General features: G+C 44.3%; 53 protein-coding genes and 1 pseudogene. 7 read left to right on the forward strand and 47 right to left on the reverse strand.

All coding sequences use genetic code 11. The features are described 5' to 3' along the window. From LJE72_RS09450 to LJE72_RS09540, 19 genes and pseudogenes are all read right to left on the reverse strand, one after another. Positions 1 to 522 (reverse strand): fibronectin type III domain-containing protein (locus LJE72_RS09450; protein WP_229247322.1); only part of this gene is annotated, 522 nt, incomplete at its 3' end. 369 nt (positions 523 to 891) lie between these two features. Further along, positions 892 to 1,794: a triphosphoribosyl-dephospho-CoA synthase CitG gene (gene citG, locus LJE72_RS09455; RefSeq protein ID WP_229247323.1), complete on the reverse strand. Its 903-nt coding sequence runs from the start codon at positions 1,792 to 1,794 to the stop codon at positions 892 to 894. Beyond that, the gene (citX, locus tag LJE72_RS09460; protein WP_229247324.1) at positions 1,772 to 2,341 is read right to left on the reverse strand and encodes a citrate lyase holo-[acyl-carrier protein] synthase; all 570 of its coding nucleotides are present in this window, start codon (positions 2,339 to 2,341) and stop codon (positions 1,772 to 1,774) included. The genes citG and citX overlap by 23 nt, the downstream gene beginning before the upstream one ends. A 3-nt stretch (positions 2,342 to 2,344) precedes the next feature. Beyond that, a complete protein-coding gene (citC, locus tag LJE72_RS09465) occupies positions 2,345 to 3,409 on the reverse strand; it encodes a [citrate (pro-3S)-lyase] ligase (protein ID WP_229247325.1) in 1,065 nt (354 codons plus the stop codon). A 163-nt stretch (positions 3,410 to 3,572) separates the two neighbouring features. After that, the gene (gene citF, locus LJE72_RS09470; protein WP_229247326.1) at positions 3,573 to 5,120 is read right to left on the reverse strand and encodes a citrate lyase subunit alpha; all 1,548 of its coding nucleotides are present in this window, start codon (positions 5,118 to 5,120) and stop codon (positions 3,573 to 3,575) included. Beyond that, on the reverse strand, positions 5,117 to 6,010 hold the full coding sequence (locus LJE72_RS09475) for an HpcH/HpaI aldolase/citrate lyase family protein (protein ID WP_229247327.1): 894 nt from the start codon (positions 6,008 to 6,010) through the stop codon (positions 5,117 to 5,119). Before LJE72_RS09475 ends, citF begins: the two co-directional genes overlap by 4 nt. Before the next feature lie 39 nt (positions 6,011 to 6,049). Continuing rightward, positions 6,050 to 6,313 (reverse strand): citrate lyase acyl carrier protein, encoded by a 264-nt coding sequence (citD, locus tag LJE72_RS09480; protein ID WP_229247328.1) that lies wholly within the window; start codon positions 6,311 to 6,313, stop codon positions 6,050 to 6,052. Positions 6,314 to 6,454: 141 nt separating this feature from the next. Then, on the reverse strand, positions 6,455 to 7,084 hold the full coding sequence (locus LJE72_RS09485) for a carbonic anhydrase (RefSeq protein ID WP_229247329.1): 630 nt from the start codon (positions 7,082 to 7,084) through the stop codon (positions 6,455 to 6,457). A 309-nt stretch (positions 7,085 to 7,393) separates the two neighbouring features. After that, complete coding sequence (locus LJE72_RS09490) at positions 7,394 to 8,185, reverse strand: acyl-CoA dehydratase activase (RefSeq protein ID WP_229247384.1); 792 nt, start codon at positions 8,183 to 8,185, stop codon at positions 7,394 to 7,396. 29 nt (positions 8,186 to 8,214) lie between these two features. Continuing rightward, positions 8,215 to 9,228: a 2-hydroxyacyl-CoA dehydratase family protein gene (locus LJE72_RS09495; RefSeq protein WP_229247330.1), complete on the reverse strand. Its 1,014-nt coding sequence runs from the start codon at positions 9,226 to 9,228 to the stop codon at positions 8,215 to 8,217. Positions 9,229 to 9,268: 40 nt separating this feature from the next. Then, positions 9,269 to 10,537, reverse strand: coding sequence for a methylaspartate ammonia-lyase (locus LJE72_RS09500; protein WP_229247331.1), 1,269 nt, complete (start codon positions 10,535 to 10,537; stop codon positions 9,269 to 9,271). A 365-nt stretch (positions 10,538 to 10,902) separates the two neighbouring features. After that, positions 10,903 to 12,357 carry a methylaspartate mutase subunit E gene (locus tag LJE72_RS09505; RefSeq protein WP_229247332.1) on the reverse strand — a complete coding sequence of 485 codons (1,455 nt, stop codon included), beginning with the start codon at positions 12,355 to 12,357 and terminating at the stop codon, positions 10,903 to 10,905. A gap of 12 nt (positions 12,358 to 12,369) precedes the next feature. After that, positions 12,370 to 13,749: a methylaspartate mutase accessory protein GlmL gene (glmL, locus tag LJE72_RS09510; RefSeq protein ID WP_229247333.1), complete on the reverse strand. Its 1,380-nt coding sequence runs from the start codon at positions 13,747 to 13,749 to the stop codon at positions 12,370 to 12,372. Positions 13,750 to 13,764: 15 nt separating this feature from the next. Further along, a complete protein-coding gene (gene glmS, locus LJE72_RS09515; RefSeq protein ID WP_229247334.1) occupies positions 13,765 to 14,184 on the reverse strand; it encodes a methylaspartate mutase subunit S in 420 nt (139 codons plus the stop codon). Positions 14,185 to 14,269: 85 nt separating this feature from the next. Then, a complete protein-coding gene (gene murI / locus LJE72_RS09520; RefSeq protein WP_229247335.1) occupies positions 14,270 to 15,166 on the reverse strand; it encodes a glutamate racemase in 897 nt (298 codons plus the stop codon). Beyond that, positions 15,163 to 16,116 (reverse strand): GntR family transcriptional regulator, encoded by a 954-nt coding sequence (locus tag LJE72_RS09525; RefSeq protein WP_229247336.1) that lies wholly within the window; start codon positions 16,114 to 16,116, stop codon positions 15,163 to 15,165. Before LJE72_RS09525 ends, murI begins: the two co-directional genes overlap by 4 nt. A 418-nt stretch (positions 16,117 to 16,534) precedes the next feature. Then, entirely contained in the window at positions 16,535 to 17,416 is an 882-nt protein-coding gene (locus tag LJE72_RS09530) for a class I SAM-dependent methyltransferase (protein ID WP_229247337.1), read from the reverse strand. Between the two features lie 238 nt (positions 17,417 to 17,654). Beyond that, positions 17,655 to 17,978 (reverse strand): annotated as a pseudogene (locus LJE72_RS09535) (TSCPD domain-containing protein); the annotation flags it as partial. A 192-nt stretch (positions 17,979 to 18,170) separates the two neighbouring features. Further along, a complete protein-coding gene (locus LJE72_RS09540; RefSeq protein ID WP_229247338.1) occupies positions 18,171 to 18,842 on the reverse strand; it encodes a hypothetical protein in 672 nt (223 codons plus the stop codon). Between the two features lie 503 nt (positions 18,843 to 19,345). Between LJE72_RS09540 and LJE72_RS09545 the strand changes: the two genes are divergently transcribed. After that, positions 19,346 to 19,666, forward strand: coding sequence for a muconolactone Delta-isomerase (locus LJE72_RS09545; protein WP_229247339.1), 321 nt, complete (start codon positions 19,346 to 19,348; stop codon positions 19,664 to 19,666). Positions 19,667 to 19,912: 246 nt separating this feature from the next. Here the strand turns inward: LJE72_RS09545 and LJE72_RS09550 are convergent, their stop codons facing one another. The 9 genes from LJE72_RS09550 to LJE72_RS09590 form a co-directional block, all read right to left on the reverse strand. Continuing rightward, the gene (locus tag LJE72_RS09550) at positions 19,913 to 22,096 is read right to left on the reverse strand and encodes a YcdB/YcdC domain-containing protein (RefSeq protein ID WP_312038914.1); all 2,184 of its coding nucleotides are present in this window, start codon (positions 22,094 to 22,096) and stop codon (positions 19,913 to 19,915) included. A 284-nt stretch (positions 22,097 to 22,380) separates the two neighbouring features. Further along, positions 22,381 to 24,015, reverse strand: coding sequence for a cell wall-binding repeat-containing protein (locus tag LJE72_RS09555; RefSeq protein ID WP_229247340.1), 1,635 nt, complete (start codon positions 24,013 to 24,015; stop codon positions 22,381 to 22,383). Between the two features lie 43 nt (positions 24,016 to 24,058). Continuing rightward, positions 24,059 to 24,352 (reverse strand): hypothetical protein, encoded by a 294-nt coding sequence (locus tag LJE72_RS09560; protein WP_229247341.1) that lies wholly within the window; start codon positions 24,350 to 24,352, stop codon positions 24,059 to 24,061. A 25-nt stretch (positions 24,353 to 24,377) separates the two neighbouring features. Beyond that, positions 24,378 to 25,595, reverse strand: a complete 1,218-nt coding sequence (locus tag LJE72_RS09565) for an ABC transporter permease (RefSeq protein WP_229247342.1) — start codon at positions 25,593 to 25,595, stop codon at positions 24,378 to 24,380. Continuing rightward, positions 25,592 to 26,320: an ABC transporter ATP-binding protein gene (locus LJE72_RS09570; protein WP_229247343.1), complete on the reverse strand. Its 729-nt coding sequence runs from the start codon at positions 26,318 to 26,320 to the stop codon at positions 25,592 to 25,594. Before LJE72_RS09570 ends, LJE72_RS09565 begins: the two co-directional genes overlap by 4 nt. Before the next feature lie 84 nt (positions 26,321 to 26,404). Continuing rightward, on the reverse strand, positions 26,405 to 27,928 hold the full coding sequence (locus tag LJE72_RS09575) for an efflux RND transporter periplasmic adaptor subunit (RefSeq protein ID WP_229247344.1): 1,524 nt from the start codon (positions 27,926 to 27,928) through the stop codon (positions 26,405 to 26,407). Between the two features lie 179 nt (positions 27,929 to 28,107). Then, on the reverse strand, positions 28,108 to 29,775 hold the full coding sequence (locus tag LJE72_RS09580) for a sensor histidine kinase (RefSeq protein WP_229247345.1): 1,668 nt from the start codon (positions 29,773 to 29,775) through the stop codon (positions 28,108 to 28,110). Further along, positions 29,772 to 30,458, reverse strand: coding sequence for a response regulator transcription factor (locus tag LJE72_RS09585; RefSeq protein ID WP_229247346.1), 687 nt, complete (start codon positions 30,456 to 30,458; stop codon positions 29,772 to 29,774). The genes LJE72_RS09580 and LJE72_RS09585 overlap by 4 nt, the downstream gene beginning before the upstream one ends. A 383-nt stretch (positions 30,459 to 30,841) precedes the next feature. Continuing rightward, complete coding sequence (locus tag LJE72_RS09590; RefSeq protein ID WP_229247347.1) at positions 30,842 to 31,285, reverse strand: MarR family winged helix-turn-helix transcriptional regulator; 444 nt, start codon at positions 31,283 to 31,285, stop codon at positions 30,842 to 30,844. Positions 31,286 to 31,405: 120 nt separating this feature from the next. Here LJE72_RS09590 and LJE72_RS09595 point away from each other — a divergent pair, with 120 nt between their 5' ends. Further along, positions 31,406 to 31,660 (forward strand): hypothetical protein, encoded by a 255-nt coding sequence (locus LJE72_RS09595; protein WP_229247348.1) that lies wholly within the window; start codon positions 31,406 to 31,408, stop codon positions 31,658 to 31,660. On the opposite strand, the gene LJE72_RS09600 is transcribed toward LJE72_RS09595, so the two are convergent. Both LJE72_RS09600 and spoIIR read right to left on the reverse strand, forming a co-directional pair. Beyond that, entirely contained in the window at positions 31,622 to 32,419 is a 798-nt protein-coding gene (locus LJE72_RS09600; protein ID WP_229247349.1) for a GerMN domain-containing protein, read from the reverse strand. The two genes, LJE72_RS09595 and LJE72_RS09600, sit on opposite strands and share 39 nt — an antisense overlap. 123 nt (positions 32,420 to 32,542) lie before the next feature. Further along, on the reverse strand, positions 32,543 to 33,157 hold the full coding sequence (gene spoIIR, locus LJE72_RS09605; protein WP_229247350.1) for a stage II sporulation protein R: 615 nt from the start codon (positions 33,155 to 33,157) through the stop codon (positions 32,543 to 32,545). Positions 33,158 to 33,336: 179 nt separating this feature from the next. On the opposite strand from spoIIR, the gene LJE72_RS09610 reads away from it, so the two are divergent. After that, a complete protein-coding gene (locus LJE72_RS09610) occupies positions 33,337 to 34,077 on the forward strand; it encodes a ZIP family metal transporter (protein ID WP_229247351.1) in 741 nt (246 codons plus the stop codon). A 197-nt stretch (positions 34,078 to 34,274) separates the two neighbouring features. Here the strand turns inward: LJE72_RS09610 and LJE72_RS09615 are convergent, their stop codons facing one another. Beyond that, positions 34,275 to 34,961, reverse strand: coding sequence for a GDSL-type esterase/lipase family protein (locus tag LJE72_RS09615; protein ID WP_229247352.1), 687 nt, complete (start codon positions 34,959 to 34,961; stop codon positions 34,275 to 34,277). A gap of 165 nt (positions 34,962 to 35,126) precedes the next feature. Here LJE72_RS09615 and LJE72_RS09620 point away from each other — a divergent pair, with 165 nt between their 5' ends. Both LJE72_RS09620 and LJE72_RS09625 read left to right on the forward strand, forming a co-directional pair. Further along, positions 35,127 to 35,603 carry a YlbF family regulator gene (locus tag LJE72_RS09620; protein WP_229247353.1) on the forward strand — a complete coding sequence of 159 codons (477 nt, stop codon included), beginning with the start codon at positions 35,127 to 35,129 and terminating at the stop codon, positions 35,601 to 35,603. A gap of 169 nt (positions 35,604 to 35,772) precedes the next feature. Continuing rightward, a complete protein-coding gene (locus LJE72_RS09625; RefSeq protein WP_229247354.1) occupies positions 35,773 to 36,408 on the forward strand; it encodes a hypothetical protein in 636 nt (211 codons plus the stop codon). A gap of 87 nt (positions 36,409 to 36,495) precedes the next feature. On the opposite strand, the gene LJE72_RS09630 is transcribed toward LJE72_RS09625, so the two are convergent. Together LJE72_RS09630 and LJE72_RS09635 are read right to left on the reverse strand one after the other, a co-directional pair. After that, complete coding sequence (locus tag LJE72_RS09630; protein ID WP_229247355.1) at positions 36,496 to 36,651, reverse strand: hypothetical protein; 156 nt, start codon at positions 36,649 to 36,651, stop codon at positions 36,496 to 36,498. Between the two features lie 219 nt (positions 36,652 to 36,870). Beyond that, positions 36,871 to 37,773: a hypothetical protein gene (locus tag LJE72_RS09635; RefSeq protein WP_229247356.1), complete on the reverse strand. Its 903-nt coding sequence runs from the start codon at positions 37,771 to 37,773 to the stop codon at positions 36,871 to 36,873. A gap of 90 nt (positions 37,774 to 37,863) precedes the next feature. Between LJE72_RS09635 and LJE72_RS09640 the strand changes: the two genes are divergently transcribed. Continuing rightward, positions 37,864 to 38,802: a metallophosphoesterase gene (locus tag LJE72_RS09640; protein WP_229247357.1), complete on the forward strand. Its 939-nt coding sequence runs from the start codon at positions 37,864 to 37,866 to the stop codon at positions 38,800 to 38,802. 514 nt (positions 38,803 to 39,316) lie between these two features. On the opposite strand, the gene LJE72_RS09645 is transcribed toward LJE72_RS09640, so the two are convergent. Next, entirely contained in the window at positions 39,317 to 40,339 is a 1,023-nt protein-coding gene (locus LJE72_RS09645) for a cell wall hydrolase (protein ID WP_229247358.1), read from the reverse strand. A 273-nt stretch (positions 40,340 to 40,612) separates the two neighbouring features. On the opposite strand from LJE72_RS09645, the gene LJE72_RS09650 reads away from it, so the two are divergent. Beyond that, positions 40,613 to 41,017 (forward strand): hypothetical protein, encoded by a 405-nt coding sequence (locus LJE72_RS09650; protein ID WP_229247359.1) that lies wholly within the window; start codon positions 40,613 to 40,615, stop codon positions 41,015 to 41,017. Between the two features lie 41 nt (positions 41,018 to 41,058). Here LJE72_RS09650 and LJE72_RS09655 read toward each other — a convergent pair whose 3' ends face one another. The 13 genes from LJE72_RS09655 to tnpA all read right to left on the reverse strand — a co-directional run bounded on the left by LJE72_RS09655 (position 41,059) and on the right by tnpA (position 54,364). Beyond that, positions 41,059 to 41,697, reverse strand: a complete 639-nt coding sequence (locus tag LJE72_RS09655; protein WP_229247360.1) for a TetR/AcrR family transcriptional regulator — start codon at positions 41,695 to 41,697, stop codon at positions 41,059 to 41,061. Positions 41,698 to 41,716: 19 nt separating this feature from the next. Next, a complete protein-coding gene (locus LJE72_RS09660) occupies positions 41,717 to 44,872 on the reverse strand; it encodes an efflux RND transporter permease subunit (RefSeq protein ID WP_229247361.1) in 3,156 nt (1,051 codons plus the stop codon). Continuing rightward, entirely contained in the window at positions 44,869 to 46,077 is a 1,209-nt protein-coding gene (locus tag LJE72_RS09665) for an efflux RND transporter periplasmic adaptor subunit (RefSeq protein WP_229247362.1), read from the reverse strand. The genes LJE72_RS09660 and LJE72_RS09665 overlap by 4 nt, the downstream gene beginning before the upstream one ends. 173 nt (positions 46,078 to 46,250) lie before the next feature. After that, positions 46,251 to 46,601 (reverse strand): hypothetical protein, encoded by a 351-nt coding sequence (locus LJE72_RS09670; RefSeq protein WP_229247363.1) that lies wholly within the window; start codon positions 46,599 to 46,601, stop codon positions 46,251 to 46,253. A gap of 32 nt (positions 46,602 to 46,633) precedes the next feature. Continuing rightward, entirely contained in the window at positions 46,634 to 48,295 is a 1,662-nt protein-coding gene (locus LJE72_RS09675) for a S41 family peptidase (protein WP_229247364.1), read from the reverse strand. 198 nt (positions 48,296 to 48,493) lie between these two features. Continuing rightward, positions 48,494 to 48,838, reverse strand: a complete 345-nt coding sequence (locus LJE72_RS09680) for a M domain protein (protein WP_229247365.1) — start codon at positions 48,836 to 48,838, stop codon at positions 48,494 to 48,496. 115 nt (positions 48,839 to 48,953) lie between these two features. Then, entirely contained in the window at positions 48,954 to 50,444 is a 1,491-nt protein-coding gene (locus LJE72_RS09685; protein WP_229247366.1) for a DEAD/DEAH box helicase, read from the reverse strand. Between the two features lie 413 nt (positions 50,445 to 50,857). After that, on the reverse strand, positions 50,858 to 52,021 hold the full coding sequence (locus tag LJE72_RS09690; RefSeq protein ID WP_229247367.1) for a TolC family protein: 1,164 nt from the start codon (positions 52,019 to 52,021) through the stop codon (positions 50,858 to 50,860). 153 nt (positions 52,022 to 52,174) lie between these two features. After that, positions 52,175 to 52,588: a hypothetical protein gene (locus LJE72_RS09695; protein WP_229247368.1), complete on the reverse strand. Its 414-nt coding sequence runs from the start codon at positions 52,586 to 52,588 to the stop codon at positions 52,175 to 52,177. A gap of 55 nt (positions 52,589 to 52,643) precedes the next feature. Further along, a complete protein-coding gene (locus tag LJE72_RS09700) occupies positions 52,644 to 53,477 on the reverse strand; it encodes an SLAP domain-containing protein (protein ID WP_229247369.1) in 834 nt (277 codons plus the stop codon). 128 nt (positions 53,478 to 53,605) lie between these two features. Further along, a complete protein-coding gene (locus LJE72_RS09705) occupies positions 53,606 to 53,824 on the reverse strand; it encodes a transcriptional regulator (protein WP_229247370.1) in 219 nt (72 codons plus the stop codon). 84 nt (positions 53,825 to 53,908) lie between these two features. Beyond that, entirely contained in the window at positions 53,909 to 54,115 is a 207-nt protein-coding gene (gene tnpB / locus LJE72_RS26730; protein ID WP_396390777.1) for an IS66 family insertion sequence element accessory protein TnpB, read from the reverse strand. Positions 54,116 to 54,190: 75 nt separating this feature from the next. Then, positions 54,191 to 54,364, reverse strand: coding sequence for an IS66 family insertion sequence element accessory protein TnpA (tnpA, locus tag LJE72_RS09710; protein ID WP_229247371.1), 174 nt, complete (start codon positions 54,362 to 54,364; stop codon positions 54,191 to 54,193). Positions 54,365 to 54,633: the final 269 nt, after the last annotated feature.

The raw sequence follows: 54,633 nt of genomic DNA on the forward strand, positions 1-54,633 counted from the left end.
CGTTCCTATTTTGGTGTACGTTCCCGATGACGAGGTAGATCGGTATACTTCATAGGATTTTGCACCACTTACAGAATCCCAATCCAGCTCTATTTCATCCGAGCCTTCAGCCGTAGCCGTCAGATCTTTTGGCGCTGACAAATCGGAATCGTCATCATCGTCCTCATCTGTTGTTGCATAGGTCTTAGCAGAATAGGTGCTTGTGCCGGCACTGTTTACCGAGACAACTTTATAATAATAGGCGGTATCCTCCGACAAATCGCTATCTGTATACTGGGAAGAGGTTGTGGTTGCGATTTTTGTGTACGTACCTGACGAGGTTTTAGATCTATAAACATAATAAGATGTAGCGCCACTTTCAGCATCCCAATCCAAGTATATTTCACTGGAGCTTTTGGCACTGGCTGTCAGATCTGTTGGGGCTGATGGTGAACTTAAGGCTAAAGTGTCTTTCGGAAATATCAAAACTGAGAATACCAAGCAAAGAAATAAGGTCATTAATTTGAAACTGCTATTTTTCATTTTTTACCTCCATTATTTTAAGAGTTTTTTCTCATGATCTCCTCAGACTTTTATCTAACATTGACTATGGTCCCACAAGAAACTCTAATTTTTCAAAGTCCCTTTTTTCACAGTTACATATAACCTTCGTTTACATTCCAGCGTTCAACTCCTTTACCGTGCCAATCGGGCGGGCCGTTCTATAAGCTTAATCAGCAGTAATTATCACTTTGTGAAGAATCAATTGACAAAAAAATTATAGAAGCACCTATACACTTTATTCTTGTTTTATCTCCATAATCCTCCCTTTAGAAGAAACATTTTCTTTCAAAGCTAAACCCATTAAAGTAAAACAAGGCTGAAAATATTCTTTCAGCCTTGTTTTACCAATCACGAATTTGATTTCCCGTCCATAAAGTCCTCTAAAAGAGCCAGAAAAACAGTAACCCCTAACAGATCCGCACTCCCGCCCGGACCTATCTTCCGTTTGCAGAAATCTTCATCCATTTCTTCGATTGCTTTAATTCCTGCAGCCGTTTTCATACCCCCAAGCGCAATAATCTTCTTAGCCCTTTCCTGAACCTCTTTTAAAGTTTCGATAGAGTGTCTATGCAAAATATTAGTATCTTCGTTAAATTGCATAATAGCTAACAGCGTGTGAACCAGCCTTGAGTTTTGGCTTAAGTAATGATTTTCCCGATAAACATCCAGGGCAATGTCAAAAACTGTGGGTAATCCTCTTTGGACTTCTCCCCGGATGCCTTGAACTTTGTGGGTTAAAAAGAGTCTTTCCCCATGGGTCAACCTTGAGGGATGGGTGTTTTCCAACTCACTGACTCTGGAACTTAACTCCCTTTCCACTACACCTTCGGTCATATCTTGAATAATCTTCTGCAGTGCAAAGAAGCCGGCTCCTGAGTATAAGGCCTTACCTCCGGCGGCACAGCAGATTCCCATTAAAAAAAGTGTTCCTTTATGTGTATTAACCCCTCGTGTTTTATGAAACATTCTCCCTTCACCCAACTGCCCGATTTGCCTGATAGTCTTAAATATCTCTTTGGGGCTGTCAGACGAAAACCCCGCTTTCGCGCAATGAATCAGAGGGTCAATCAGAGCAGCGGCACTATCCAGAAAGGTGAAATAATCCATGTCACTATGGGCACCATTAGAAACTTCAGAAACCAACCCTGGGGATGGATGACAAGCAACCTCATAAAGGATTGCCTGTACCGCTAAACTCGCAATGGCAATTGCCTGGTCATCTATGCTATTATTCTTCCCTGCTATGTACATTTAATTTCCCCATTTTCTCCGCGTCAACAGGGTTGCTAGATCCCCATTTCCTATATCTTTCAAACCGGTCTTCGATGAATTCTATAACCTCATGCTCTCCATGCCGCCTTGATCTTACGCAATGTTGGGCATACTCCTCACACACATAACATTTTCTTCTGGGATATCCCAGTTCCCGTCTGCTTATGCCTCTACCCAAGCTATCATAGACATCAAGGTCTAAACACCGTCCGAGAACATGCTCTTCTTCCAGATTAATCGTTATCCTCTTTAAAGCCATAGCCTCTTCTTTAACTGCAGCCAAGAAAATCGGACCTTCTGCCCCCGGCTGCCACGTTTTATAACATACCTTTTCCCTTAACATAGTGCAAATTAAAGTACTCATCTCCTGGATAATAGTCAAAGTGAGATCATTTGTCTTCCGGAGGCCGGGATAGTTTACTCTCATAACCAGTATCGGAGTTTGATAACGTTTTAGAAGGCTGTCAATAAACTCAACCCTTCTCTCCCTTGCTTCAAGCAAATCCTTAACCGTATATCTTTCCATAATTCAGTGCGGAGAGTCAGATCTCTTTATATTCTCCACGATCTCCCTTCCGCGGCTTGTACTCAGAAACTCCAAGGTAACTTCAGGCAGGAGGTTACTAAGCTCCTGAATATCGTCCGATTTTAACAGGCTTCTAACCCTTGAAGCACTGATCGCCTCGTTCCCAAATGCCTTCCTCTTGATTTCATGCAGTTCAACCCCGTAAATAGGCAGCACATTCTTTAAAGTCTCATTATATGTTTTTGTAACCGTACAATACGGTTCTTCTCCCACATATCTTTTCTTAATCTTAAAAACATGGCAAAAATACTTCCCAAAAATCGAGGAATCTAAGTCAGTATAGGCTCTGAGTCTTTCTCCTTCCTCCCTTAAAAAGTAGAAGGGAAAGGTAGCCGCTGAGATAATATACTCCCCACTGGGTATTACTTTGACATTTCTTAAATGACCCATCCCCTGACGAACCAGCTCGATTCTTGTTTCGAAAGGAAACAGAGATTTATCCTCTTCAACAATAAACACGAGGACCTCACTGTTATTTTTAGAAGCTTCTTCAATTAAGAATTGGTGTCCCAGGGTGAAGGGATTGCAATTCATAACCAAAGCCGCTTTTTCCAAATCTCCCATGTTGTAGTTCTTTTTAATTTCCTTTAATTTTTGACTGATATTATAAATCCCATTTTCTAAGAGAGCAACCTCAGAATTGTGATGGATAAGTTTGAAATTCAAGGCTGAAAAAATATGTGCCTGAGAAGGCTTTGTAAAAACAAAATAATGATAGATACCTTGACTAAAGAGTTGATCAATTAAGGCGGAGACTAAAGTCGATGTTATTCCCTCTCCCCTGAGTTCATCAATAACCGCAAAACACTTCAAGACATTTTTTGCCTTTGAACAAGTCGCAACCATGGGAGTCCCCTTTGCCCCGGTCGTCTGCTCCCCGGCCCTTATAACCAGCGTATAGTCCACATCCCCATCTAAGACTAGGTCAAAATCTTCGAGGAAGGTTTCTACCTCATCTCGTTCCACCTTATTCTTGAGATTTACCGTTTCGATGTGAACTCCGTACATACTAGTTTTCTCCTTCCAAACTTACTTATTCCACGAAGGAACACGATAGTGTCCAGTGGACAGTATCGCCGAAGGCGAATGCCCCATAGAGTACAAACCGCCTAGAGATGACTATCGCCGAAGGCGCAGAGCCTTTTGACAAGTAATATAGCGCCGCAGGATGCTATGACACTAAGTCCACTTTCCTAACGATGTCGATAACACTGCCGTCCCTATACTCTACGACAGCAACGATTTTCTCCGATGTTTCAACACCCTTAGGGACTCCTGTAATTTTTTCGGCCAGCAATTTTAATTCTTCTATGGTCATGAGAGGGAGATTGGTCATCCTTAGTTTTTCAAGCAGATCCACTCTTTTAGGATTAACCGCAATTCCTCGCTCCGTGACCACAACATCAATGCTTTCCCCAGGTGTAGTGACGGTTATCACCTTGTCCTTGATTATGGGGAGTCGGGCCTTCATCAGATTTGTTACCACAATAGCAAGTTTTGATCCGGCTGCCGTATCACTATGTCCACCTGAACCGCCCATAATCATTCCGCTGGACCCTGTGGTAACATTAACATTAAAGTCCGTGTCAATTTCTGTCGCTCCCAAAATCATAATATCCAGATTATTAACTACGGCTCCTTTAGTATGGGGATTGCCATACATGGAAGCGGACATAAATTGATGGGTGGGGTTGTCTCTATAAGACTCTATGGCTTTCAGATCAAAGCATTGAACATCAAAGAGGCTTCTAAAAAGACCTTCCTCCAACATTTCTACGAGATACCCGGTAATTCCCCCGGAAGCGAAACTTCCAACCACCCCTTCATGTTGCATGATCTTTTTCAATTCCGCGGCAACGGCCAGTGAAGTACCGCCTGCTCCCGTTTGAAAGGACATGCCCTCCCGAACTAAACCGGAGGCCTTAATCACTTCAGTCGCTCTTTTAGCAATAATAAGGGCCACAGGGTCCTTCGTAATTCTCGTCGTACCGGAAACGATGCCCTTAGGATCTCCGATGGAATCAATTTTAACGATGTAGTCTATAAATACTTGGCTGATTTCAATGGGATAGGCAGGGTAAGGCACTAAATGATCCGTTATGGCGATGGTTTTATCGGCATACTCCGCATCTGCAACGGCATACCCTAATGAACCACAAGCTGCATTACCATAAACTCCATTAATATTTCCATAGTTGTCCGCCGTAGGGGCTGCCAGGAAGGCAACATCGATATGCAAATCTCCGCTTTCTATGGCCCTAGCCCGTCCGCCGTGGGTTTGCATAATCGCAGGTTTCTTCAATTCACCCCTCGAAACCGCTTCCGCCACCGGGCCGGATATGTAATTTGCTACCAGACCGCTTACCACTCCGCTTTCAATATGCTCGACAAGGGGGGCATGGATTGGGAAAATAGAACTCGCCGCAACGGTCAGATCCTTAACCCCTCTTGCGGCCAATCTCTCCATGACTATATTTAAAACATAATCTCCATTTCTTAAGTGATGGTGAAAGGAGATAGTCATACCATCGGCGATCTCTAACTTGTCTAAGGCATCCTCTAAGCTTGGCAATACCTTATGCTCATTAGGGATCACACTTGTCAGTTTGACGGCGGTTCTGTTTTTTACTCCTACCTTACTAAAGGCCCCTTGAAAAGGCCTAACCTGCCCATATCCTTCTATGTAGTCAGGAATTTCTCTGCCCAGTATAGTTTTCATCTTGCTCCACCCTCGCCGCTAATAAGTCCCAGCCTTATGCCTTGATCCACTGTGCATGCCGCTCGATTGATGACAGGAGCATCGATCATTTTACCATCTAATGAGCAACATCCTTTGCCTTCTTTTTCCGCTTCCTCCATAGCATCCAAAATCCTTAAAGCTCGTTTTAGTTCATCCTCTGTCGGTGCGAAAACGGAATGAATCGTTTCAATCTGCCTTGGATTAATAGCTGATTTTCCGGTTAGCCCTAAACCTTTTGCTTTAGCCGTATCCTTTTCAAGCCCCTCATAATCGTTGATATCTGTGAATGGAGTATCTATTGCATCGACCTTTAAAGCTCGGCACACAGTTGCCACCTTATTTCGGGCATAAAAGATTTCTTCTCCCTCTTTTGTCCGTTCTATGCCTAAATCTGCTGTCAAATCTTCCCCTCCCAACAACACTCCAACCGTTCGAGTAGAGGCCTGGACCACATTATAGACATTTTCAAGTCCAAGGGCAGTTTCTATGAGGGCGATAATCTTAATGCTTCCGGGGGGATATCCCTCTTCCTTTTCAATTTTATCCAGTAATATATCCACAAGCTTTATTTCTTCTTCATTCGCTTTAGGGATCAACAATGTATCAGGTTTTACGCGAGCAATCATATCCACATCTTGTGGCCCGAACTCCGTATCCAGGGGATTTACTCTGACTACCACTTCCACCTGGGAGTAATCAATGGTTTTAATCGCTTCTCTGACTAAAATCCTGGCACTGTCTTTTTCTGTTAAGCTAACCGCATCCTCTAAATCTAAGATAATCGAGTCTGCTCCCAGTATCGCTGCGTCTTGAAGCATACCAGGGTTATTCCCCGGCATAAACAACATCGTTCTTCTCAATTTTTCCATGTTAACCCACCTTAAATTAGGATACTCTCGTGACTTTCATTAAATTGCCCTGCTAATAGCAGTTTCTACTCTTGCTGCAATGGTGTAATCTAAAGCTCCCTTGTCTTGAGCCTTAATCGATATGCCTTCGATGCCCATTTCCTGTACTTTATGTAAAATCACTTGTTCGATGACCTCTCCGAATTGTTGCATAACAATACTTTCCAGTTCGAGCTCTGTTTTTCCTAATTCATTAGGTTTAACCATTATCAAAATATCATTGGACTCCAAGGTCCCCGCTTTGGCCACTTTCGTTATTTTCACCTTACTCACCTCAATCCTAAAAACATCCTGCTGATTAACCTTTAATCTGCCCCAAAAATACACATTCCGAACACTTGTCATTATATCAAATGACAGGTGTTCGGAATAGCGTTGAACCCAATGCAACTCTTCTATATAAATTTAGTTTGATAATTCGAAGACTCCGTTTTCATAGTTAAAAATGAAAACCTCACCAGTTTCAATCATATAATAGAAACCGTAAATATTTATCTCTTTATTAAGATACTTTTCTTTAATATAAGGATAGGTTAATAGATGTTTAATCTGCTCTAATATGTTTATTTGCTCGGTTAACCATTCTTTCATGTATTCGTCGTCTTTGTCTTCCAGGTGTACCATGACCCTCTTCTTAACATTTTGGGCCAATTCCAGCCATTTTTTAGTATCCGGCAAATTATTAAGTATCTCATCGGGCAAATAGATCGAAGCACACCCTCCACAATTAGAGTGACCACAGACAACAATATTTTCTACTTTTAGAGACTTTACAGCGTATTCAATTGCCGAAGTAGTTGCCACATAGTCCTGATGTGTTTCTTTATAGGGCGGGACTATGTTGGCAATATTTCGAACAACGAACAATTCTCCCGGTAATGATTTTGTTATCATCTCCGGCATTACACGTGAATCAGAGCAGGCAATAAACAGAGTATGGGGTTCTTGACGTCGTTTCAACTTATCGAATAAATTCTTATGCTCTTCGAAGTCCTTTTGTCTAAATTTAATCAGCCCTTCTAACATTCTTTGCATAAGTCGACCTCCAAATAATTATTCTTTAGTTCTTTGGCCCAAACAATTAGATACAGTAGATACAATAATAATTCCAAACAGTGATTTGTAACTTCTTGCACTAACTTAATTATAAGGCCTTTTTACTAAAAATTGGAGGCCTTTATTATGTTTTTATTATGTTTTTTTATTAAGGCAATCCCATTATTGAATTGCCTTATTATTCAGTATATTTATTGTGATGAGCCCTATCAGTAGTTTCTCCTTCTTCTTGGTAATTTATCACCGAATCTATCATACTTCAATCAATATACATTACATTAATTTATACTATGGTTGATTTGCATAGACACAACATCCCATAGCTCCATTATATTGGGGCTCTTGGGGTATCACAATCTTACGGCCAGCCCCCCCCTCCAAAAGCTTGCCTACTGCCAGATTATGCGCTACCCCTCCGGTGAAAACAATTATCTCCCCGCGAAAGGATCGCAAAAGAGGCAAAATGCGTTTAACTATCGTAGTATTTACTCCTGCCGCCAGTTCGGTCAGGGGAAATCCTTCGACAATCTTACCGATCAGCTCACTTTCGCCGAACACCGCGCAAGTGGAATTCAGCTCCACAGGAGCATCGGTATATTCCCCCAGCTCTTCGAGAGTCAGGTCGAGTATAGTCGCCATATTCTCTAAATAACGTCCGGAAGAGGCGGCACACTTGTCATTGGTCAAGAAATCAACCATCTTCCCTTTTTGGACCTGAATGATTTTGCTGTCTTGTCCACCCAAATCAACCAACGTAAAATCCTTAAGACCTGTCTGATAAATTGCTCCCAGCACATGGGCTTTAAGCTCAGGAATTGCTTCGCCTCCGGCAAGTTCCAGGGTATTCCGCCCGTATCCTGTGGAAACTAAATGATCCACCGCAGGCAATCCTAAAGCCTCAAAGTTCACGGACAATTTATCCCCCTGTTTCCGTCCGTACTCCCGGTAAAAACGAATCGTGTCCAAACTTTCCAGTCGAAGGATCTCCAAACCTTCCTCTTCAGGCTTATATGCCATAAGGGCAATCTTAACACTCCGACTCCCCAGATCAATTCCACAAATGGTATGTTGTCCTGACATATCGTTCTTCATCCTTCCCCCCGATACATCTAGTCTTCGATCATACTTAAAAAAGACTCTAATCTCATTTTACTGCGTGCATCTAACCCTGTTGGATTTTCTCCTTCCAAAGTTAAAATCGGGTAATCCAGCTTTTTTCTGATTATCTGATCTTCAATCTGACGATAACAAAAGCTTTGGGTATAGTGGATAATTCCATCGAGTTGACGACGCTCTGCTTCTCTGGCGATATCCTCTAAACGTAGAAATACTTTATATGGATACGTGTACAAACGATATTGTTCAACAATGTCATCTGTCTTAAAAGGCATGGAAAATTGCCTCTGAACTTCGTTAAAAACAACCCTGGCGCCGTGTTCTTCCAGGAAATCGTACAGTTCCGGAAAGATAGGCGGGACCCCGATGAATCCGAGGCGAATTTCCCGCTTTTTCCTGCCCAACCCAGAACGAGAACGTTCTGACAAAGGCTTCCGCCCACCCGCGCTTTGAATGAATTCTTGCATCTCATGAGCAAAACCCTCGGGATTACCATTAAAATCTGAACATGAGACAAGGTAGAGGTGATTTTCGAATCCACTCACCCTGTTCTCTTCCCAGGTCAAGCGATCAATCTCCCAGGCTAATGCCCGAACCTGATCAAGCCGCTTCTTTTGCAGGTTCACGTCCTCCCAGGTGGTTCCCAACACATTGACTAGCTTATCCATTTGAAGGCGAAGCATGTCAGGATCTCGATCATAAGGAAATGCAAAGGGAATAATCTCGATCCCCTCGACTTCCCAAGTCTCCATCAAGGCATGAGTATTACTGCAATCCCCTTGTGTAACAGCAACTATCTGTCGAATATCCGGATTATGCAAGGCTGTGGAATACAATCCTTTAATCCAGCCGCACACATTCCGTGGATAACCCGCGAGCTCCGCTTCCTCTAAATATTGCATAGCTTCAGAACTGGTAATAAAAATATTGTTCAAATCAACCGGCCTATCCCCTGCCGCAAAAATAATTTCAACAGGCACCGTCGTTGTTAAACCGATTTTACTCATTAATTGTCTCTGCTCCTTTGGTTCAAAAGTACATCACTTATTAAGAGTTTACACGATGAGAGCTTATCTCGCGAACCCTCTTTAACACAGCCAGCGTCCTGTTCATCTCATTGTGCACGATCATATACCCTTCATCTACTCCCATACCGGGTTTTGCAAGCATTTGGTCCGGACGAGCAGCCAGGGATACATGCACCGCAGTCCTCCCGCCGGAATCTGTTTCATTGCAGGACCCACCTACATAAGCGCCCACTCCGTATTTTTTGGCATAGATAACCGCTTCAATCGTGTTTTGAATCCCCCCCAGATCCGGAGTTTTAATCTGAACCATATCCGCGGCTTGAGCATCCACAAACTTGACAATATCTTCGTAAGTATTGCACCATTCATCTGCCACAATTTCCACTTTAACTCCCTGAGCCTTCAAGGCCACTCGCAAACCCTTCAGTTGTTCTATCTGCCCTTCCAGGCTTCCGGCATCCATAGGTCCTTCAATCCGCAATTGCAAGGGATCAGCAGCTTTTTCCAACTGTATAAAGTAATCCACCATCCGCTCCACATTATCCTCAAAAGCAAGACCTATGGTACCATAAACATCAATGTGTAAGACGGGACGATAATCATCACTGCCAAGTGTCATAATCCGATTTCGAAGCCAATTCACATAATCCAGGAGCAGTTCCCCATCTTTACCCAGCTTTGTCTGTACATTATTGATCAAGGCGTGTGGTAAAACTCCGGCACGTTTTATAATCGCCTTATCTGCATTTTCATAGCGATCATCCCCGGTTTGAGTAAAGATAGGGACAGGTTCAAGAACCATCGGAAGCTCGTATTCTTCAAGAATTACTTCGGTCATTGTTTTCCTCTGAGCTTTAGCCACCCCATCCAAAATAGCTTGACTCACACCGTACCGAATCGCAGTATGATAAGGTTCTCCATTCTCGCGTTGAGAGTTTTCAACAAGATCCACCAATTTGCGGAAAGAATCTAACTCCTGACCCACAAGCTTAGGGGCAATCTCTCCCAGAATAATAGGAATAAAATCCTCAGCCAAAAACAGCGGATCCCTTCCCCCGGCCCCCGAATACTGTACAGCCGCACAATCCCCTGAAGCAACTTGCCCATCTTCCAAAATAAGCATCACAGAAATAGACTCACCCCGTTGACGAACCGCCTTAAAACCAGGCGTCTTCGGCTCCCCCAAATAAGTAAAACCATCATGCTCCACTCCAGATTTAATCGCCAGTTGATCATCAAAATAAAAACCCGTAAGCCCAGGTGAAGCAATAACATCAATAATCTTCATTAAGAGTATCCTCCTTTAATAACCATCTATGTCATCCCCAAACCCAAGTCTAATTCCCCTAAGGAGCTTAGCTAACTACCCCGGCTTTCGGGCATACCCAAATCGTCCACGCAGGATAGACGTTGCTTGAGACATAGTGAACGACTAAAGCGAGCAGCCCACCAAACTTCACGAAAGCGACCCGGAAAACAGGGCTGAGCACAGGGATGTGCGAAGCTGGCCATGCGACACGGACGTCGCTTTGGCCGGGTACCCTGTTTGCAGGGAAGCTTGAGTGTTAGTTTGGCCTGCGAGCGCCGGTCGTGAACGGGTCTCAAGCAACGTCAACCCCAGACCTCCCCATTCCCCAGACACGACCCAGGCTGCTATCCCCTTGGCCGCCCAACAAGCATCCCTTTACCAATGGCATAAATATCATCAATCACCATCTGGAAGGAGGGATCCCTATCCTCATCCCGACCGCGCTTGGCTATGCGTTCACGATGAAACTCCTTAACCCTCTCATCAAAGGGAATATTGCCAAAGTCCAATAACCGTACAGCACCTGTGGTGTCGCGAGCGGGGAGAATCTTTCCGGCATTATAGCGACTGGGTGCGAAGGGAACATCAATGACTCCCGCTTGAAACGCCCGAACTGTGCCCACCGCAGCATCTCCTTCTCCCAGTTCGAGGACTCGATCAAGGATCGCCCTTGTTTCAGCTAAGATCATCTCTTCTTCCAGGGCAAGCTCCGAAGTCATAGGCAAGGACTGATCCTTTAACATAGTTAATATTTGTTTTGTGGTTCGTATGCCTGCCGCATTGGCCTCTTTAGTAGGAATCCCCAGGGCTTCATGAGGAGTTTTTACGATGACCTTCGAGGCTTTACCCAAAGCCGCAGTCACTGCCCCCCAGGAAATGACCCCAAAGGCTTTCGCCTCATCCTGGGGAAATCCGCCCATCCATTGGTGAAAGACCGTGGTGATCATCACTTTCGGCAAGCCTAGTTTTGCTAAATACTCTTCTGCAAGAACCGGCAAGGTATGCAGTGCCGCAACATCTTGGAGGAGATTACCGCATTGTCCATAACCGAGGGTCAAACTGCGAACCCCCTGAGCCACTGCGAGAATCCCTTCTATAACAGCAACCGCATGAGAAATAGCAGGTGGAACTAGCGTCCCTGTCAACGGACCAAAGGGCTCACGGTTGATTTTTACCCCTTGTTCTTCGTACAGACCGATAAGGCGATCCACGTACTGCCAATATTTTATGGTACTTTCAATAGAAACATCTTTAGAATAAGGAATGTTATAAGAAATTCCGCCGCCCTCATAATCTGTAAATCCGCCGGCAATGGTAATCTCCGCCAGTAAGCGAGCGTCCGGGGTCCCGTGGCGAACTTGAACCGGCACTTGAACACTTTCCACTACCTGGCGACAGGCCGCGACTCCATGGTTTACCGCCGGAAACCCGTTAAGCATAGAACGACCAATCATAGCACTTTCTTCTATCCCCGCTTGAGCTTCCGTATAACGGTTTTGGCGGGTATATGAATCAATGGTGGAAGGTAGGAAATCAGCCCCCCCTTCATCTTGAAGGAATCGTAACAATTCAATATGCTCACTGATGAGGGCTACACCCGCCCGCGGTTGAGCATAGGTAATCCCTTTTTCTTTTCCTTCGGCGAGTTTCTCTGCAAATACTTTACTCTTAGGCAGAGATTTCTGATACGCGACGGCTTCTTCAAAAAAGACATCCTTACCTGTCTGCCATTGTCCCAATACTTCCTGCCGCTGGCGCTGAAACTCCTCGGCGTCCATTTGTCGGACTGTCAGATCCATATACTAAACCTCCTAAAGTTTTACCATGTATTTCTTCATGATCCGAAGCGCAACCTGTGGCGACACTTCTCGCAGTAAGCCCATGGCTGCTAAAATATACTCTTTATCCAAGTAGAAACTGGGATCTTGTGGTTTAAGAATCGTAGGTTCCTGCGGATTAAAGACCGCACCTCGTAAAATTTCCAAAGGATCTGAATGATGGAGAAGCACTCCCCCCGTTCCAATGACCACCGCTAAGGGCGTTAAGTCCTTGCCGTTCTGGACATAACTTGCTCCGAAAGGAGTATAGACCACTTCTATCCTTCCCACATGGCGATCCACTGCCAGACCTACGGCCATTAGGCCCATAGCCACATCAAACTTCGCTTCTTCCGCCGTTTGAGGGATTCGCCAGGGATCCTCTTTATATAAACTCAGTTGGTCTAAAACTTGATCATTTGTCCAACCAAGATTGTCCATCAAAGGTTTTCCGGCAGTTTCCACTAAAGCTTCTGAACTGTAGCGCATCCCAAGGTCCCCTTCGACTGTCCGTTTGACATAAGGTTCGGGCAAGCCTTTCAGCATAACACTGGGTTTGCTCGGATCACCTTTAGCAATGGAATGGACATCTGTCGTGGCACCGCCAACATCCACAATGATCAGTTCTCCCATTCCCGGTTCGGAACCGTATCCCTGAGCTAAAAGTTCTGCCGCTGAAAGCACCGCTGACGGTGTTGGCATCATGATCCTCTCCAGGAATTCTTCCGCTTTGTCTAACCCTTTGGCCTGGATAATGTGGGTTAAATAAACCTCTCGAATTGCTAAACGAGCTGATTCTACTGACAAAACACCCAGTTCCGGCATCACATTATCTGCGATGACTACGGGGGTGTGTCTCTTCCTGAGGATATCTGCGGCTTGATCGGACACTGCCTTGTTTCCCGCAATCACCACAGGGAGGCCGACAGGGAGTGTACTGAGCATTTCCGCATTTTTGAGGATTACTTCCCTATTACCGCCATCAGTTCCTCCGGCTAACAGAAGAATATCCGGTTTTGAAACGATAATTCTATCTAAATCTTTCTGAGTTAACTCATAGCTGAAGACTTCCAGGACACGAGCACCGGCACCCAAGGCTGCACGCCTTGCCGCCTCTGCAGTAAGTTCTTTTACCAACCCGCTGGCAATCATTTTTAAACCGCCGGCCGCACTGCTGCAGGCGAGCTTACGGATAAAATTCCATCCTCCCCCAGGCTCGGGAATTTGAGCTAAAGCTGAGTTCATTCCGTCCATTATGTTTGTCTCAATTGTTGTGCCCGCCCGAGCTGTCCCGACGATATTCTCACTCTCTAAGTCTACGATTGTCACTTTAGTATACGTACTGCCAAAATCAATGAGAAGGACTGCTTGCAAGGTACATTCCCCCTTTTAATCTATCGTCATGCCTAAGTCCTTACGCAGATCTTCAATGGGAGTATCCGGAAGAGTTCCCGGGGGATAAACACGGTCAAAGCCCATGGCCAAGAACCGCTCTTTAACGGATTCAAAATCCTGTTTCCCTACGACCAAATTCCCGCCTACATACATTATAATCTTGCCAATGCCTGTTTCCTGACACTTCTCACGCAACCCCCGGCAATCCATTTCTCCATGTCCATACAAGGACGAAACCAATAAAGCCTCCGCATTCGTTTCAATGGCTGAATGAATGAACTCCTCTTGTGTTGCCAGTACCCCAATGTTGATCACTTTGAAACCTGCTTGGGTAAAGGCATAGTCTAAGATTCGATTGCCTACAGCATGCACATCTGATCCGATGACCCCTAATACCACTGTTTTTTGCTCCATCGATCAATTCCTCCTGGTCATTCCTTAACCTTCGTCAAGTTAATCTACTTTAAATTCTAAGAAAGATCCTATGAAATCCCAAAACTCACTCGCCTAATATAACTTGCTCTACCTGGCCGATGGGTTCTTGGAGAAGAGTATTTCCTACTTGTTTAAAAAGCTCCGGATCTCCACTGACATAGTAGCGAGCCCGCCATGGTTTTTTCCCAAGAGCAGGCTGTGATTCAACCGGTCCGGATTGTTCCCACTCATCCAAATGCTGAAGCAATATTTCAAGTTCTTTTACAACCGCCCGAGCCGGATCTACAATAAGTACATCTTTTCCTAAGATCTCTTTCAGGACGGGTTCAAGAAAAGGATAATGAGTGCATCCTAAAATCAAGGTGTCTATACCGGCTGCATGCAAGGGAGTAAGATAAGTTTTGGCAATCCCTCTTGCTTCTGCGGAATTGGACAGACCGGCTTCAATCAGAGGGACAAAAAGAGGACATCCCTGGGCTTTAGTCAAGGTAATAGGCTGTTCTCCATGTTGCCAGGACTCCCGAAGCGTCGGATCTTCAGGTAAGCAGCCTTTGGCCAAGGCCCGACTCACAGCCGTCGAATACGCTTTACTGCGCACGGTGGTTTCAGTGGCAATTAGTCCAATCCTTCCCGCGATGGTTTTTTCAACGGCCAAACGGGCACCCGGTTCAACCATGCCAATCATTGGGACATCAAACCGCTCTCTTAAAACAGGCAGCGCTGTAGCGGAACTGGTATTACAGGCTACGACAATCACCTCAGCCCCTTGCCCAATCAAAAAGGTGGCAATTTCCTCCCCAAAACGAATGAGCTCTTCACGAGATCGATTTCCGTAGGGAACCCTGGCCGTATCTCCAAAATAAACGATTCTAACATCCAGCAGTTGCTCCAAAATCTCTTTCATGACTGTAAGTCCACCCACTCCGGAGTCAAACATGCCAATTACCCGTTGTTTCTTCAAAACTCCTCCCCCTTCAGGTCCAACAAAGCCCCTTTAAGTAAATTAAGACTCCCTGCATCCGGTTCAAAACGAAACTCTATACACTCCATATTCTCCGGAAGAACTTTTTCAACTCCGAACCGAAGCCTTGGAGCTAAGATTACAGCCCCGCATTCCGGTAAAATTTCACGCAGACTTGCTTCATTCGGTTGAATCAGGGTTTTAAAAGCCGGGTACAATCCTGCTTGTCTGAGAGCGATTTTTATTTTTTCAGCATACTGGTTACTTTCACAAACCAGAGCCAATTCACGGCCCATGGTCAATTTTGCAATGCGCACGATTGTGTCAAGCTTTGGTTGGAGAGAAATCCCTAAAATAGGGATGTGAAGTTTGCCTAAAAGAATCTTCACTTCAGCCAGATGGGCTGCCCCTGTGACAGCCATATCCATTCCTGCTAAGCACTCCTGAGCTCGGGGGGATTCCTGAAGTTCAGATAGAAGTAAGGGCACAAGGCTCACACCCGGACCAAGGTTCCAATTGACATCTGTCAGTTGCTCAGGGTTACTCACTAAAAATGCCACTTTCATGCGCGAAAGCAGATCTTTCTTCTCCATCCCCCGCACGTGCACGAAGGACACAAAATCATCAATAGAGAATCCCAGTCCTACCGCTTCCTCCATGGCTAAATCAACGATCCGCAAAACTTTCTCTTTGCGACTTTCCTGCTGCATGATCAAGGCTGTATCCTCAACAAAGGTCCCTTTACCCCGTGTCGAGCATAGAATCCCTTCACTCTCCAATTCCTTATAAGCTTGGCTCACAGTATTTCGGCTGACAGCTATGCTTTTAGCTAACTCCCGTTCCGGTGGGAGCTTTGTCCCTGCCGGCCAAATCCCTTGGGTAATTCGCCGCCGAATCTGCTCTTTAAGCTGAATGTAATAAGGCACACCGCTTTTTCGATCTAGCTCCATCAAAAATCACCTTTCTAAACCTTAACAAGCCACAAGCCTACTCAATCTATCTATCTTATGTCAGGTTTAATCCTTTTTGGCCTGGTTGACTAGTCCAATTTTGATTTATTTCTCCATTCCCTTAGCTATTCCCTGCTTTATATAGTCTAATAGAAAATTTATTTTTTTAATTAGTATGTATCAGGTTAGGTAATTGATCAAAGGGCCTGCCTTCCCTCACTGAAGGATGGCAGTGATGATTGGATAAAAAGTAGTATCGATCTTCAATGCAAACTAAAAGATAAAGATAGACACAAAACGGGGCCGTGGCGAAACTTAGTTCGATACGGCCCCGTTTCTCTATCTACGAACCTCATAAATCTCTAAATGTTATGACAATGGCACCAGCATTCGGACGCATCTGTTAGATTTGATTGACTCAGATAACCCTCGCATAGGCAATTCTCTCAATTTCCGAAACATCTAAGCTCCTGCCTATAGGCTCCAAATACTTTTCTTGATAATAAGAAGCCCCGACATCTTCAACTAACGTTAGATTAAAGGGTCTTAAAGAAACCTCTAACTGGGACGGTTCAAGTCCGAAACCCCAGGTTTCATAATGTTCTTTAAATCGATTTTTAGATTTATTAATGTAGTTAACGAAATCATCGGCACCTTCAATATCTGATTCTTTTTCAATTACACTTTTTAAAATATACGTAAATACAATCTCACTTCCTGGTGCTGTTTCGGAAATAAATGTAAGCGTATTGGTGACAGCATCCTGAGAAATATATTGAGTAACACCTTCCCAAATAAAGAAGGCAGGTTTTGCAAAGTTAAACCCCTTTGAAGTTAATACTTCACTGAGTTTCTGAACATTGAAATCGATAGGAATAAAACTAACACCCTTTGGTATTGAGCCAAACGTTCGTTGTAATTTTTCCTTTTTAGAATCTTGCGTGGAAGGCAAATCTACTTCAAACACTCTTATTACTTCTATACCCAATATTCTATACGGGCGGGTGTCTAAACCCGCACCTAATATAACAACCTGTTGAATTCCTTTCACTACTGCTGCTTGAAGGACATCATCAATATATCTTGTTCGGCAAACGAATAATCCATAAATTCCTCTAGTTCTGCTATCACACTTTCCTATCACCCAATTTCTTATACTTCTGAATTGCATCAATAGTCGCACTGGTTTATTAAAAAACTCTTTGATTATGGGGTCACTAAACAGTCGATTTGGTTGATACTGTTCAATTAGTCTGCACGATGCCGCTACAAGAGCGGTTCCACTTTTCTTATTTCCCATAGTTGAAGTGCACTCCCTATCTATTTAATCATTTCTAGCCACAATTCAAAGCCATACGATGATTATCTAATGACAATAGCACCAGTAGTCCGCATTCCACAAGTGTTGATTTCAGTAATGCTCAGACTTTACTGGAAACGTTACAGACCCACCGACCTACTTTTCGCGGGGGTTAGGGAGATAATCCATCTCATTCTTTGACTTCTTCTTGGATTTCGTAATTACTGTCAATTGTACACTGTGACTTATAAACTTTTTCAAGAACTTTGCCAATCGCGTCCGGGCAAGAAAGAACTTGTAAACCCTTTTTTCGAACAGTTGAAAGACACCTTATGCCCTTTAATTGGTCAATAATTGACTGTACACTTACTCCTGACCTTAAAGCTATTGATACTACTCTTGCAGTAGCCTCAGATTGTGAAGGGCATCCACCTGCACGACCTAAATTCGTAAATACTTCACATATGCCGTCTTCATCATAATTTACCGTAATAAATATTGTGCCACAGCCAATTTTAACTTTTTCTGTCATTCCAATGGTAGTTTCCGGTCGTTCTCGTGGAATATAGTAATTATCATTACTCCGTCTAACTTTTCCTCTACAAGTATAATCATTATTTTTCATACTTTTAACCCTCCCACACACGCGAAATTGTTCTTATAAATTTCTTTTATCTTTATATCAAAATCATTCGCCAGCAATACATAATTTACCTTCTGTCTTACACCTTGCCCGCCGTCAACAAGTACGCGGTCACCGGTCCGCAAACGCATGGTTGCGTTGCCGGATGTCCTTCCTTGCAGGGATAAATTTTACTACTGCCTCATCTCCAGACAGGACATTCAATACCTCTTCGATTGTCAGAAAAAAAACGTCATCGCCTAGACCTGTCAATTGCCCAGCGCGAAGAGCGAAATTGCGGTCAACCCAACGATCACGCACGTATTCAGAACGAACTGCTTCGCGCACGCGAGCCTTTGGAGCTACTTTATTTATACGACGTTTCATAGATCGCACCTTCCGTGGATGGCTTGTTTCAAAGCGATTCCAGGCAATAACGAACTCATCGCGCTGTTTTATAAGCAAAGCTTCTACATCTATGGGTGATTTTTCAAACTGTGCCGACTGCTGATCGAGCCAACCCGGGTCCTCAGCTGGACCAGGAACAGACAGCTCAAACTCATTGGGTCCCCGATGGCCATATTGATCTATATATTCAGTACGGTCGATTTCTCGGCGCGCCACTTTTGCTATTCCAAGAACAGGTCCTAGACTTGCTAAAAGTTCTGAGCCTGAGCCGTCTCTGACATTCGAACTGCTGCTCAAACCCGATATTAACGTATCAGCATCCTCTGGCCCAAGCAGTTCGATTAGCTCACGTCGCAACTTAATCATATAGTCTGAAAACTGAGTTGTGCTACCCATTATGCTCCAAACAGTGTCCTTCAGGTGAGTAAAAATTTCATTGTGCCACAAGAAAGTCAGTTCGGCTTTCTTATTTAATAAATCATCTACTTAGAGGGCATTTTCGTGAATTCGCCAGCTATAACTAATTTTCCATTATTTAGCTCCTTGGGTCCTATAAACAACACCAATATTCTATATGATTCTATTGACAAAATTTACACTTAAAGATATTATAAGGTTAACGTAGGATTGGGAAAAGTTCAAAAGGCATCTGTATAATTTAGAATCGGTTTCTGTCCGATTCTTTTATTATTACTATAATAAAAAATAATTCCATCCGAAATATATGAAAAGAGCAATGGACCTTATTAAAGAGGTCGGTTGCTCTTTTTCTTTATTTCGGGTTGAAACTGGGGAAATTCCAGTCCGTCAACTCGAATTTTTGCTGACTAGGGTGAGGCAGGTAAAGGGCTGTCGTGTCTAAATGAACAGCCAAAATCAAATGGAAAGAAGGGTTAAGTATGTTATTTCTTGTTAAAAGCGAATTGACACAATTGCCTCCGTTCCCACCTCAACAGGTCAAAGAAATTATGGTAGAAGGATGGGAAAAAGTTATAAACTATCAGAAACAGGGGAAGATTTTGGCACAAGGAATGTTTGCTGGTAGAAAAGGTGGTTGTGTTATTTGGGATGTTGAATCCGTCGAGGAACTCCATATATTAATATCCCAATCTCCTATAGTTCCTTTTCTTGAGACAGAGATTACTCCCTTAATCAGTATTGAAAATGCTCTAGAGTCCGTTAAATCTGCTCTAGAAGCAAAACAAACGTCAAAAGAGTAGAATAAATAAATTCGACCTAGCCTCAGCCTAGTTTTAGGCCCCTCCAGGGGCCTATTTTTTTTGTTCTTTTTGGGGTAGAACTTTGCCCGCAATCGCATTTACTATGGTTTGGATAAGTTGAATGAATATGGACTGGCCAATAGAAAAAACCTGTCACATTCATGACAGGCAAACATTTCTATATAATATTATTTATATTTCCCCTTTTAATCCTTACTTCTTTTTGCTCGCTCTTTTCTTTTCCTTCTATCTCATGTAATTAATTACTGGTCGCTCCACTGTATAGGCATGGACTAAAGCATAGGCGGCTTCAGCTCTTGTTGCGGCTTGATTGGGGTGCAGAGTATTCTCCTCAACTTTTAGAATACCCAGCCCCCAGGCAAGTGCAATATATCCAAGTGAGTCCTGATTAATCGTATCTGCGTCTATAAAGGGTACAGAATATATGCCTTTAACCTTCGCTGATGGTTCCATATTAATGAAACGAATCATTATTTCAAATAGACCCTCTCGACTTAACTCAGACTCCAGCTTTACGTCCTCAGCCAGCCAGCCCCGATCTTCGGCAATTTCTAAAACTTCCCCATCGCTCAAAACCCGATCTCGATAATTCCCTTCCGCAGTAAGCATCGCCCGCAAAAGTGAACCCACGGTGATTTTCTCCTCCGGACGGAAATGTTCTCCGTATTCTCCAAAGGCTCCTGTCAGACCCATTATGCCTATTTCCTTTTCCGCATAATTACCTTGAATATCCAGATAGGTAATGGCCCGAGACCACTGAGATTGAGGTCTTCCATACCAATCCATAGGATCACCGGTTTTGGCATCAAGGACAGTGGGAACATACATGTCATAGTCTAACTTCGGTTGATAAACCAAGCGGATTTCCGCTTGCCCATCGGGATAGAAGATCAAAGAATATCTCAAAGCCAAGGGACTTATTTTTAAGAACCGTTCTGTTATCTCATTGAGAGACAGAGCGTTCAAGGAATCGGGAAATTCTTGGTTATTCCAATTCATTTCATAATTGACAACCTGCTTAGCAACTGTATCTACTAACAAGTACATTCCGTTACGGGAAACGGGAATCCCGTTGACAAACCTAACATAGTTAAATATCTGAATATTGGGAGGCATTTTTCCTCCATAAAAGTCTTCCGATTCCACTTTGACTAGCTCAAAGCGCTCAGGCTGGGTAGATTTAAGAAAGTCATCCGCTATTTTTTGGGAATCTTTTCGGTTCAGAGGCTTCGATTTATTATCTTGGTTTGATCCATAGGATCGATTAAAACCAACCAAGTCCCCCGTTCTAGCATTTACGCGAGCACTAAGATAACGTTGTTCTCCCGTATCGGAGGATTCAGTATTCCACTGTAAATCCCAGACTTGTTCAGTGGGATTTTGCCAGTCAGGATTTAAACTGGAATTCCTAAGCACAAAATTCTTGGGGATTGTGACCATTTTCTTAACGATCTCAACTGCTTCACTTTGACTGATTTGTTGGGAGTCCTCTAGCGTATCCTGGTTGTCTAAGGGCTCTGTAACTACATAAGCGCTCTTAGTTGTCAGTATCTTTGCTGCTGATGCGGTTGATACTGCAACTGATGCCGAGATACCGCCTGCTGAGTTCGCAGGTTTATACACGAGCACCGGTTTATTAAGGGTTACAGGCTTCCCAGTCAGGGCATCAACAGCTCCTCCGTAGTATTTTTTGGTTAACTGATAAACGAGGAGTATCCGTTGGGGTTCTCTTGTCTGGGGATTCATGACCGGAGGCAAAAAATACTGCAGTTCGAGCATCGGCGTATCTGTAAAAACTTGACGTGCTTTTTCAGGAGAAACGATATTTGAGGCGACGGGAAAGATAAGATCCTGTGTCCAATTATAGTTATAGTTTATAACCCGCCCGTCTTCTCCACTAACACTCACGTTTACCCCGTTTTCAGGGAAGGGAACACCGTTAACGATTCGAATCCAGCGGTAATTGTACGTAAAGGGTTGAGAGTTATTTAATAGGAAGACTTGTTGCTTATCTGTTACAAGTTGCATTTCTGATTGATGCTTACCAATCAATTTCGCAACCAGGTCAGTGGCTATTTTTAAAGTATCTTCTGATGACAAGACAGGGAGCTTAAAAGAAGGCTTGAGCTCTTCGTTCCATTGACTAATGTTTAAAATCTCTCCGCTGATTGCATCAACCTCTGCATTAAAACTCCCACCCGGTTGTTCGGCTGTATGCCAATTTAATGAATAGGTGGCACGGTTGTTATACTCATTATATCCGGTATTAAGTTGCGTATAATTCTCAGGGATACTAAAGTTATCTTTGACCGTCTGGACTGCCTGCTCAACCGTGATAATCGATTTTTCGCTTCCTAGAGCATTGACTGGATAAACCAGCATTTGTATTAAAAGCATACACACAATCACAATGTTCAAATGGCGAATCTTCCTTAACAATTTCCATCCACCCTTTCTTACCCAGCTATTCTTTAAACTTTCATAACCCTTTAATACTGCCTCCTTCTATTAACAAACTATAAATTCTTTATTTCACTGCTCACACTACACAATATATATTCCATGCATCCCATTATTATCCTTTAATTTTAACCGCAATCTTTAGAGAATTTTCTCAAACCAGCCCTGAAAATCACGTAAAAAACCAGTAGCTTTGAGGCTACTGGTTTTTATATTGGAAGCTTTCCGACTGACTAGTGGTTCAGCATTTGTTGAAGCTGTTGCTCCATATTATAAGAGACCCCGCTATTATTACCTACAACAACTGACTTCGGAATATACCCTTTATTGAACAGCAAGAAAAAGTTTAGACCCGAAGGGATGGTATTCGGTTCAGTCATTGCCACAATTCCCCCGTTTTTAGCCGCTAAAGCAGCCGTTAACAAGGCATCTGCATAGGGCTTTCCCCAACTGACATCATCTTGGCGAACCAAACCTGATGTAAAATAAAGGGGGGACTGGGGGGCTTCTTTGTTGAGGAGATTTTGAAAGATAATGCTTTGGGTATCGTAACGATCATAACCTCCCCAGCGTTTGACTAAAAACCCGGAGCTTAGTTGGTTTTCCACCGCATTACTGATAACTGCAGTTCCTCCGAGGAGGACAACATTTGTCGCATTAAGATTTGTTAAAGCTTGAAGGGTAGAAGGTGGCAAGACATCTTTATCAGTAAGTAAGATTGGATTTCCTTGCGCCCCTGCAAAAGCGCTAATCGCGATGGCATCAGGTATAGCGGACCCATTAGCAAGATATACAGTCTGAGTGGAATCGATCCCCACTTGGGCGGAGATCAGGGCTGCCGTATCATATCCTTGTAATCCGGCGATCCGAGTAACCGTATAGTCCTTACTTAAACTATCTTCGATTTCCTGAGCAATAGCGACTGTTCCGCCAACAATATATATGTTCCTGGCACCTAACTCACGAAGTCCAGCCAACGTCCGATCATCTAAGGTCGAAGAACCCGTCATAAGAATCGGAGCATCCAGCTTTTTCGAAAGCGGAGCCGCGGCGAGAGAATCCGAAAACTGATCATCTCTTGCCAAGATTACATTTGAAGCACTCGTCCAGCCTTGTTTGGCTATTTCAACCGCAAGGGCTACATTATCAGGAGCATTGGAACCGATACGGCTACCCGCTTCAAAAGCCGAAGCAACGGGTATTGAACTGATAATCTTTCCACCAAAGATAATATCTACATTGCCTGCTTCTTCCGGAGTTATGTTAAGAAGAAAGGTTCCATCACTTAAGGTGGTATAACTCTGGGTTGCCGGGCTGGCATCCACGGCCGTTCCATCCACGGTCACTGACCTTTGGTCCAAAACATTCCCTTCCGAATCCGTCAGCTTTACACTAACCAAGTTTTCGGCATTAATCACAAGGGAACCCTCTACCGTTACTACTGCATCTACAACCTTTATCGTCCCTGTTGCCGAGCCCTTGTTTGGAGAAACAGCACTAACTTTGAGCGTATATTCTCCGGGCGTATATAAGGTAAGATCGGAAAGATTGTAATAACCGCCACCTCCGGATACGGAATAGTAGGTCACGTTACCCTCCGGATCTGTGAGAGTCGCATTGACCGATCCAGTAAAGAGTTTACTGGTGGGAATACGATTTAATTTAAACTCAACATCCGTCGGCTCCCCAATAACCACGCTCGATTCTTCCTCAGACACAAACGTCAGCCCTCTTAAGGTCGTGTAATTCTCACCACTACTATCAGTACCACTCTCAGCAGCAAGCAACATCCCCGGCAACATACCGATCAGCAAAAAAGACATCATCAGGATACTTAAAACTTTTTGAGTCCGTTTCTTTTTTATCACGAAATTTCTTCCTTTCTTACGTAGCTTTAGCATCCAAGAATTCCTATGGAACGGGAATGTGTAAGACGGGCAATTCCCCCTGACTTTCACAAACCCCACAGACGAACTCAAGAACCGTCCCCAACGTCCCCAACCGTCCCTCCCGTTCCCAGCCCCGTCGACCTGAAAGAAAGGGGACAATTGCCAAGTGAACCCATTCGTGGGAGTTCACGTTAAAGCGAGTGCCGATGCTGAAGGGCCAATTTCGCCCTGGTTCACATCCTGCGCCTCCCAGAGGTTGGCGAAATTCCTTCAGCATCCAACGAGCCAGTGAACGAGAACGTGGGTGAACGGGCAATTTCCCCTATCTTTCACACGACCCCTTACTCAAACCTTAATGCGTCTATTGGATCCATGGCAGCAGCTTTACGTGCCGGGAAGACGCCGAAGATAATGCCGATGGCGGCCGAGAAGCCGAAAGCCATCACCACTGAAGTCAAGGAAATACTGGTATCCATTGACAAGGCCTTCCCCGCCAAGGACGATCCTCCATAACCGAGGGCGATGCCTATACCGCCTCCCAAGATACTAAGTACGACAGCCTCAATAAGGAACTGCAGCAGAATATCCATTCCTTTAGCTCCGATCGCTTTCCGTATCCCAATCTCCCGAGTTCGTTCGGTAACTGAAACGAGCATGATATTCATGATTCCAATTCCCCCGACCAGCAGGGAAATACCTGCAATTCCGCCCAGGAGCATGGTCAAGGTTTGAGTTACACTTTGCATAGCTTCCAACATGTCAGCCTGATTCTGAACCCTGAAGTCGTCATCTTTACCTTCTTGGATTTTATGGGCTTTTCGCAAGGTTGCCGTAATATCATCTTGTGCTATTTGCATAAGGTCCTCGGATGTCGCTGAGACCAGAATATTGCGTACCGTTTTCTTTCCGATTAAGCGCGCTTGGATGGTAGTGATAGGTGCGGTGATCATATCATCACTGCTTGACATTCCGGTTGATCCTGTTGCTGTAGTCACTCCGATGACTTGAAACGGTACATTGTTAATCTTAATATTCTTCCCAATGATATCAGCATTCACATCACCCATCAAGTTTTCCACGACGGTTGGGCCGAGTACTGCGACTCTGGCACTGCTGTTCACGTCTTGCTCAGTAATATAACGTCCGCGTGCAATCGTGACATTTCTAATAGTTGCATAGTCCTCAGTCGTGCCGGTAATACTCGTGGAAGTGTTTCCTGAGGCCAAGACCACTTGAGCACTTGTGCTCGCAACCGGTGCAACCGCTTTGATAGCCCTCCCTACTTCTAACTTGGAAACATCTGTCATGCTTAAGCTCGCTGAGCTCCCTGCACCCCCACTAACCCCTCCGGAAAAGGATTGTGCCGAACTAATTGTAAGCAGGTTCGAGCCCATGCCCTGAATCTGGGAAGTAATCGAAGCAGTTGCTCCATTGCCGATTCCGACCATGGCAATGACAGCCGCCACTCCGATAATAATCCCCAGCATCGTCAAGGATGACCTGAGTTTATTTGCTCGTAAAGCCCTGAGAGAGACTCGGATACTTTCTAAAAAGTTCACTCTGCTCCTCCTTCCCCCTCGACGACTTGCGCTTGAGCCTTACGTGGATTTTTTACTGGTTCGTCCCCTTCAATATGACCGTCTCGGAAACGGACAATCCGCTCGGTAAATTCTGCAATATCCGGTTCATGGGTTACGATGATAATCGTATTTCCCTGGGCATGGAGGCGCTGGAAGATCGCCATAACCTCTTCACTGGACCGACTGTCCAAGTTCCCCGTAGGCTCATCCGCTAAAATAATCGAAGGGTTTGTGACGAGCGCCCGTGCGATGGCTACCCGCTGCTGTTGCCCGCCGGATAATTCTTTAGGGCGATGATGAATTCGTTCGCCAAGACCGACAGATTCCAAGGCCGCAATGGCCCGAGTTCGCCTTTCTTTCCCTCCCATTCCCGCATAAAGCATAGGAAGTTCTACATTTTCTACAGCCATGGTTCGAGGAAGGAGATTGAAACCCTGAAAAATAAAGCCTATCTTGCGATTGCGAATTACGGATAAATCATCACCGGTGGCCTTTGCAACATCCGTTCCATCGAGAAAATACTCTCCCTCAGTTGGTGTATCCAAGCATCCCAAAATATTCATCATGGTTGACTTGCCGGAACCGGAAGGCCCCATAATGGCTACAAACTCACCCTCTCCTACATGCAAATCTACTCCACCTAACGCCGCAACTTTGATATCACCGTTAGCATAGATTTTTTTGATTCCTTTAAGATTTATCATAACATCCCTCCTGAAGTATCCGCTAAAAGCACGTTCAACGAGGTCCCTTAACTAATCTCTATTGAATTGCTCATTAATAAGTCTCTATCTGACTCTTACCGCACCAGTTGCACCCGCTGGTCTGGCTCCGCCACCGCCACCTAAGAATCCTCCGGCAGAATCCTTTGTTGTTACAGACGTACCAACAATGGTAATGACCTCTTGCCCTTCTGTCAAACCACTCTTGACCTCTACATTTGTTCCATCATCTAAGCCAAATTCCACTGGGATGAATTGTACTTCGGCTCCGGTCTGTTCGCTGCCAGATTTTTGGACAACCTTAGGTTGAGTTTCAGACTGAGATGACGAGTCTTCTTGTCCCGCAAGATCATCTTTTTCACCCATGGGAACCATAACACCTTTTTCATCCCCTCTAGTTTTGACCGCCTCACTAGGTACGGTTAGAACATTCTTGGCATCTTCTACAATGATGTCAATATTAGCATTCATTCCCGACCGAAGCTTATCACTGGCTTTTTCTACTGTCACCGTAACTTCAAAGGTTGTAACATTTGAAGTAGTTGTTCCTTGAGGAGCAACTAAGCTCACCACCCCGCTGCTATGGTCATCTGAGTAGGCATCAAGAGTAATATCCACTTTCTGTCCTACTTTGACCTGAGCAATATCGGCCTGATCAATTGACGCATCCACTTCAAGACTACTCCCAGTGGTCCCTGAAGGCGTGATCGTGATTTTGGAATCATCTGTTGTATATTGGTAAAGTTGTAAATTGGAGTCGATAACGATGGCATCCGTAGGCGCAACTATGGTAGCTCCTGACAATTTTGCCTCCGTGCTGTCAAGTTGTGCATGTGCTTGTGTAATACTGGCCTGAGCCGAAGCTATGTCTGCAACTGTCGGGCCGGCCTCTTGCTGTTTCACTTTATATTGAGCAGCCGTAACATCCGCTTGCGCAGCTTCTAAAGACTTTGCCGCGCCTCCATTTTGCGCATTTTGGGCTGTTGTTAAGTCAGATAATGCATCGTTTAATGTGCTTTGAGCAGATTGTATAGACGACGTGTCTCCGCTCTGCTGCGCCTTAGCTAAAATATCACTAGCCTGTTTAACTTTCTCATCAGCCAATGTGACTTGGTTTCCCAAATAGGCCGGATCCGCATCCTGCTGTGATGCTGTTAAACTCTTCTGTGCTTTTGCAAGTTCCGACCGAGCCTGAGCTTTCGTTTGTTCATTATATCCATCATAAAGGGATTGAAGCTTAGCCTCAGCGGCCGCTACGTTGGCTTGCTGCTGCACGACATCAGCTTTAAGGTTTGTTTCATCAATCTTAGCAAGAACTTGGCCTTTTTTTACTGTATCACCGACCTTGAAATTCAGCTCAACCACCTGTCCCCTGGTCACATCTCCACTGTTGGAGAACTGTAACGGTATCGACTGAGGGTAATTAACCGTTCCGGTTGCAGTAATCACCTTGCTTACATCTCCGATTTTTGCTTTTGCTGTGATGTTAGCAGCCACTACCGGCTTAGCCGTAAACTTCTTATAACCCCAATACCCTCCTCCCAAGACCAAAACGCTTAAAACCCCTATGGACACCCATTTTTTGTTCATGCTCTCTCTCCTTTTTATGTACTTAAACAGTGGTTTCTACTCAACTGAGTTTTAACTTAACTATTCTCAGGGGCACTCCGGCAGAGATGTCTGGCGGTTACTTACCGATTAAAATTCCTAATCAGGATATCACAGTATTATGTTCAAACAACGATAAACTTCTTAAGATCTTGTCAGGATTAGCTGAATATCTGCTGAGTTTTCACATTCTGGTTTATGGGCAATAGAATTCTAAAACAGCTTCCTGCACCAAGCTTACTTTTCACTTGAATTGAGCCGCCATGAGCATGGATAAATTCTTTGGCAATTGCCAGCCCTAATCCGGTTCCACCGCTTTCCCGCTCTCGAGCTTTATCTACTCGATAAAAACGGTCAAAAATATGCTCAAGTTCTTCTTCCGGAATTCCTTCTCCTGAATCTTCAACCGTCACTTGTACCCAACTATTAAACTTCAAATCATCCTTCTTTTGAAAAACTCTCGGTTTCACTTCTTTTGGTTCTCCGGAATCTTTGGCTTCCTCCGATTTTTCGAGCTTGTCTATCTTTTCCCCTTTACGACGGAAGACATCTCGTAACCGATGAGCCCCGTCGGCACCCACCCCGTCTTCCGCAAGCTTTTCTTGCTCTGTCAAGACCAAGCGAAGAGTTCCACCGGGCGGAGTATGTAAAAGAGCATTCCCTATCAAGTTGACAAAAACCTGAGTTAAACGGTCCGGGTCGCCAATAATTTCAGATACCTCTCCCAAAATTTCAGCATGCAACTCCCGCTCCTCGAATTCAATCGCGAATTGCTCTGTAATCCGTTCCACTAATTTTCTTAGATTTACAGGTTTTAGGACCATAGGTAATTTTCCGGCTTCCGCAAGATTTAGCTGTTGGAGATCCCGGACTAAGCGAATCAATCTCAAAGTTTCATCCTGAATGGGAAGAATCGTTTCCGGAGTTGAAGGCAGCACTCCTTCTTGGATCGATTCCAGTTTTCCAAGGATAACAGAAAGCGGGGTTCGCAATTCATGGGCAATATCTGCCACCATGTTACGTCTCACTTCCTCATTGCGAGCCAATTGTTCAGTCATTCGGTTAAAGTCCTGAGCCAAGATCGCGATATCACCCTTCCCCTTCACATGAACCCGCGAAGACAAATCTCCTTTTCCTACATTTCGAACGGCTTCCATCAGATGGTTCAGAGGCTTAGTGAAATGTCGGGTCAATAACATTCCTAAGAGTAAGGCTATTATAGATGTGAGAGTCAATCCGATAAGCATAGCTTTGATAATTGAAGTTCCAATTGTTTTGGCAACTTTATTATTAGCAATCAGAGGGTTTTCCTGCCAGTAATAGCCCACTGTTTGGTCTTTCACCTTGATTTCTTCCCGTTGTTTCATGATTTTGGTACTTGAAGGCAACTGAGAGAGGGGTTTGCCGAAATCTTCATTGCGCGAGTCGACTACAACCTTGTCTTCCAAGTCAAATACCCAAAAAGGCGGGCCATCTCGGCGAGGCCTGCTAAATTTCAGATCCGACTCAGGCATAGCCCGCACGACGGGAATTCCGTCGATAAAGGTTACCAGTTTTCTTTCTGTCTCGTTTCCTTCAGTTATAGCCCCAAACCTTCGCTCTGCCTCATTAATCTTCGTGACGTAGCCTTGGGCTCCATCCCAGCTGCCACGGACTTCATAGTAGCCACTCAAAAGCCGCTTCCAACTCTCTCCATAAGCTTGTTGTACATAGGTTTCTGCATGTCCGAGCAACGCTTGGGTCGAGGTAAGGGCAATCCCTGTGAAGAAAATGGCCATAAAAAAAACCATGCCTATAAGCCCTATGATAAATTTACGTCGTAAGGTCACAAGCCCTCACCGAACCGATACCCTACGCCAAACACAGTTTCTACATACTTTGGTTCACTGGGATTGTCCTCAATTTTCTTGCGCAAGTTTGAGACGTGGGTGTCAATAGAGCGCTCATAGTAGAGATATTCCTCCCCCATCGCTTGACGCAAGAGCTGCAGACGACTATATACAGTACCCGGGCGTGTTGCGAGCAAATGTAAAATGTTGAATTCCGTCGGGGTCAAAAGGACCTCCTGCCCTCGTTTTAAGACTTTGTGGCTTGAGACGTCCAAGCTTATCTCCCCTCGAATTATGACAGAAGAGGCACTTTCCTGCGACACTCCGGCCGAGCGCCGAAGAACAGTTTTAATTCGAGCTGCCAATTCTCGAAGGCTAAAGGGCTTGACAATATAATCATCCGCTCCAAACTCTAAGCCCAGCACGCGATCGATTTCCTCGGATTTTGCAGTGAGCATGATTATAGGAATTGTACTTGTCTCCCGCAAACGTTTACACATTTCCAGACCACTTATTCCCGGAAGCATCCAATCCAACAAAACGATGTCTGGTTTCTCGCGCTCGATTAGCTCCATCCCCTCAAGTCCATTGATTGCTGTTAAGACACTATATCCTTCCCGTGAGAGGTAATCTCTAACGAGTGTGAGAATTTCCGGTTCATCATCGACTAAAATGATTTTCATTTTCATACCACCACTTTTCCGCTTTTATCTGTTGAATATAAGTATAACGTTTATATTTCAGTTGTATCTAGGGAAGATTTGAAGATTTTATGAAGATTTGGGGTCTTTGAAAGTCAGGGAACACTTGCCCGTTCACACAAGTTCCCGTTCACTGGCTATTGGATGATGAAGGTATTTCGCCAACCTCTGGGTGGCGCTAGATGTGAACCTCGGCGAAATATGCCTTCATCATCGGCACTCGCTTTATCGTGAACTCCCTCTGATGTGTTCTCTTGGCAATTGTCCCCTTGCTTTCTGGTCGACTAGGATAGGGACGGGGGAACGTTTTAGGTCGATTATAAATACGATACCCTCGCTTAAGCTTTCTTAAACGAGGGTATCGATTACTGCATTAATTCCATTCGTTCAGTCAGGAGTTCCAAACTGTATGACAATTCGTCGTGTTCCCGATCTGTGTACCCTCTGAGCACTTCACTTAAAAATTTATGTCGTTCGGCAATCACTGCTTCCAGGGCTGCCTTCCCCTTAGCTAATAAATGCAGTCTGACTATCCTTCGGTCCTTGTCGTCTCGAACACGTTCGACAAGCTCAACCAGTTCCATTCTGTCTGCTAGATCAGTTGCTGTACTGCAAGCCACAAACAAGCTCTTACATAATTCGCCCATGGTTTGAGGCCCATATTCTTGAATGCTTATAAGGGCATTGAACTGAAGTTCAGAGATTTCCAAGTCTTGTAGAACCCCTCGACCACGTTCAAATAAAATAATATTAGCACGTCTCAAAAATTGCTCTAAGCCTTTTGTTAATTCTCCGTTTAGTACCGCCATTCCCACCCTCATTTCCTAAATATTATAGCAATTCTATATTATCATAAATTAAAGTCTTGTCCACCAAAATGAAACAAGACGAACAGAAATTGCCTGAGAAAAAAGGGGGCGTAACAAAGCTTGAGAAATTTTACGGGTGGTGTGCGCTATCCCCAAAAAAGAGGATTATACACCTGTAAAGTGGTGTATAATCCTCGAAAATATCGGCAATCTCGAACAAAAGGGTCTGTAACAAACTGGAAAACAAGTTTTGATACAGACCCCATGTCCCGTAACGTCTTCCTGCCAGTCCTGACAGCGATCCCGCGACAGGGCTGGCGTCACGAGCTTTCCGACTTAGGTGGAACTGGGAGGATAATTGAAAAGGTTAATTGAGCTTGGAGAATTAGGCAGGGCCTTGTTATTATTTTGACTGCTGCTGTTGTTAGTATTGCTATTGGTATTATTAGTATTATTGCTATTGTTGTTAGTACCGCTGCTTGGTACGACTACTCCTAAGCCCGCGTTTCCGGTTCCGGTATTGGGGACAACTGGGTTTGCAGTAACTGCCGACTTAACTAAGCTTGCCTTGTATACTAGATTTGTTGCAGCAACGGTCCCATATTTAGTGATAGGAGCCCCTTCAATTCGAATCTGGACTTGCTTGATTGTGGAAAACTGAGTCAATGTATTGACGAGTCCATATAAGGCCGCTTCAGGGGAAACTTTGGAGTTAGGTTGCAAAAACTCTTTACTTAAATCTACAATAACCACGTTATCTTTAATCGCGATATCCAGCAGGGTGGTGACCGTGGAAACGGAGCTCTGCATGGTATCTGTCATAATCGGCCCTTTTAACCACTGATTGACCGTCTCTCTAGCCATGCTCACAGTCTTTTGTAAGGTCCGTTCTTCCTTTAGTAAGTATTTGCCACTGGTATCCGGGAAATAAAGTGCAATCACAATTCCTTCTCCAGGAGTTGTCGATGCAGGAAGAGCGGTCTGCTTATCTTCGTTCGCCCCTATCCAGTCCGCTAATGGAGTCGAGGCTCCATCCTTTTTCACTAATGTCTCCAATGTCCCACAGCCTGTCATGAGAATTAAGCTGAGGAAAATAACCCCCATAAGAATACAATTTCGCACCCGTACTTTCATACTTTTTGCCCCTTCCTCAGACAAATTTTCGGCTTTTATAAGGTGTTTAAACTCTGCTTGCAGAAGTTTTTATACCCTCTTTTCTAACCTATGCTTTGTCCAAAAAAATAGTACAGGTTCTTACTATAAAAAGAGCCCTTTGATCTTCTCCCAAAAGAAAAAACGAACCTTTGGCTTGCTTGTCAGAGCGTAGTCTGTCTGACTTTTTCCATCTACTTGAACCGCGGTGGAATGCTCGATGTCCACAAAGCAAAGTGCAGGAAAAAGAACACACCACCAATTTGATCCTTGTCCCTCTCCGATTACCACTCGCAATGCTTCATATTCCCCGGCTGGTAACACTAAGGTCCCATAGGATTTAGTCGGGAAAGGAAAATGCCCATATTCCGTGTGAACGGTATAATTCTTATTCCAAGCTTGAATTACAGAGAGTGCAATCCTCTCCATATTCGGCTGAATCTGCTTAACAATTTGCCGTGATTCTTCTAAAGACTGAGCAGCGGCCAACTGTGGTGCAACATCTTTTAAGATTGCATCTCTAACCGCCCGCTTCAAGGCTTGGTCTTCGTCACTATCTGAATTGGCGAGGACGTGAAAACGAATTAATTGATCCGGTGTTTGCGCCGGTGATGTTTCTACCTTCCCTCTTCCCACCGCAATAGGCCCCTCAAAGGCCCCAAATGTCAAAATCCCTAGCATACTTATAATAATTGCACTGATAATAACTCGAGCTCTCATGCCTAAACCCCTCTTCCGAAACATTTCTCTCTAATACAAGCCTGTCCAGGAATGTGAAGGTTTAAACAAAGTAGCAACTCTAAACAATAATATTCTCGAGGGACAACACCTTTCTCGTATAAAGCATGCCTCTTAGCCATAAATATGGGTATCGTGATTTTCATAGAAAGGAGCTTCTCATGCACGACATCTTCGAGATCGTCTGGATCAGTATGATAGCCGGACTGGCTACTACACTTGGCAGCCTGCTTGTCCTCATGTTTGGCAAACCAAAAGAGCGTATCCTTGCCTCCCTTTTAGCCGGTGCCGGAGGAGTTATGTTAGCAGTTGTGAGCGTTGATTTGCTCCCGGAGGCTTGGGAGGTCGGGCCACCCATTCAAGTATGCTTAGGGTTTGTCCTCGGACTGCTTTTCATGTATCTGGCAGACATGCGCCTCAATGTCTCCCATGACACGCTCCCTCTGTCACGACGACAACGACTTAAAAAAACCGGCCTGCTTGTCGCCGCCGGTATTGCCTTACACGATATCCCCGAGGGGATGGCCATTGCAGTCAGTCAGGAAGCCGCTCCCGGTCTGGGATTTCTGATTGCCTTTGGAATTACGTTACATAATCTTCCTGAAGGAATGGCAACGACAGCTCCCTTAAAAATGGCCCAAATCCGTTGGTGGAAAATCCTTCTGCTTAACATTGGAATTGCTTTTTTCACGCCCCTTGGTGCCTTGCTCGGTCTCCTCGCCCTGGAGGGAGTAAAAGATTCCCTCGCCTTCTTTCTGGCCTTTGCAGCCGGGGCCATGACCTTACTCGTTTTTGCTGAGTTGATGCCCCTTTCCCGCGAACGGCACCCCCGCTACGCCTTGCTCGGTGGTACTATCGGATTCATCATATTTGCCTCGATCAGTCTGTTGCTTCCAGCCTAAGGACCCTTTAGCCGGAGCTAAAAAAAGTGTTTATCACATAACTATCTCTCAAAGATTAGCAGGGACGTAACGAAATTAATTCTTCGTTACGTCCCTGCTTTTAGGTAATGATTATTTATAATCATACGGCAATCGTTTAGTCAATTTGTTAACTTTTCTAAATCCTCTAAACTTAAACAAAACTAATAACTCCCACGTTACTTAAGCACCTGAGCCGCATAGTCTCCCATGGCTTTATATCCTTTGGCATTGGGATACTTATCATTAATGGTTAACCCGGTTAAATATTTCCCCTCAGTATCAAACAATGCTTTGGAAAAATCTAAAGTTAAGATTTCCTCCTGCTGAGCGTAACCCCATTCCCATTCTCGAGTCTCATTAATACTTTCACGCTCTCCGGGATACTCGATCGGCAAGGCAAGAATAGGGATAATGTGATTAGATTTAGCTTTTTCCACGATAGCTGTAATATTTGTCTGGACTTCGGCAAGGGGCACATCTTGAAGCGCATCCCCAATTCCGGCAAAGATGATAACCCTGCCGGGTTTCTCTGCAACCACATCCGTGTCAAAGCGATCCAGCAAGTCTTTCGCAGTTTGCCTTGATTTCCCCTTATTGATCACAGGGACCTGAAGAACCTCAGCCATGCGCACGGTCCAAGAATATTCTGGGTCTAAAGGATAGCCGAGAGTAAAAGAATCTCCTAAGGCAACAATCTTCGGGTTGCTTAGTGATGGATTCGCTGTTGTCGAATCAGGATCCACGGGGACAACAGGCGTCTTTCCACCTTGACCCCAAAATCCTGCAAAACCCGCAATCAAGACGATAAGGGCCAGACCAACGGCTACTTGAATCAAGCGTATCTCCAGCCGATATGTTCGCATAAAAATTCCTCCTTCCTTTATCAAATATTCTACATCCTTGACCACTTTCCTTCTTCATTCTACATTCTGCATTCTACATTCCTTCTGACTGATCCTGTGAACGCATCATACACCAGTATACACTTTGGCGCATATTTTGGTATAAGGAAAAAAGGAGGTTGCCTTATGAATTACATTATCAAAGCCCGCGAATTAGGAGAAGCCTTGTCCCAAACTCCGGAAGTTCAAGCATTAAAAACTGCCGAGGCTTCTATCATGACCGATCCTATGAGTAAAGAGGCATTCGTTCAATATCAAGAAAAAGAACGCGGGCTTGTAACCACTCAAATGCTCAGTAAAATTGTTCCGGAAAAGGACACTCTAGCCCTTCTCGATCTAAAAGTTCGCTTAATGAACAAACACCCTCTAATTAAAGCCTATTTTGTTCAACAGCAAAACTATGAGAAACTAATGGCTATGGTTAATTTGACCCTGACTACAGCGATGCATGGAATGCCATCTGCCAGTGACCTGCCCATTCCGGAAGAGTTTAAAGGCATGGCCCAGCAAATTCTCGACAAAATCAGTGGTGGAAATGCTATGGAGAAAATGCAAATCTCGCCTGACATGTTAAAAGGCATTAAACTCCCTCCCAATCTCTAGTCATAGAAGGTGTGATTGAGTAATGAGACCCGCCGGTTATCAGGGAGCACATTTTATAAACGACATCTCACATCCTCTGACTTTAATTGCCTTTCTTATGGTCATCGTATTGGGGGGGTGGGTGACTATACGCGCTTGGTTCTGATGACTAGCAGGAAGGGGGAACGCCGTGATCAACAAACATGACTGTATCGCCCCGTTACCGGCGACTCCTTTTTCCTTTTCTATCTTAGTGACAAGCCCTATCCGCCGAAACCTATTGTACTGTCCCGTCAGTTCCATCATATTTCCTTTGGCTAAAACAAGAATCCAATTTGCTTCTATGATTGTTGCCGGCTTAGATATCTTTATAGCCTTTCTCTTTAAACGTTCTTTAGCTCATCCTCCAGACCTCTCCCGCCCTGCCCCTGAACAATACCCTGTGACCCTGACCATGCCGCAGCTAAATCAACTGATACGCTCAGCTCTTAATGGGGAAATCCCTCTTTCTTCATCACAGAGATCTGTTCCTGGTCAAGGCTTTGGTCCCGTAGGACTGGATGAACCGCTTTTCCCAGATAATCTGAGTGTCTCCTTGATCATTTCGGCTCCATTTGCACCCTTCGACGGCAGCCCAGACACATCATTTAATGTCCCATTATTCGAAGTCCCTGGTGTCCCCGGCAACCTAATTATCGCTGTAAGTATACTCATCGCCCAGTTTTTCATCGAACGAGCGGGAGTCGGAAATGGGGACAAGAACTCAAATGGGAAGGCTGCCATAAGACGAGCTGAGGGAGGGATCCTGTATGTCAATGCCTTTTAAGTCCCCATCCTATCCCGATTGTTGTCCGCCCTCTTCTGCCCCTCGTTCAAGACCACCCTTAAATTCCAGGACTTCAGATTCTTGGAATTACACCTTTAAGCGCCTTATACCCCTTCTGGAATATCCAACTGTTGGAGTCGGCCTTCTGGCCTGTACCTTCTTCTTCTTCACTGCCTTTCTTTCAGATCCCATCTTAGTCAATATAACCTCGATGACATTAGGAATCGTCGTAACAATAACCACATTCAGCCTCCTGATATTGATCATATTTATTCAGATATTATTATGAGTAAGGCAATGGCTCTCCTTTAAAGAATTATAACTGACAAAGTGGGCTTTATTATAGAATTTAGCAGAGTTCTAAAACAAATTAAGGCTGAACAAAACTTCAAATAAGTTTTGTTCAGCCCTTACATCGGATTGAAATAGGTTTTTATTATTTGTCAAAGGGTCAAGATCATTCTATAACTGATTGGGGCCTCCCAGCGGTGGAATGGTCGGCGGAAGCGCAGGGACAGGATTTTCCGGACTTACACCCATCTGATTTAACGATTGCAGTAACTCTGGATTCATCGGTACTTCTTCCGGAACGATCGGTGCCTTTTTCCTGCCATTCATGAAGCCTGTAATCTTACCCCAAATAGATGTTGCAGTTGTCTTCATGGGGCGTAGAAACGTCATCACACCCATCGGATCTTTGACTTTCAGAATCAAGGGACCACTCGGAGCTTGCCCCAGCTGTGCGGGATTTTCTGCGGAAACTACCACACGGTCGTAATGATGCAGCGGAACCGGGCTTTGGAAATGAGCACGATAAACTCCATGACCAACTTGACGCAGAGTTCCGACTAAGAACCCCGTCTTTCCTTTATCATCCACCAAATAAGCAGCATATACCCCCGATTGCCCCAGTCCGAGAAAAGTTTGCGGTGCCGGAAGATTGGCAATCAGAAGAAAACTATTGTCCGGGGAAATGGTCGCCACCCCATTGCCATTAATCCCTTCTTGGGCAGCTTGTAAGATAAGCTGGCGCGCCTGACCCGGGTTATAGGGGATACCTTGCTGATACCCTTGTTCCGGCACATATCCCATACCAGGATTAGGTCCACCCTGTACCGGAGGCGGCCCCTGCCACTGGTTTCCCTGACCCGGTGGGTGCTTAGCTCCAATAAAGCCTCCCCTCATATTTTGGATTTGTCCATCCTTTTGGAAGACTCCACTGGCCTTCAGTCCTGAACCAAGTGTATTGCGAATCGAACCCGGAGAGTATCCCGAGCCAAATTGACCATTGGGTAATTGACCAGAGAAGCCCTGCGGTCCGATGGACTCATAAGGATTATTCGGCTTATCCCCAACGAACCTCACTATGCTCCCTCCTTTATTCACTTTCAATGTAACTTTATATCATGATATGATAGTGCTCACAGAAGGGTTCTGAAAGGAGGTAAATACTGCTTGCCCAATAAATTGACTCACCCTCTTGCCAAAAAAGTATCTCGCCGTAATTTCTTCCGTGGAATCGGCAGTTTCATAGCAAATCATTGGCTTCTTTCTTCAATCCCCCTTGCCGGAGCAGGAGTCCTCGGCTGGGCAGAATACGACACTCTTACACTAAAACGCCAAAATTGGGATTTATATTATCCGAACCTGCCGGCAGCCTTAGAGGGAAAAACCATCTGCCAACTAAGCGATTTACATCTTGAGACCTTACGAATTTCCCCAGAAAATATCTGCGAAAAGGTAATGGCTGGAAAACCTGACCTCCTCGTGATCACAGGAGATATCATATCTACCCGCACGGATCTGGATAAATTAGCCCCCTATTTGGGTGGATTAACTGCTCCTTACGGTAATTTTGTCGTCTTGGGAAACAACGATTACAGTCACCTCTCCCGCACTCTTTTTAAACGCTATCTCCAAGAATTAAACAGCATTGGATGGACTCCCTTATTAAACGATGCCGCTTTCCTCCCGAACCTAAACCTTTGGGTCATCGGAATCGACGACCCGGCGACGGCTCATGATGAAGTAGATTTAGCTTACCAAAAAGTATTCTCTTCTCAGCGACTTGAAACCGATCCTCCCTTTCGCCTCGTCTTAGCTCATTCCACAGATTGTCTGGACGACGTAGCAAAAAACGGAGCTGATCTTCTTCTCACGGGGCATACCCATGGCGGACAAATCCGCCTGCCGGGATTCGGGCCTCTGATCACCAATACTTATTTAGGGGACCTGGGGTTTTATGAAGGTTACCATGTCATCAATGGAGTTCCCTTGTATATCAATACGGGTATTGGAGAAAGCATGATCCCTTTGCGTTTTAATGTCCCTCCCGAGATTGCTTTTTTCACCTTGCGTAAGGGGAATGGGGAGCCGGGGCTTCGGACTACTTAGCGAGGGACTTGTATGACACAGCGCTCGGTGCTTACGACGCAGAGCAAACTAACCGTTTAAGCGACTGGCTTTGGGGAGCGGGGTTCATCCTTCGGCGATAGTATTATTTTGAAGAATCCGCCTACGGCGATAATCTCCACTGGAGACTATCGTGCCAGATGAGCCGTCCCTGGCTCACTGGCGGCAGTGTACATACTTGTACACTGCCCCGCGTTTCGGGTCGGTCGCTTAAACGGAAGTTTGCTTTTCTGCTTACGTAAAGACGTCGCGCTTGTGTCTCACTGCGTCCCTGGTCTTAGGTCAAGGGGGACGTTGCTTGGGAGAAGGCACATTTCATGTGCTCCTTCTGAGTGTATCTTTGGGGACGGTTCTCAGAACTTTTCAGTTAACCCCGAATTAGCTTATTGGTCCAATCCGCCTAATAAGATGAGGCTGGCTAAATTACACGCTCGAATAGTGAAAGCCCCACAACATCGATTGTTGTGGGGCTTTCGCCCTGAGTGGGCCTTTACCTCTAAATGCTGAACGTATGGTTGCCGATGCGTTTGATAACGGTACGGCTCTTAATCCATTGGTCTGTTGCGGTTTTTGGGTTGTAGTAAAAGATTGCTCCATTGGTTGGATCCAGACCGGATAGAGCTGCTTCCGCTGCCTTATAGGCCTGATCATTTGGGTCTAGATGAATTTGTCGATCATTTACCGCAGTAAAGGCTCCGGATTGGTATACGATTCCTTGTATTGTTTTCGGAAAACGAGGATCCTTCAGGCGATTAAGTACAACTGCTCCGACAGCGACTTGTCCTATGAAATCTTCCCCTCTGGCTTCTCCATAGATGACACGGCTCAGCAGTTCGATCTCCTGTTCGGAGACTAAGCGCCCCAGTCCTCGTGAATGAATCTGGCTTTCAGAGGAGACAGCTGGAACGGCTTTTGGATTCTCTGGTGTCTGACTGTCGTTTTTAGTTGGCGGGAGCTGGCTTATGGTTAATTTCTCAGGTAATTGAATGTCTTTGTTTACGAATATTTCGTAGGTTTTGATCTCGGACTCGGTTGATGGAAATAAGTTGCTTGAATCTGCAGTGGTATAATCTTCTTGATGGTTTTTGGCAAAAATCGGAATACTCCTTAAGACACTTACCCACCAAGGTGTATAGGCTTCATCATCTTCTTCAGCAACTTGTTCCTTCTCAGCAGTATTTACTTTTGCTTGCGGAGAAGTTACCAAGATTTTATCGGTATATTCTTTTACATCCATCGGCTTGAGATCTTCAGATCTCTTCTTAGTTACTGAAGCCGGAACCCATAATGATTGCCCTTCTCTGATTTGATCCGGGCTTTTTACACGGTTAAGCTTTACAAGTTGGTCGACGGTTGTTTGATACCTTTGAGCTAAATCCCAAAGGGTTTCTCCACGCTGAACTACGATTTTCATCGTGGCTATTGAATTAGTATTGAGCCCGTTATTTGCATTGGTTGTGGTTTCGCTCCCTAGCCCCAGCACAGGATAAATATTGGCTTGCCATAAAAACAAGCACATTATCCCACATAGGACTATCGCCAAGGATTTCCGACATCGTCGGTGTGGTAATAAAATAAAAATCACCTCTTGATTATTAGACTATTTCTAGTCTTTCCCATTTGAGGTGAGTTTTATAACAACGCTAAATTAAATGCTTAATTGTAGCAGAATGCTTGACACTTATTTGTCATAAGCTACTAAAGCAAACATATATTATAATGACTAAGCAAAGGTAGATTAGTCTCATCTTTTGTTTCGTCAAGCTTGGTAAGTGAGGTGAGGCTGACAACTATGAAGGCTTTTATTAAAAACCTGTTATTGTCGTTTTCTCCCCCCGAAGAAGCCCCGCTCAGCGAGGAAGAACGCCTGCTAATGGAAATCGAAGAGACTAGAGAAAAAATGGAACATGCCTGGAACCGCCTGGATTATGCAGACCCGGAATATGTGGATATTGCTGTACTTGAACTGTTGCTAGTTGAGACCCAATATGGGATTCTTAATAAACGCTATCGTTTGATGCTCGGTATAAACGATAATTCTTACTTTTTGCCATCGGCCGCCAAAGCGTTATCCTCTACACTGGAGAAGAATTGCCGAAACCACGCCTTCTATGGCTCCCTACTAAATCGCATTGAAAACCCCCCAACGAAATTAGTTACTCCCCCATTGAATTCCCCAAATCCTTATCAGTCATAAAGAGCTCCGCCGAATCGGCGGAGCTCTTTAATATTTGTTTGTTATCTAAGCCCTCTCAATATCACATCCACAATTGCCGGATGATCTACCTCCCCTGTAGGTCTTGGACCGATAAAAACCCTTTGTTTACAAAACTGATCCAGTGTTCCAATAATACAACAGGTAGCCAATTCCACATCAAGGTCGGATCTCAATTCCCCTTTTTCTTTAGCGCCCTTGACCATCTCTTTGTAATATTCGATAATAACCGACTGAACCGCCATGTAATGAACACGAATATCTTCCGATAGGATTTTAACCTGCATAGCAATGTGCACAAACTCCATATGATCGTTCATAAATTGAGCGGTAAAACTTGAGCAGTTCATAATCTTTTGCTCAATAGTCTCTCCCTTATCCATACTCTCTTTAAGCCCAATTCTAAATTTCTCCACACTAAATTTGAGTATTTCTTCAAATAAGCCATCCTTGCTTTCAAAGTACTCGTACACTGTTCCTTTTCCGATTCCCGCCTCTTTGGCAATATACTCCATCTTTGCGCCGTCGAAGCCGTATTTAGAAAAAACCCGGATAGCAGCTTTAATTATTTCTGTCTGTTTTTCTTCTCGCGACGCCGTGGGTACCATCTCCTTTAAACTGAGGCGATGATCGACGCTCTTAGATGAACCTCGATCATCCATCGAGCATCGAAACCAGCCATTAAACTGAGTGCGTTGTCTGAGGTGCAGTGCTTTGCTTTTGCTTTTGCTTTTGCTTTTTCTTTTCCTTTTTACGTTTTCTTGAATCTCGAATATCCTCAAAAATCGTATAAATAACCGGGACAAGCAACAGGGTTGAGACTGTCGAGAGTGCAAGCCCGAAAATTACGACGATCGCCATCGGAGCCATGGTTTCTGAACCTTCTCCAATCCCTAAAGCCATCGGTAACAGACCAAGGATCGTTGCAAGTGTGGTCATCATAATCGGCCGCAAACGAATCGGCCCGGCATTTTCGATAGCCTCTTCTCGTTCTTCTCCCCGCTCTCTGCGTTTTATAATATAATCCACCAAGACGATGGCATTACTCACGGCAATACCTACCAGGAGAATCAATCCAATAAACGAGGGCACGCTTAAGGTTGTTCGGGTAATAAACAGTCCCAACATCCCGCCGGAGAATCCCATGGGCAAGGATAGAATAATCGTGAATGGGTGCAACAAGGATTCGAACTGAGATGCTAAAATCATGTAGACGAGCAGGATTGCCAGTACTAAGGCCATCCCCAAATCTGCAAAGGATTCCATCAGTTCTTCATTCTCACCCAATACTTCATACGTATACCCATCCGGAAGCGGATACTCTTTTAACTTTGCTTCAATATCTGTCGTGACACTCCTCAAATCCCGTTCAATGATCTGACTCGTAACATGAACCACCCGGGTCTGTCCCGTGCGCTCAATTTGCACCGGACCACGCCCTATCTCAACTTCAGCGACTTGACTAAGAGGAATGGTAATCCCCGAAGGTGTGGGGATGGGAGTCTGCCCCAGGTTTTCAAGACTGGTCTTAAAAGTCTCATCTCCAGAAAGTACGACATCAATTTCCGATCCTTCATAGCGATAAGTTGTGGCAGTGGTTCCGGAAATAGTCCCCTTGACAGCCTGGGAAATCTGAGCAGCCGATAAACCAAATTGGGCGGCATTGGGACGATTGACTTTAACAACGACCTCCGGGACCCCGTCCGTCATACTTGTCTTAACTTCACGGGTTCCATCTACCGACGCGACGATCGTTTGTATCTCCGTTCCTATCTTCTTAAGATCATCAAGTTCCTCCCCTTTGATTGCAATGTCAATGGGAGTTGTTGATCCTCCCATTTGCATATTATCTGATACTGTCACTTGAATTTCAGCACCGGGGATGTCTTTTGTCAAAGAACGAATCTCATCGCTCACCTCTACGACGCTCCGGGTTCTAGCGTCCAAATCCACTAACTGAATACTGACTGATCCGGTATTGGCCGTATCTCCTCCAAAAGACAAGCCACCGCTGGTTCCGATTTGGGTAAAGATTGTTTCAATCTCAGAAATACCTTCCAGCTTCTCCTCAATTTGCGTAACCGTGTCTTCAGTGTCCTCCACCTGGGCTCCATCCGGCATAGTCGCGCTGATTCTTAATTGTCCAACGTCTGACTCAGGCATGAATTCTGCCCCCAAGCTGAAAGCGGATGCGGCTGAGAGGACAAAAAGTACCGTTGCAGCCGCCATTACAGTCTTTCGATGATGCAAAGCATAGTGCAGAAACTTCTTGTAGACAGCTTCAATTCGCCCAAAGATCTTGTCAAACCCGCGACTAAATCCGTCGATAAGCCCTTTAATTCCCGTACGTCCCTCTGGAATAGCCCCGGTTTTCATGAGCTTAGCAGAAAGCGTCGGAACTAAGGTTAGGGAAACCAGGAGTGAGGCCATCAGAGATATAGCAAAGGTCATGGCCAATTCCCTGAAAATTATGGACACAGTCCCCTCAACAAAGACGATGGGGAGAAAGACCGCAACTGTGGTCAAGGTGGAGGCGAAAACAGCCATCCCGACCTCAGATACCCCTTTAACAGCAGCCTCGTATTTGGAGTATCCTTCCTGGCGATGTCGATGAATGTTTTCCAAGGCTACGATATTATCATCCACCAGACGTCCCATGGCCAGGGTTAACCCCCCCAGAGTCATCATGTTAATGGTGATTCCAGCAAAATAAAGGACTGCAAAGGTCGCCATCATGGCGATAGGAATCGCCGTCGCTGTAATAAAGGTGGTTCTGATATTATGGAAGAACAGGAAAACTACTATAATGGCTAAGATACCACCCATAATAGCTTCATTTTCAACCGTTTTTATGGATTGCTTGATATCAATAGACTGGTCCAAGACTATATTAACTGTCAAATCAGGGTACTCTTTGGCAAAGGCTTCAACGGTAGCATTTACCTCATCTGCCACTTGAACTGTATTCGTCCCTGATTGTTTTTGAACAGAGACACTAACACTCTTTTCTCCATTTGATTTGGAGATTGCGGTGACTTCCTTATGCTCTATGCCAACATCCGCTATATCTTTTAATCTAATCTGCCCTCCGCCGGGGAGCGGAATCAGAAGATCTTTAATTTCCTCCACAGATTCGAACTCACCTGTTGTCCGAATTGTAAGATCCTGGTTTCCCTTTTGAACCTCACCTCCCGGGGAGTTAAGGTTTTCTGCGCCAATGAGTTGCGCTAAGGAATTAATGGTTAGGCCGTACCCATTCATTTTCTCCAGATGGGTTTTGATCTTAACCTGCTCCTCATACCCTCCGACGACAGAGACTGAAGCAGCCCCTGACACACGTTCAAGTTGTGGTTTAAGCTTATCTTCCGCAATAGACTGCAGCTTAGCCAAGTCAGCATCGTGTCCGCTCAGAGTCAGTGTAACTACAGGCATCGCATCTAAATCCAGCTTCATGACCATCGGGGCCCCTGCCTCAGAAGGCAAACTGCTCTTAATCTGGTCAACCTTCTCCCTCATTTGAAGGGTCGCAAAATCCATGTCCGTTCCGTTCTTAAACTGTGCTATAACGATTGAGCTCCCCTCAGTCGTTGTCGAAGTAACCGTATCAATATTTTCAACGGTGGAAACGGCTCCTTCCAGAGGATTAGTAATAAGCTTCTCAATTTCTTGAGGACCTACCCCAGTATATTGTGTCACTACGATCGAAACAGGAATTTCTATGTTCGGCAAAAGATCAATCGGCAGGCGAGTCAGAGAAATACCACCCAGAAGAATGATAACCAGCATCGCCATGATGATTGTGACTGGGCGCTTAACCGAAACTTCTACTAACTTCAAGACTCTTCCCCTCCCACAATCTTCACCTTGTGGCCTTCGTCAACTAGGGTTTGCCCTTTAACGATCACCGTGTCTCCCTGGTTCAACCCTTCGAGGATTTCTATATCCACCCCCGTATCCAGGCCTGTGACAACCTCTTTAGCGAGGGCTTTATCTTCTTGAACTACCCAAACAATTGTTTTTTCATTTTTAAGAACGACGGCCTCACTTTTAATGGCCATTACGTCTGCCTTCTCATCTGTAACCAGTTCGACTTTAGCAAACATGCCTGGTTTAATTAAACCATCCATATTCTCAATCAGAACTTTAAGTGGATAGAGCTGAGTCTTCGGGTCAGCTGACGGACTAATATTATCAATCTTCCCTGCAAAGTTCTTCTCGGACACCGACGGCACCGTAACCTTTACTTCGCGATTCTTATCCAGTCTGTTCACCAAATTCTCCGGAACACTAATAGTACTATATAGACTATTGGCACTCGTGAGACTCAGAGCGGCTTGGGCACTCGTTGCCGTATTTCCTACCGTTACATTGACCTGAGAGACGATCCCATCTACAGGGGCAGTTACGGTTGCATTATCCAGAGATTCGCGTGCTTGGGTAAGTTGAACTTCAACCAACTTCAAACTGCTGTCTGAGGCTTGCACACTTAATTGTTCAATCTGTCCGGCATAAGAGGATTCCAGCTCCTTAAGTCCTAACTCTGCTTGGTCGAGTTGAGACTTTGAAGCTGCACCGGCATCATAAAGGGCCTTTGTATTTGCTAGGGTCAGTCTGGCATCGGCAATCTTTTCTGAAGCAAGAGCTTTTGTTCTTTCCAGGGAGGTTTTTGCAGACTCCCACTGTTCTTTGCTGTTTTGATATTGAGCTTCAGCTAACTGATAGGCATTATTTAAATCAGTTGTGTCGATAGTTAAGAGAACCTCTCCCGCATGAACTGTATCTCCTACCTTCACATTGACAGACTCAACCTTGCCCTGAACCTTTGGAATGACAGCCACATCCGTCTCAGATGAAACCTTTCCACTCAAAATGGCAGTATTAACGAGGGCTTTATTTCCGACCATTTCCACTTCTACCGGTATGTATTTTTCCTCGACGACGGCAGCGGGCTCACTTCCACTGCACCCTGTCAGCAAGCCAAATGCCAACAGCGCCACGAGCAGTATCCGGACCTTTCCCTTTTTCCAAGTTTTCTTTTCCAATGCCAATCTCCTCCACTTTTACCCATATATTATCTCTGATCTTCAAAACCGACTGTTCGGTCACTTCTTAGTTATACCTTGAATACCCTTGGAAATCAAGCCTTTTTACTAAATAATCTGCTGAAAAATAAGAGTAACCCACCAGTTAAACTGATGGGCTGCTAATTATTTACTCATCTGTCTGAAGCTTCCTTTTTACGCCCTCGAATGTCCTGCCATAAGGCCATTAGTTGTTTTATGCCCTCTATGAAAACAGCAATAAAGCGCAGTGGATTCTTTCTCATTTCCTCCAGACTCACCGCCACCTCATTCACCGTTCCACCCACTTGCTCGCTTGTTTGTCTCACTATGGAGGTAACCGCCTGAACATCCGATAGCAGATAAGGCAAATGAGCATTAATATCCTGTACTGTCTGCTTAGCTTCATCCGTTAGTTTCCGGGCAGAGCGTATCCAAAGCATTAATTCAACGCCGATCACTCCGAAAATGATGGTAGCAACAAGAGCACACACTTCAAAAACCATAGCTCATCCTCCACTCTGTCATCCTATCCCTATTATCTTTCGCTCAAATCCTTAATAGCAGCGCCATAGTCCGGATCATAAGGAGTTATCACGTTCCTCTCACTAATCCTTACCTTCGCCTTAAAGGATTGAATCTTAGAAGTGCCTCCGACTTCTTCCCCCCCGGTGATGGTGTGCGCAATCGCCAGGCCACCCTCTTGCACGGACTGACCGGAGGTCCCCAGGACTGTCGGATGAATGACCAGCCAGTAGGTCGTATCCGAAGTTAACTCAACCTGAGGAATCACTTGCACACCGGAAGTCCCCAGCGGTTCAAAGGTCGAAAGCGTCCTCTCCCCTGTGAAGCTGTTAATCAGCTCGATGCTGGAGTTATTTACACTCCGCCAATCTATCTCCCCTGAAAAATTCACTGTGAATTTCTTGTCCAGCGGAATATCTGATAACTGAGCAACTTGACTATAGTTTGAATAGTAATGGAGATAATTTAACGACGGTTGTTGGGAATTATTTTCAACGACGCCAGACAGTTCACCCCAAGCTTCCCAATAATCATTCGTTCGAGCTAAAGCAAGTGCTGCGGTTGTATCGGTTAACATAAGTTCCGCTGCTTTGAGTGAGTCTGCCTGCTGGATCACGACATTAGGGCTGACCCCTACATTATCGATCTGATTCCCCAGCGGAGAATAAAAGTGATCCACCGTCATTTTAAGAACTCCTCCATTCTCCAAAGGAAACATGCTCTGAACCGATCCTTTGCCATAGGAGGTAGTTCCGACAAGAGTCGCCTTGCCATAATCCTTGACCGCGGCAGCCAGAACCTCTGAAGCGCTGGCACTGTTTTCATTGATTAGAAAGATGATGCGTTCATCAATTTTCCAACCGGGATCCCTTGCCTCAATGGGAGAAAGAGTACTGGTCCGATCCTGTACGCGTACCGCAATATCCGATCCGATAAAATAGCCCGCCAGTTCAAGAGCCGAACTCAGATATCCGCCTCCGTTATTTCTCAAATCTACAATCCAACTATCTGCATTTTGATCTTTTAACAGCTTAGCAGCAGTCTCGAATTCCTCAGGTGTAGAACTCCCAAAGGAATTCACATCCAAATAGCCTATATGTCCGTCCAATATCTCCCCTGTCACAGTGGGCTCAGAAATCGCTCGGCGCTCAACCTTCAGATCTCGGGTCACTGTGCCTTGCTTTACCTTGAGTTGAACCTTACTTCCTTCAAGGCCCCGAATTAAGTTCACAGCCTCTTCCGAATTAAGCCCCGCTAAGGATTCCCCTGCGGCACGAATAATAACATCTCCGGCTTCTAAGCCAACCTCTTCTGCCGGGGAGCTTGAAATGACACTCAATACCTCTACTCCTTCAGGTACGATCTCAATATAAATCCCAATCCCCGTAAAGCTCATATCAATACTTCCGACGAATTCCTGGTATTGCTCCGGCGTGAAATACATGGTGTGCGGGTCTCCCAGTCTTTTCAGTGTCTCTTCCACGGTTGGAGCGTTTAATACATTGTTTGAAACCGACTCGACATACTGAGTTTTAATAAGAGAACGAATTTCAGTCAAGACTCCTGCGTCGGAAGCCAAGACCATCGTTGAATTACTCACTGTTAACAGTAGTACGAGCATAATGCTTAATAGACTGTGACCGACTGCTTTCTTCCTCAAAAATCTTGCTGGCATATTTTAATAATCTCCTCTCCGAAGTTCCAGACCTCACTATGGATTATAGATTCGACACGTTAATGGAATTACCTTCGACCAACGCCAAAAGTTCTTTTAATGTAAAAAGTTCTTGCAAAGCATATAAAAATGCCCTCTATAGTTACCTCACTAAAGAGAGCATTTTTATTCTCTGAATTGAACCTCAAAATATTTCATTTATATCGCCTTTCGTTTTGTAATTACATCACCTATAGTGTTTATCGTACCTTCCATATTGCTTACCGTATATTTTAGATTGTCGATCTCTGCCCTATGAACTTGATTGTTATGCTCTATAGCCTTCACAATCAAATATATCTCATCTTGTCGAGACTCTAAGTTATCCATTCTTAATTCCATTTTCGACTCTAAGGTGTCCATTCTTAATTCCATTGTCGACTCTAACTTATCTACTTTTGACTCTAACTTATCTACTTTTGACTCTAACTTATCCACTTTTGACTCTAACCCATCCAGTTTATTGAGTATAAGCCCAAGCATCCCTTTAATCTCATTCTCCATTGTTTCACCACCTATCTTTCAAAATTATACCATTCTTAAGTTCCTCCAACAAGATAAATTGTGCTCAAAAAAAGGAAAAGGTCACTAACAACCTTTTCCTGCATATAAAAACCTATTAGCCGTTCCGCTTATTGTCCCTGCCTCTTTGAGGTCCGGCAGTGCCTCCGCGAAAATCGGCACCTTTTCTCCTCGACCAGGTATCCACCTTTTGACCGTAGCCATCTCGATGGAAGTTTCCTTGCTGAGGTCTGGCATTCCCCATGTTTCTGCCACCCATACTTCTGCCCCGAGCCGGTGCGGCTTCGGTTAAGCGAACTTCAACATTGTCAGGTTCCTTGGTAATAATCTTGAGCGCTGCGGACAAAAGTGTTACTGAATCGTTTTCAGCCAGTAAATCTTCAGCGACTCCTTTATATTTCTCGATATCCTCTTCTGCGATGACACGCAAGATCTCAGTCATAGTCAGGCGTTGCTGACCTTGGACTGCTTCTACAATGGTTGGTATAGGTTTACGTATAATCCTTCGCTTGATTACAGATTCTATCAGGCGAAGCATACCTATCTCCCGTGGAGTGACTAAGGTAATCGCCAGACCGGATTTCCCTGCCCGACCCGTACGTCCGACACGATGGACATAACTCTCCGGGTCTTGAGGGATATCAAAATTAAAGACGTGAGTCACTCCGCTGATATCGAGCCCCCGGGCAGCTACATCAGTAGCAACCAAAACCTCAATTGTCCCATCTTTAAACTGTCTCAGGACGCTGTCTCTCTTGCTCTGAGTCAAGTCGCCGTGAATGCCTTCAGCTGAATACCCACGCTTGCTCAAGGCCTCGGAAAGCTCATCAACGCGCCGCTTAGTTCTGGCGAACACAATCGACAAATCCGGGGATTGAATATCTAAGATACGTGATAAGACATCGAACTTTAAACGCTCCGTGACTTCCACATAATGTTGCTCAATATCAGAGACTGTGACACCGGTCGCTTTAATACTAATCAACTCTGGGTTCTTCATAAACCGCTGGGCGATATTTTGAATCTGTCTGGGCATCGTAGCCGAGAAGAGCAATGTCTGGCGCTCTTCAGGGATTTCCTTGAGGATGGTTTCGATATCATCCAAAAAGCCCATATTCAGCATCTCATCCGCTTCGTCCAGAACAACGATTTTGATTTCATGAAGGCGAATCGTTTTCCTTCTCATGTGGTCCATCAAACGTCCCGGAGTCGCCACAATAATATGCGGTCTCTTCTTAAGAGCTCTTATTTGCCAATCGATTCCTTGTCCGCCATAAATGGGTAGGGCATTAATTCTTTTAAACTGCCCAATCTTGTTTAGCTCCTCAGCTACTTGGACCGCTAATTCCCGAGTAGGTGCCAGAACAATCCCTTGAATATGTTCGGCTTGAGCCATAATTCTCTCAACCAAAGGTATCCCGTAAGCCGCTGTCTTGCCTGTTCCGGTTTGGGCCTGACCGATTAGATCCTTGCCCTGCATCGCCGAAGGGATGGTCTGTTCTTGAATAGGGGTCGTCTCTTCAAACCCCATGTTGATAATCGATCTCATAACCGGTTCACTTAATTCTAAGTCTGTAAATGTAGCCAATACTTTCATTCTCCTTTTTGTGTGTTATATTCTTTAAGTTTTCCAATTGCGTCCTTATCTATAACTGCGAACTATGACTGCGAAGAAAAAATATCTTATCTATCAATTAACCGCCGAAACAGAATATTCGCGATAGCGCGTGAGTTTCGCCAACGAGAGAAATAGACGCTTTATGGCACCAACTATATATTATACCATAGTTATCCATTAATAGAAAGCGCATGAAAATATAAATCCAAAAAAATCTAATCCAAGACATACTAAAGGACCTCCGCGTCCGGAGGTCCCAATTGCGCAAGTCATTTGGTTCAAATGGGTCTAACTGACTTACAAAATAAAATTAGCACTAATGTATGCGAAAGTCAAGATAAATCCACAGATTTACTCCTAGATTGTGGATATGTGGATGTTTTTTAGCTGAGTCCTTTTAAAAACCACTCGTAATTGCATTTTGCATTAAATAAATTAATCCGCATTGCCTTTACCGCATTTTCTTTGACCTGATAAATATTGTTCGCATCATCCATTTCCAACTTTGAAATCATTCCTAAACCCATTCTGATTTGAGCTTCAGAAAGTGCCACTTTTTGATCTTCAAGATTCTGATCTGCCAGTTTAAGTGCACTCTGTAATTTAGAAATATCATCAATCATAGTGTAATAACTTGTTTTCAAGCTTTCCTTTGCCTGGGTAAGCTTTAAGTTCGCATTAGCTAAATCATAATCTGCCTCTTTGTACTCTTGTGATGACATTCCATGATCTTTTTTCGCTGATTCAAGAGCAGACTGTAGCATCACAATTTGTTGTTCCTGAATTTTGATATTATAATTATTCTCCAATGCAGCTTTCAGATCGGCATCTGTATCCTTAACAATAAAATCTTCATCAACTGAAGGGATACTGCCGATTACCAAGGAATTCTCCTGCTCATTGAGCAAATCTTTTAATTGACGTTCATAAGAATCTTGGACCAATTTAGTACTTTCAAGCTTCGTTTGCAAGTCAACTAACATAGTCCGAATAGCATTCAAATTATTACTGGACACCATACCCAGACTCTCTTGTAATTGCAGGTTGGTCAGCTGGTCTTGAGTGCTGTCAATACTCCTGGCAATATCTTCTAAATCTAAATTAGACTGGTTATACTTAATAAAATTGCTTTCTGCGGAAAGCGTCTGATAATCATCACTCATCGAAGCTTGAAGATCAATAATAGCCAAGGCAGTCGGCAGATCAACTATACCTCTCTCGACTTGCTTTAGGGCCTCTAGTAATCCACGTTTTTCCGCATTTAAGGTTATGATTTCAGAAAGGTCACTAGCTTCCCCTCTTTCATCCTTAATATCTTCAAGATCATCCTCTAATTCTTTAATCGTTCTCTTAAGATCTGCGCTGCTAACCTTACCCTTTAGTCGTTCGTTCTGATTAATCTGTACGTTAATATTCTGTTCAGCAATAATACTTTCAATATCCTCAAAATTTATTGTTCTAGGGCCTGTTGTGTCAGCTAAAGCCATAAAAGGTTGTCCAAAAATTAACATGGCCGACATTAATGATACTCCAAATAGTTTCTTCATATGTAAACTTCCTTTCATGATACCTATGAACTAATTGTAATTTACAATTTTTCAGATGTCAAATTGTAATTAGCGCTAATAAAATTGTCGGAATATTCATGGTGACGGGATATTCTGAGGACAGGACTGCTAAGGCCCTGCCCTCAGAGTACTTTATTTAAATGTAGCCTGCTTTAACATTTTCCCATCCTGGATCACAATGATATCTATAGTACGGTTAGGATATTTTTCTTTAATAACCTGACTATATTTCTCCACGACTTGGTCAGCGGACAGCGCCTGCTCATTATTAATTGTAATATCAACGTTCACGGCAGGTTGTTCTCCTTCTATCACTTGAACCATGACACTTTCTATACCCTTTTCGGCCTCTAACTGATCTTCCAAGCTCACATCACTCTCTAATTTAGTCGTAGTCGGAGGATTATCTCCTTTTGATTCTGTTTCTTGATTCGTTGGGTCTTGCACTTTTGTATTGTCTGGAGTTGATTTTGAATCTGAACATCCTGTTATCAAAAGAAACATTGTTAATACACCAATAATTGTTAACCATTTATGCTTAGACAATGTTTTATTTCCTCCTTTTCTCCACCTATCCCATTAGATTTTATATATGCATCGTCTAATGTATGACAAGTTTGGGCTTGTCTTTTTGTAGAACATCAATATGCCAACTTGATAAATCAATGTCCTGATCTTTTATAACATTCTCAAAGTTAAAGGTCCACAATATTGCCTTATACGGTTCGATTGTTATATTCTTGACATCAAATAGCCCACGTGCTAACTCCTCTTGATGAGCGTCAAATATAACTAAGGGAACTTGCTTCAATTCTATTGGCTTGGCCGTGGCATTTCGGATTATGACAGTAGCTAGAAGATCATTTTGTGTTGTAATCTTTGCGCATAGTGGCGAGAGATTCACTTCTCCTGGCTTCATTGGCGGAAGTTTTGCTAATGCCTGTTCCAGTTCCTGCTTTTGGCCTACTGAGATACTCTCAGGCAAGGCCTGGTATTGAATTTTAATGCTCTTGGAACGTTTAGGTCGAACGTCAAAACACACCTGACAATCTGCAGGAATATCTTTAGTATAGACATTACCCGATTGAAAGCGAACAACACAGGCCTTTGCCGAACCACCAAGAACTTCACCTATGGTCTCTCCGCTAAACGATTGCTGAGCTAGAATTCGTTTATCAGAATCTAATAAGACTAATGGCACATTCTTAAACTTTACTTTCTGACTATATCCATTGGTAACAAAAAAACCTACTAATAGTTCCCCACCAGTAGACGAAGCGCTTGTAAAATCAATGGTAACTCGTCCTTCAGTAACGGAGGGATCAGACAGTTCTTCAGAATTCTGTTCCAATGAGTTCGATTCAAGGATGTCTTGCTCTGAAAACTCAGAATCCGATTCCTTACCTTTAAAGACTTTTGGGAAATTCAATATCATAATTTAATCCTCCAATATTTATAAGCGATATTACTATTCTCTCATATCCTTGATCATTTTACTACTGGAATATTCTTTAATATTTTCTCTTATATAAACCAATGCTCATTTGCAAATGTTTACATGAATTAAAGCCAAGTCATATTGTCCATGTAATCTCCCCTTAGAATAGGGGTGAGCTTGCCTCTCAGCGGTTCTGATATATCTCTCAGACTCAGGTCACCTATCTTCAGGATGTCCACAGTATCTAATTTAAGTTTGTCCGCTAATTCCTTAGCCGTAAGGTTTCGATTTTTCATTAGCTCTTTTACTGTTTTCTTATCTTTGAACTCTAATCCAAAAAACATGATATACCCCTTTACACGAGTTTGCCGTACTTGGTTTTTTTGTCCATTTAAAGTGTGCTCCCGCCCCGTCTAGTCTCTTGTAGTTCAGGACAAAACCTTTCTTATCCTGCTAAGGGCTTTTGGGCGATTGCGGGCCCGATTACAGAACAGAAAAAGATAGTTTTCAAACGGATCCATCTTGAATTCCTGTTTGACGTTGATAGCTAGGCCGTCGACCGCTCGTCTCAGATCTGTAACTCCACAAGCCAAGTAATACCGTCGTAGTTCGTGATATCCTTTAGCATACGACATCCAAGACCTTAAGTACGTCTGCAAGCAGTGAGAGACTGAACCCGGTTTCCACACAAATTGTCCATTTACCGCAGTTTAGCCACTTGTGGCGCGCTCCTCTCTTTCCATCTTTACATCAGCCCACTGCTGAGGTTTATGTTGACCTTCCTTGTTAAGTTTTGATGCCCAGGTAACATACCGTTGATAGTTAATATCCTTAGCTTCGCACCACGCCTTAGCTGTCAATCCGCTGGCCCTGCATTCTGCCACGAGTGCAGCCCGCTGTTCTTGCTAAGTCACGTTTGGAATACCTCCAATCTAGAGTCTATTGAAGGTATTTTCTGTAAGCGATGGATCACCTACCGTATTGCATAAAAACAGCTCCACCGATACGGCGTAGAACTGTTTTTAATAAAATCCTTCGCTAGCAATTTTTTTGATATAGTTATACTTCTTCCGTATCAATTTCTTGAATTCTCCATTGGATAACTCATTAAATCGGCATATCCCTTCTTCGTACAGACATTCATAAATCAGTT

This window comes from Desulfosporosinus shakirovi, from assembly GCF_020595055.1.
Classification (GTDB): Bacteria; Bacillota; Desulfitobacteriia; order Desulfitobacteriales; family Desulfitobacteriaceae; genus Desulfosporosinus; species Desulfosporosinus shakirovi.

What these genes read in the sequence shown, in the direction of transcription:
- citG (WP_229247323.1), bottom strand. Translation starts at nt 1,794, where the DNA reads ATGTACATAGCAGGGAAGAATAATAGCATAGATGACCAGGCAATTGCC.
- citX (WP_229247324.1), bottom strand. Translation starts at nt 2,341, where the DNA reads ATGGAAAGATATACGGTTAAGGATTTGCTTGAAGCAAGGGAGAGAAGG.
- citC (WP_229247325.1), bottom strand. Translation starts at nt 3,409, where the DNA reads ATGTACGGAGTTCACATCGAAACGGTAAATCTCAAGAATAAGGTGGAA.
- citF (WP_229247326.1), bottom strand. Translation starts at nt 5,120, where the DNA reads ATGAAAACTATACTGGGCAGAGAAATTCCTGACTACATAGAAGGATAT.
- LJE72_RS09475 (WP_229247327.1), bottom strand. Translation starts at nt 6,010, where the DNA reads ATGGAAAAATTGAGAAGAACGATGTTGTTTATGCCGGGGAATAACCCT.
- LJE72_RS09485 (WP_229247329.1), bottom strand. Translation starts at nt 7,084, where the DNA reads ATGCAAAGAATGTTAGAAGGGCTGATTAAATTTAGACAAAAGGACTTC.
- LJE72_RS09490 (WP_229247384.1), bottom strand. Translation starts at nt 8,185, where the DNA reads ATGTCAGGACAACATACCATTTGTGGAATTGATCTGGGGAGTCGGAGT.
- LJE72_RS09495 (WP_229247330.1), bottom strand. Translation starts at nt 9,228, where the DNA reads ATGAGTAAAATCGGTTTAACAACGACGGTGCCTGTTGAAATTATTTTT.
- LJE72_RS09500 (WP_229247331.1), bottom strand. Translation starts at nt 10,537, where the DNA reads ATGAAGATTATTGATGTTATTGCTTCACCTGGGCTTACGGGTTTTTAT.
- LJE72_RS09505 (WP_229247332.1), bottom strand. Translation starts at nt 12,357, where the DNA reads ATGGATCTGACAGTCCGACAAATGGACGCCGAGGAGTTTCAGCGCCAG.
- glmS (WP_229247334.1), bottom strand. Translation starts at nt 14,184, where the DNA reads ATGGAGCAAAAAACAGTGGTATTAGGGGTCATCGGATCAGATGTGCAT.
- LJE72_RS09525 (WP_229247336.1), bottom strand. Translation starts at nt 16,116, where the DNA reads ATGGAGCTAGATCGAAAAAGCGGTGTGCCTTATTACATTCAGCTTAAA.
- LJE72_RS09530 (WP_229247337.1), bottom strand. Translation starts at nt 17,416, where the DNA reads ATGGGAAATAAGAAAAGTGGAACCGCTCTTGTAGCGGCATCGTGCAGA.
- LJE72_RS09540 (WP_229247338.1), bottom strand. Translation starts at nt 18,842, where the DNA reads ATGGGTAGCACAACTCAGTTTTCAGACTATATGATTAAGTTGCGACGT.
- LJE72_RS09545 (WP_229247339.1), top strand. Translation starts at nt 19,346, where the DNA reads ATGTTATTTCTTGTTAAAAGCGAATTGACACAATTGCCTCCGTTCCCA.
- LJE72_RS09570 (WP_229247343.1), bottom strand. Translation starts at nt 26,320, where the DNA reads ATGATAAATCTTAAAGGAATCAAAAAAATCTATGCTAACGGTGATATC.
- LJE72_RS09575 (WP_229247344.1), bottom strand. Translation starts at nt 27,928, where the DNA reads ATGAACAAAAAATGGGTGTCCATAGGGGTTTTAAGCGTTTTGGTCTTG.
- LJE72_RS09585 (WP_229247346.1), bottom strand. Translation starts at nt 30,458, where the DNA reads ATGAAAATCATTTTAGTCGATGATGAACCGGAAATTCTCACACTCGTT.
- LJE72_RS09590 (WP_229247347.1), bottom strand. Translation starts at nt 31,285, where the DNA reads ATGGCGGTACTAAACGGAGAATTAACAAAAGGCTTAGAGCAATTTTTG.
- LJE72_RS09600 (WP_229247349.1), bottom strand. Translation starts at nt 32,419, where the DNA reads ATGAAAGTACGGGTGCGAAATTGTATTCTTATGGGGGTTATTTTCCTC.
- spoIIR (WP_229247350.1), bottom strand. Translation starts at nt 33,157, where the DNA reads ATGAGAGCTCGAGTTATTATCAGTGCAATTATTATAAGTATGCTAGGG.
- LJE72_RS09610 (WP_229247351.1), top strand. Translation starts at nt 33,337, where the DNA reads ATGCACGACATCTTCGAGATCGTCTGGATCAGTATGATAGCCGGACTG.
- LJE72_RS09615 (WP_229247352.1), bottom strand. Translation starts at nt 34,961, where the DNA reads ATGCGAACATATCGGCTGGAGATACGCTTGATTCAAGTAGCCGTTGGT.
- LJE72_RS09620 (WP_229247353.1), top strand. Translation starts at nt 35,127, where the DNA reads ATGAATTACATTATCAAAGCCCGCGAATTAGGAGAAGCCTTGTCCCAA.
- LJE72_RS09645 (WP_229247358.1), bottom strand. Translation starts at nt 40,339, where the DNA reads ATGTGCTTGTTTTTATGGCAAGCCAATATTTATCCTGTGCTGGGGCTA.
- LJE72_RS09650 (WP_229247359.1), top strand. Translation starts at nt 40,613, where the DNA reads ATGAAGGCTTTTATTAAAAACCTGTTATTGTCGTTTTCTCCCCCCGAA.
- LJE72_RS09655 (WP_229247360.1), bottom strand. Translation starts at nt 41,697, where the DNA reads ATGGATGATCGAGGTTCATCTAAGAGCGTCGATCATCGCCTCAGTTTA.
- LJE72_RS09670 (WP_229247363.1), bottom strand. Translation starts at nt 46,601, where the DNA reads ATGGTTTTTGAAGTGTGTGCTCTTGTTGCTACCATCATTTTCGGAGTG.
- LJE72_RS09675 (WP_229247364.1), bottom strand. Translation starts at nt 48,295, where the DNA reads ATGCCAGCAAGATTTTTGAGGAAGAAAGCAGTCGGTCACAGTCTATTA.
- LJE72_RS09680 (WP_229247365.1), bottom strand. Translation starts at nt 48,838, where the DNA reads ATGGAGAATGAGATTAAAGGGATGCTTGGGCTTATACTCAATAAACTG.
- LJE72_RS09690 (WP_229247367.1), bottom strand. Translation starts at nt 52,021, where the DNA reads ATGAAGAAACTATTTGGAGTATCATTAATGTCGGCCATGTTAATTTTT.
- LJE72_RS09700 (WP_229247369.1), bottom strand. Translation starts at nt 53,477, where the DNA reads ATGATATTGAATTTCCCAAAAGTCTTTAAAGGTAAGGAATCGGATTCT.
- LJE72_RS09705 (WP_229247370.1), bottom strand. Translation starts at nt 53,824, where the DNA reads ATGTTTTTTGGATTAGAGTTCAAAGATAAGAAAACAGTAAAAGAGCTA.
- tnpB (WP_396390777.1), bottom strand. Translation starts at nt 54,115, where the DNA reads ATGTCGTATGCTAAAGGATATCACGAACTACGACGGTATTACTTGGCT.